54 protein-coding genes (2 of these 54 cut by a window edge) are annotated in these 55,018 nt (G+C 68.8%); 15 read left to right on the forward strand and 39 right to left on the reverse strand.

Annotated elements, in window-relative coordinates; genetic code table 11:
• The 3 genes in view from KHC28_RS26805 to KHC28_RS26815 are tightly spaced (at most 37 nt apart) and all read right to left on the reverse strand, a layout consistent with a single transcriptional unit that may run on beyond the window.
• Window positions 1–107, reverse strand: the 5' end (the start) of a protein-coding gene (locus KHC28_RS26805; protein WP_214011417.1) for an ATP-grasp domain-containing protein. It extends 1,018 nt beyond the left edge of the window; the window shows 107 of its 1,125 coding nt (coding positions 1–107); the start codon lies at window positions 105–107; its stop codon lies off the left edge, out of view.
• An 8-nt stretch (window positions 108–115) separates the two neighbouring features.
• The gene (locus KHC28_RS26810) at window positions 116–1,012 is read right to left on the reverse strand and encodes a methylene-tetrahydromethanopterin dehydrogenase N-terminal domain-containing protein (protein ID WP_214011418.1); all 897 of its coding nucleotides are present in this window, start codon (window positions 1,010–1,012) and stop codon (window positions 116–118) included.
• A 37-nt stretch (window positions 1,013–1,049) separates the two neighbouring features.
• Window positions 1,050–2,066 carry a beta-ribofuranosylaminobenzene 5'-phosphate synthase family protein gene (locus KHC28_RS26815; RefSeq protein ID WP_214011419.1) on the reverse strand — a complete coding sequence of 339 codons (1,017 nt, stop codon included), beginning with the start codon at window positions 2,064–2,066 and terminating at the stop codon, window positions 1,050–1,052.
• A 218-nt stretch (window positions 2,067–2,284) separates the two neighbouring features.
• Here KHC28_RS26815 and KHC28_RS26820 point away from each other — a divergent pair, with 218 nt between their 5' ends.
• Complete coding sequence (locus KHC28_RS26820) at window positions 2,285–2,497, forward strand: DUF1059 domain-containing protein (protein ID WP_214011420.1); 213 nt, start codon at window positions 2,285–2,287, stop codon at window positions 2,495–2,497.
• A gap of 70 nt (window positions 2,498–2,567) precedes the next feature.
• Here the strand turns inward: KHC28_RS26820 and mgtE are convergent, their stop codons facing one another.
• The 9 genes from mgtE to KHC28_RS26865 form a co-directional block, all read right to left on the reverse strand.
• Window positions 2,568–3,971 carry a magnesium transporter gene (gene mgtE, locus KHC28_RS26825; RefSeq protein ID WP_214011421.1) on the reverse strand — a complete coding sequence of 468 codons (1,404 nt, stop codon included), beginning with the start codon at window positions 3,969–3,971 and terminating at the stop codon, window positions 2,568–2,570.
• Between the two features lie 637 nt (window positions 3,972–4,608).
• The gene (locus KHC28_RS26830; protein WP_214011422.1) at window positions 4,609–5,343 is read right to left on the reverse strand and encodes a (5-formylfuran-3-yl)methyl phosphate synthase; all 735 of its coding nucleotides are present in this window, start codon (window positions 5,341–5,343) and stop codon (window positions 4,609–4,611) included.
• Between the two features lie 25 nt (window positions 5,344–5,368).
• Window positions 5,369–5,956, reverse strand: coding sequence for a DUF447 domain-containing protein (locus tag KHC28_RS26835; protein ID WP_214011423.1), 588 nt, complete (start codon window positions 5,954–5,956; stop codon window positions 5,369–5,371).
• The gene (locus KHC28_RS26840) at window positions 5,953–7,428 is read right to left on the reverse strand and encodes a DUF6513 domain-containing protein (RefSeq protein ID WP_214011424.1); all 1,476 of its coding nucleotides are present in this window, start codon (window positions 7,426–7,428) and stop codon (window positions 5,953–5,955) included. Before KHC28_RS26840 ends, KHC28_RS26835 begins: the two co-directional genes overlap by 4 nt.
• The gene (locus KHC28_RS26845) at window positions 7,421–7,993 is read right to left on the reverse strand and encodes a flavoprotein (RefSeq protein WP_214011425.1); all 573 of its coding nucleotides are present in this window, start codon (window positions 7,991–7,993) and stop codon (window positions 7,421–7,423) included. The genes KHC28_RS26840 and KHC28_RS26845 overlap by 8 nt, the downstream gene beginning before the upstream one ends.
• Entirely contained in the window at window positions 7,990–8,589 is a 600-nt protein-coding gene (locus KHC28_RS26850) for an amino acid kinase family protein (protein WP_214011426.1), read from the reverse strand. Before KHC28_RS26850 ends, KHC28_RS26845 begins: the two co-directional genes overlap by 4 nt.
• A 681-nt stretch (window positions 8,590–9,270) precedes the next feature.
• Window positions 9,271–10,074 (reverse strand): TrmH family RNA methyltransferase, encoded by an 804-nt coding sequence (locus KHC28_RS26855; RefSeq protein WP_214011427.1) that lies wholly within the window; start codon window positions 10,072–10,074, stop codon window positions 9,271–9,273.
• Window positions 10,071–11,888, reverse strand: a complete 1,818-nt coding sequence (locus KHC28_RS26860) for an ABC-F family ATP-binding cassette domain-containing protein (protein WP_214011428.1) — start codon at window positions 11,886–11,888, stop codon at window positions 10,071–10,073. The genes KHC28_RS26855 and KHC28_RS26860 overlap by 4 nt, the downstream gene beginning before the upstream one ends.
• 47 nt (window positions 11,889–11,935) lie before the next feature.
• Entirely contained in the window at window positions 11,936–12,343 is a 408-nt protein-coding gene (locus KHC28_RS26865) for a VOC family protein (RefSeq protein ID WP_214011429.1), read from the reverse strand.
• Between the two features lie 162 nt (window positions 12,344–12,505).
• On the opposite strand from KHC28_RS26865, the gene KHC28_RS26870 reads away from it, so the two are divergent.
• From KHC28_RS26870 to KHC28_RS26885, 4 genes are all read left to right on the forward strand, one after another.
• On the forward strand, window positions 12,506–13,933 hold the full coding sequence (locus KHC28_RS26870) for an FAD-binding oxidoreductase (RefSeq protein ID WP_214011430.1): 1,428 nt from the start codon (window positions 12,506–12,508) through the stop codon (window positions 13,931–13,933).
• Between the two features lie 228 nt (window positions 13,934–14,161).
• Window positions 14,162–15,307: a tonB-system energizer ExbB gene (gene exbB, locus KHC28_RS26875; protein ID WP_246565199.1), complete on the forward strand. Its 1,146-nt coding sequence runs from the start codon at window positions 14,162–14,164 to the stop codon at window positions 15,305–15,307.
• 11 nt (window positions 15,308–15,318) lie between these two features.
• Window positions 15,319–15,855: a TonB system transport protein ExbD gene (exbD, locus tag KHC28_RS26880; protein WP_214011431.1), complete on the forward strand. Its 537-nt coding sequence runs from the start codon at window positions 15,319–15,321 to the stop codon at window positions 15,853–15,855.
• Window positions 15,852–16,721 (forward strand): energy transducer TonB family protein, encoded by an 870-nt coding sequence (locus KHC28_RS26885; protein WP_214011432.1) that lies wholly within the window; start codon window positions 15,852–15,854, stop codon window positions 16,719–16,721. Before exbD ends, KHC28_RS26885 begins: the two co-directional genes overlap by 4 nt.
• Window positions 16,722–16,748: 27 nt before the next feature.
• On the opposite strand, the gene KHC28_RS26890 is transcribed toward KHC28_RS26885, so the two are convergent.
• The 7 genes from KHC28_RS26890 to KHC28_RS26920 form a co-directional block, all read right to left on the reverse strand.
• Window positions 16,749–17,231: a GNAT family N-acetyltransferase gene (locus KHC28_RS26890; protein ID WP_214011433.1), complete on the reverse strand. Its 483-nt coding sequence runs from the start codon at window positions 17,229–17,231 to the stop codon at window positions 16,749–16,751.
• Window positions 17,232–17,246: 15 nt separating this feature from the next.
• Window positions 17,247–18,410 (reverse strand): cystathionine beta-lyase, encoded by a 1,164-nt coding sequence (gene metC / locus KHC28_RS26895; protein WP_214011434.1) that lies wholly within the window; start codon window positions 18,408–18,410, stop codon window positions 17,247–17,249.
• A 17-nt stretch (window positions 18,411–18,427) separates the two neighbouring features.
• Window positions 18,428–19,396 carry a dipeptide ABC transporter ATP-binding protein gene (locus KHC28_RS26900; protein WP_214011435.1) on the reverse strand — a complete coding sequence of 323 codons (969 nt, stop codon included), beginning with the start codon at window positions 19,394–19,396 and terminating at the stop codon, window positions 18,428–18,430.
• Window positions 19,393–20,403 carry an ABC transporter ATP-binding protein gene (locus tag KHC28_RS26905; protein ID WP_214011436.1) on the reverse strand — a complete coding sequence of 337 codons (1,011 nt, stop codon included), beginning with the start codon at window positions 20,401–20,403 and terminating at the stop codon, window positions 19,393–19,395. Before KHC28_RS26905 ends, KHC28_RS26900 begins: the two co-directional genes overlap by 4 nt.
• Before the next feature lie 3 nt (window positions 20,404–20,406).
• Window positions 20,407–21,354 (reverse strand): ABC transporter permease subunit, encoded by a 948-nt coding sequence (locus KHC28_RS26910; RefSeq protein WP_246565200.1) that lies wholly within the window; start codon window positions 21,352–21,354, stop codon window positions 20,407–20,409.
• Complete coding sequence (locus tag KHC28_RS26915; RefSeq protein WP_214011437.1) at window positions 21,347–22,357, reverse strand: ABC transporter permease subunit; 1,011 nt, start codon at window positions 22,355–22,357, stop codon at window positions 21,347–21,349. Before KHC28_RS26915 ends, KHC28_RS26910 begins: the two co-directional genes overlap by 8 nt.
• Before the next feature lie 394 nt (window positions 22,358–22,751).
• Window positions 22,752–24,350 carry an ABC transporter substrate-binding protein gene (locus KHC28_RS26920; protein WP_214011438.1) on the reverse strand — a complete coding sequence of 533 codons (1,599 nt, stop codon included), beginning with the start codon at window positions 24,348–24,350 and terminating at the stop codon, window positions 22,752–22,754.
• Between the two features lie 245 nt (window positions 24,351–24,595).
• On the opposite strand from KHC28_RS26920, the gene KHC28_RS26925 reads away from it, so the two are divergent.
• Complete coding sequence (locus KHC28_RS26925) at window positions 24,596–25,801, forward strand: acyl-CoA dehydrogenase (protein WP_214011439.1); 1,206 nt, start codon at window positions 24,596–24,598, stop codon at window positions 25,799–25,801.
• Window positions 25,802–25,841: 40 nt separating this feature from the next.
• Here KHC28_RS26925 and KHC28_RS26930 read toward each other — a convergent pair whose 3' ends face one another.
• From KHC28_RS26930 to KHC28_RS26955, 6 genes are all read right to left on the reverse strand, one after another.
• On the reverse strand, window positions 25,842–26,252 hold the full coding sequence (locus KHC28_RS26930; RefSeq protein ID WP_214011440.1) for a methylglyoxal synthase: 411 nt from the start codon (window positions 26,250–26,252) through the stop codon (window positions 25,842–25,844).
• A 10-nt stretch (window positions 26,253–26,262) separates the two neighbouring features.
• Window positions 26,263–26,712: an RrF2 family transcriptional regulator gene (locus KHC28_RS26935; RefSeq protein ID WP_214011441.1), complete on the reverse strand. Its 450-nt coding sequence runs from the start codon at window positions 26,710–26,712 to the stop codon at window positions 26,263–26,265.
• A 106-nt stretch (window positions 26,713–26,818) separates the two neighbouring features.
• Window positions 26,819–26,965 carry a hypothetical protein gene (locus KHC28_RS26940; RefSeq protein ID WP_214011442.1) on the reverse strand — a complete coding sequence of 49 codons (147 nt, stop codon included), beginning with the start codon at window positions 26,963–26,965 and terminating at the stop codon, window positions 26,819–26,821.
• A gap of 113 nt (window positions 26,966–27,078) precedes the next feature.
• On the reverse strand, window positions 27,079–28,431 hold the full coding sequence (locus KHC28_RS26945; RefSeq protein ID WP_214011443.1) for an ATP-dependent DNA helicase: 1,353 nt from the start codon (window positions 28,429–28,431) through the stop codon (window positions 27,079–27,081).
• A gap of 64 nt (window positions 28,432–28,495) precedes the next feature.
• The gene (locus tag KHC28_RS26950; protein ID WP_214011444.1) at window positions 28,496–29,332 is read right to left on the reverse strand and encodes an EamA family transporter; all 837 of its coding nucleotides are present in this window, start codon (window positions 29,330–29,332) and stop codon (window positions 28,496–28,498) included.
• Window positions 29,333–29,430: 98 nt separating this feature from the next.
• Complete coding sequence (locus KHC28_RS26955; RefSeq protein ID WP_214011445.1) at window positions 29,431–30,888, reverse strand: NAD-dependent succinate-semialdehyde dehydrogenase; 1,458 nt, start codon at window positions 30,886–30,888, stop codon at window positions 29,431–29,433.
• A gap of 236 nt (window positions 30,889–31,124) precedes the next feature.
• On the opposite strand from KHC28_RS26955, the gene KHC28_RS26960 reads away from it, so the two are divergent.
• On the forward strand, window positions 31,125–31,325 hold the full coding sequence (locus KHC28_RS26960; RefSeq protein ID WP_214011446.1) for a hypothetical protein: 201 nt from the start codon (window positions 31,125–31,127) through the stop codon (window positions 31,323–31,325).
• A 113-nt stretch (window positions 31,326–31,438) separates the two neighbouring features.
• Here KHC28_RS26960 and KHC28_RS26965 read toward each other — a convergent pair whose 3' ends face one another.
• On the reverse strand, window positions 31,439–34,081 hold the full coding sequence (locus KHC28_RS26965; protein WP_214011521.1) for a DNA translocase FtsK: 2,643 nt from the start codon (window positions 34,079–34,081) through the stop codon (window positions 31,439–31,441).
• 375 nt (window positions 34,082–34,456) lie between these two features.
• A complete protein-coding gene (locus tag KHC28_RS26970) occupies window positions 34,457–34,777 on the reverse strand; it encodes a GNAT family N-acetyltransferase (RefSeq protein ID WP_214011447.1) in 321 nt (106 codons plus the stop codon).
• A 272-nt stretch (window positions 34,778–35,049) separates the two neighbouring features.
• Between KHC28_RS26970 and KHC28_RS26975 the strand changes: the two genes are divergently transcribed.
• The gene (locus KHC28_RS26975; protein ID WP_214011448.1) at window positions 35,050–35,682 is read left to right on the forward strand and encodes a nitroreductase family protein; all 633 of its coding nucleotides are present in this window, start codon (window positions 35,050–35,052) and stop codon (window positions 35,680–35,682) included.
• 164 nt (window positions 35,683–35,846) lie between these two features.
• On the opposite strand, the gene KHC28_RS26980 is transcribed toward KHC28_RS26975, so the two are convergent.
• Window positions 35,847–36,881: a glutamine synthetase beta-grasp domain-containing protein gene (locus tag KHC28_RS26980; protein WP_214011449.1), complete on the reverse strand. Its 1,035-nt coding sequence runs from the start codon at window positions 36,879–36,881 to the stop codon at window positions 35,847–35,849.
• 483 nt (window positions 36,882–37,364) lie between these two features.
• Between KHC28_RS26980 and KHC28_RS26985 the strand changes: the two genes are divergently transcribed.
• From KHC28_RS26985 to KHC28_RS27000, 4 genes are all read left to right on the forward strand, one after another.
• Entirely contained in the window at window positions 37,365–37,565 is a 201-nt protein-coding gene (locus tag KHC28_RS26985) for a DUF2735 domain-containing protein (RefSeq protein WP_214011450.1), read from the forward strand.
• Window positions 37,566–37,914: 349 nt separating this feature from the next.
• On the forward strand, window positions 37,915–38,313 hold the full coding sequence (locus KHC28_RS26990) for an acyl-CoA thioesterase (RefSeq protein ID WP_214011451.1): 399 nt from the start codon (window positions 37,915–37,917) through the stop codon (window positions 38,311–38,313).
• A gap of 125 nt (window positions 38,314–38,438) precedes the next feature.
• On the forward strand, window positions 38,439–38,744 hold the full coding sequence (locus KHC28_RS26995; protein ID WP_214011452.1) for a hypothetical protein: 306 nt from the start codon (window positions 38,439–38,441) through the stop codon (window positions 38,742–38,744).
• Window positions 38,745–38,901: 157 nt separating this feature from the next.
• Entirely contained in the window at window positions 38,902–40,026 is a 1,125-nt protein-coding gene (locus KHC28_RS27000) for a GDSL-type esterase/lipase family protein (RefSeq protein ID WP_214011453.1), read from the forward strand.
• 5 nt (window positions 40,027–40,031) lie between these two features.
• Here the strand turns inward: KHC28_RS27000 and KHC28_RS27005 are convergent, their stop codons facing one another.
• From KHC28_RS27005 to alr, 3 genes are all read right to left on the reverse strand, one after another.
• Window positions 40,032–41,312 carry a Bcr/CflA family efflux MFS transporter gene (locus KHC28_RS27005; RefSeq protein ID WP_214011454.1) on the reverse strand — a complete coding sequence of 427 codons (1,281 nt, stop codon included), beginning with the start codon at window positions 41,310–41,312 and terminating at the stop codon, window positions 40,032–40,034.
• Window positions 41,313–41,679: 367 nt separating this feature from the next.
• On the reverse strand, window positions 41,680–42,975 hold the full coding sequence (locus tag KHC28_RS27010) for a D-amino acid dehydrogenase (RefSeq protein WP_281419192.1): 1,296 nt from the start codon (window positions 42,973–42,975) through the stop codon (window positions 41,680–41,682).
• Entirely contained in the window at window positions 42,972–44,090 is a 1,119-nt protein-coding gene (alr, locus tag KHC28_RS27015) for an alanine racemase (protein WP_214011456.1), read from the reverse strand. The genes KHC28_RS27010 and alr overlap by 4 nt, the downstream gene beginning before the upstream one ends.
• A 128-nt stretch (window positions 44,091–44,218) precedes the next feature.
• Here alr and KHC28_RS27020 point away from each other — a divergent pair, with 128 nt between their 5' ends.
• Together KHC28_RS27020 and KHC28_RS27025 are read left to right on the forward strand one after the other, a co-directional pair.
• Complete coding sequence (locus KHC28_RS27020; RefSeq protein WP_214011457.1) at window positions 44,219–44,674, forward strand: Lrp/AsnC family transcriptional regulator; 456 nt, start codon at window positions 44,219–44,221, stop codon at window positions 44,672–44,674.
• Between the two features lie 90 nt (window positions 44,675–44,764).
• Complete coding sequence (locus tag KHC28_RS27025; RefSeq protein WP_214011458.1) at window positions 44,765–45,547, forward strand: NAD(P)-binding domain-containing protein; 783 nt, start codon at window positions 44,765–44,767, stop codon at window positions 45,545–45,547.
• A gap of 36 nt (window positions 45,548–45,583) precedes the next feature.
• On the opposite strand, the gene gabD is transcribed toward KHC28_RS27025, so the two are convergent.
• The 8 genes from gabD to KHC28_RS27065 all read right to left on the reverse strand — a co-directional run bounded on the left by gabD (window position 45,584) and on the right by KHC28_RS27065 (window position 54,620).
• A complete protein-coding gene (gene gabD / locus KHC28_RS27030) occupies window positions 45,584–47,029 on the reverse strand; it encodes an NADP-dependent succinate-semialdehyde dehydrogenase (protein ID WP_281419193.1) in 1,446 nt (481 codons plus the stop codon).
• A gap of 147 nt (window positions 47,030–47,176) precedes the next feature.
• The gene (locus tag KHC28_RS27035; RefSeq protein WP_214011460.1) at window positions 47,177–47,665 is read right to left on the reverse strand and encodes a GNAT family N-acetyltransferase; all 489 of its coding nucleotides are present in this window, start codon (window positions 47,663–47,665) and stop codon (window positions 47,177–47,179) included.
• Window positions 47,666–47,836: 171 nt separating this feature from the next.
• Complete coding sequence (locus KHC28_RS27040) at window positions 47,837–49,084, reverse strand: cupin domain-containing protein (protein WP_214011461.1); 1,248 nt, start codon at window positions 49,082–49,084, stop codon at window positions 47,837–47,839.
• Between the two features lie 143 nt (window positions 49,085–49,227).
• A complete protein-coding gene (ppk2, locus tag KHC28_RS27045) occupies window positions 49,228–50,034 on the reverse strand; it encodes a polyphosphate kinase 2 (protein WP_214011462.1) in 807 nt (268 codons plus the stop codon).
• Between the two features lie 101 nt (window positions 50,035–50,135).
• Window positions 50,136–51,890: a SulP family inorganic anion transporter gene (locus tag KHC28_RS27050; RefSeq protein ID WP_214011463.1), complete on the reverse strand. Its 1,755-nt coding sequence runs from the start codon at window positions 51,888–51,890 to the stop codon at window positions 50,136–50,138.
• A 212-nt stretch (window positions 51,891–52,102) separates the two neighbouring features.
• Entirely contained in the window at window positions 52,103–53,092 is a 990-nt protein-coding gene (locus KHC28_RS27055; RefSeq protein WP_214011464.1) for a glutathione S-transferase family protein, read from the reverse strand.
• A gap of 91 nt (window positions 53,093–53,183) precedes the next feature.
• On the reverse strand, window positions 53,184–53,594 hold the full coding sequence (locus KHC28_RS27060) for a DoxX family protein (protein WP_214011465.1): 411 nt from the start codon (window positions 53,592–53,594) through the stop codon (window positions 53,184–53,186).
• 114 nt (window positions 53,595–53,708) lie between these two features.
• Complete coding sequence (locus KHC28_RS27065) at window positions 53,709–54,620, reverse strand: LysR family transcriptional regulator (protein WP_214011466.1); 912 nt, start codon at window positions 54,618–54,620, stop codon at window positions 53,709–53,711.
• Window positions 54,621–54,777: 157 nt separating this feature from the next.
• Between KHC28_RS27065 and KHC28_RS27070 the strand changes: the two genes are divergently transcribed.
• On the forward strand, window positions 54,778–55,018 hold the 5' end (the start) of the coding sequence (locus KHC28_RS27070) for a threonine ammonia-lyase (RefSeq protein WP_312893353.1). It continues 980 nt past the right edge of the window; 241 of the gene's 1,221 nt are visible here — the first part of the coding sequence; it begins with the start codon at window positions 54,778–54,780; its stop codon lies beyond the right edge, outside the window.

Consider the following 55,018-nt stretch of genomic DNA (forward strand, 5'->3'; position numbering starts at 1 on the left):
GTGTCCTCGTCGCCGAACAGGTCGAGCACCAGCGGTTCGAGGCCGGCGCGCCGCGCCGCCGCCGCGAGTGCACGGGCGGACAGGGCGGCGAGCACGATGTCGGGCATGGCAGGCCTCAGGCGGCGAGCGACCGGGCGAGGTCGAAGGCGACCTCGACGCCGATGTCGAGCGGGCCTTCCGCGACCCGCATGCGCTTCAGCAATTCGTGCTGCACCTGATATTTGAGCTGGCCGATGGTCAGCGCGCCGATGCCGCGCGCCCCGCCCGGCAGCGCCACGCCATTTGCCATGGCGTCGATGCCGGCGATGCCGGCCGGCGGCACCGCATTGATGTCGGCGGCGACCTTGAGCGAGGAGGCGGCCGCCAGCGCTTCGGGTGACAGGATCTCGACGCCGGCCTTGCCGCAGGCGAGCACGACGTCGGCCTCCACCAGCAGCTCGCGCTTGTCCTCCTCGCTGCGGGCGGAGGCGCAGGCGAGCGAGACACTGAAGCGGTGCGCGAAGTCGGCGGCCTTGGCCTCGACGGTCTCGATGTCGCGATGGCTGACCAGCGTCACCTGCGCGCCGGCGCGGGCGGCGAGCACGCCGGCAATGCCACCGACCACGCCGGTGGCGCCGTAGACCTGCACCTTCGCATGTTCCAGCCCCTGCGGGCGGACGGCGCGCAGATGCCGCTCGACTTCCGCCACCATGGCGGCGGCGGTGGTGAAGGCGCCCGCCGGATCGACGAACACCGAGATCTGGAATGGCGGGAACAGCACTTCCTGCGCCCGTGCCGCCATGTCGAGTGCCAGCGCGGCGTCCTTGCCGCCGATGAACAGCCCGGTGCGCGGCGCGCCGGCTGGCGGGCGCGAGAACATCATGTCCTGCACCAACTCGCCGATCTCCTCCAGCGCGACCTGGCTGTAGGGCAGGATGGTCGCGTAGCCGGCATCGACCGCCATGTTGACGTCGAAGGGGCTGATGTGGCGCAGCGGCGAGACGATGTGCAGGATCGGCGCGTGCTCGTCCATTCCGTGGTTCTCCCGGCAAGTGGCGATGGGTGGGGCGTCAGTCGGCGGCGAGCCAGTCGGTGCGCGCGCCGGTGTTGCGGCCGCGCGCGACCGTGAAGGACAGGTTCGGCCGGTCGGCGAAGCGCTGGCGCAGCCGTGTCGCCAGCCGCTCGGCGGCGTCGGGCGAGGCGACAAGCGCGAAGCCGGTCGGGCCCCAGGAGCTCTGGCCGACGCCGGTGGCGCCCTCGGCGGCGGCGAGCTCCATGGCGGCCTCGACATCCCGGCTGGTGTAGCGCCCGCCCTGAGCGCGGGCATAGTGATCGCCGAGCCGGGCCTGGATCTCGCCGACGGCGGCACCGAAGCCGGCGCAGTCTTCCTCGACCAGCGCCGGCAAGGCGACCATGAGCGTCAGGCGGCACAGATGGCCGGCGAGCGCCTCCTCGAAGGGCGGCAGGGCGTTCATCGCCGACACTTCCTCGCTGCCGCTGAGGCCGTGCGCGGTGTCGTCGAAGGCGAGCAGGATGCGCCAGCCGGCGGGGAAGGGATGGCGGGCGAGGATGGGCGGCGGGGCGTGATGGCCGGCCGCCTTGCCCCCGTCGAGCAGCACGCCGCCCTGCGCGAAGGCGCCCATGCCGATGCCCGAGCGGGCGCCGCGATCGAGCGCATCGGTGAGGGTGCGGGCGTCGAGCGGCCGGCCGCGCAGCGTGGCGAGCGCCGAGCCGGCGGCCAGCGCCAGCTGGGTGCCCGAGCCGAGCCCGGCATGCGGCGGCAGCGCCCGCTCCACCGTGACGGCGACGCGCGGATCGAGATCGAAGGCCGCCGCCACCCGCTCGACGGCGGCGCGGGCGCGGGGGGCATCCGGCCCGGTCGCGACGAGCGCGTCGGCCGGTTGCATCCTCAGCGACAGCGTCGGCTGGTCGAGCGTGAGGCCAAGGCTGCCGAAGCGGCGGCCGAGACTGCCGGACAGGTCGAGAAAGCCGAGATGCAGCCGGGCCGGCGCGATGACGCGCACCCCGCTCGCATGGGTCGGCCGGTCGGGGTGGGCGATGGGCGTGGTATTTTCGTTCACGGGCATTTCCTCCCCGTCATGGTAGAGCCCCGCCGCCGCCAGGGGCAACCGGGCGCGACCATTTGCCGGTGGGCGGCGGGAAGGCCGGAGCCCGCGACGACGGCGCTTCGTGATTTGCCCGGCTCCCCCGACGGGCGTAGCCTCTCCGGACGGTGCCGCCCTGCGGTGGATGCCGACCGCAGGATGGGATTGACCCGCGCGGCGCCCTGACAAGGGAGGCGCATATGGGACGCTATTTCATCGATTGCCGGGAAATGCCCAGCGACAAGAAGTGCACGCTCGCGATGGCCGCCGACACCGAAGGCGAGCTGATGGAAGCAGCGGTGCAGCATGCCGTCGCCATGCACGGCCACAAGGACACGCCGGAGCTGCGCGGCGAGATGAAGAAGGTCATCCACCGCGGCACGCCGCCGGCCGCTGCGCCGCGAGCGGCGTGACATCACGGCATCCCGTCCCCTGATGCGGCGGGGACGGGATGCCGCGGAGACGGATACCGGGCCATCGGCGCTACAGCAGCGTGCCGTGCAGGATGGCAAGCGCGACGCTGAAATAGATGACGAGGCCGGTGACGTCGATGAAGGTGGCGACGAACGGCGCCGACGCGCTCGCCGGGTCGAAGCCCGCCCGCCGCAGCACGAAGGGCAGCATCGAGCCGATCAGCGAGCCGAAGGTGACGATGGCCACCAGCGCCGAGCCGACGGTCGCCGCCACCAGCACCCAGTGCTCGCCATAGTCGTGGAAGCCGGCGAGCTGCCAGACGGTGATGCGCGTCATGCCGAGCGTGCCGAGAATGGCGCCGAGCACCAGGCCGGAGGGAAGCTCGCGCAGCGCCACCCGCCACCAGTCGCCGAGCTTGATCTCGTGCAACGCGAGCGCGCGGATGATCAGCGAGGTCGCCTGCGAGCCGGAATTGCCGCCCGAGCTCATGATCAGCGGAATGAACAGCGTGAGCACGATGGCGCGCTCCAGCTCGTCCTCGAAATGCTGCATGGCGCTTGCCGTGAGCATCTCGCCGAGGAACAGGATGGAGAGCCAGCCGGCACGCTTCTTCAGCATGTCGAGGAAGCCGATTTCCATATAGGGCTCGTCCAGCGCCTCCATGCCGCCGAACTTCTGCGCGTCCTCGGTGCCTTCCTCGATGATGGCGTCGATCATGTCGTCTACGGTGACGATGCCGAGCACCTGCTCGTTGGCATCGACCACCGGCACGGCGAGCAGGTCGTATTTCGAGATGAGCCGCGCCACCTCCTCGCGGTCCATCAGCGGATCGACGGTGATCGGGTCGTGTGCCGGGGCGGCGGACAGGATGGGCTGCTGCGGCTCGCCGATGATCAGCCGGCGCAGCGTCACCGCCTGCAGCAGCTTGTGGGTCTCGGGATCGAGCACATAGATGGCGTAGATGGTCTCGCGCGTGCGCTCGATGGCGCGGATGTGACGCAGCGTGTCGCCGATCGTCCAGCTGGAGGGGACGGAGACGAACTCCGTGGTCATCAGGCTGCCGGCGGTGTGCTCGGGCCAGGAGAGCAGCCGGTTCAGCTCGGCCTGCGTCGCGGCCGGCAGGCGGGCGAACAGGTGCGAGCGCGCCGGCTCCTCCATCCAGCGGAACAGGTCGGCGGCGCGGTCGGCGGAGAGCTCGGAGATGAGGCGCACCGCCTCCTCGACCGGCAGCGCCTCGATGAGATCGCTGGAGAGATCGAAATCGGGCAGGTCGAGGATTTCGATCTGCTTCTCGCGCGGCAGGCTGGCGAGCACCGCCGAGGCGACTTCCGGCTCCTCGTCGTCGAGGGCCTCGGCGATGTCGGCGGGGTGTTCTTCGGCAAGCTCCGCCGCGAGGGCGGCGGCGTCCACGAATTCGTCGTCGCGACGGGGATCGTCGCGGCGGTCTTCGGCCGTGTTGCGGATATCGTCCATTTCGGCTCACTTTCCACCGTCCGTCCCGGGAGGGCGGCGCAGCGAGCCGAGTGCTAGGTCATGCCTGCGGTCGGCTCACGGGCGCCGGCCACCACGGGCCGGACGATCGACTGTCACTGTCGCTGGGCATGTGTTGAATCTTGATCTTTGTGGAGAGCATTGCATCGATGATGCACTGCATCATGACGGTTTCACTGAACCCGGCCCGCGTTTCTGTCAAGCCTCATCCCAGCGGTCGGCCGACGCTGAGGCATCAGGCGCGTATGGGCGGCCGTGCGGGGGAGTGTCGGGAGGGGAGGCGCGGCGCTTCGGCGCAGCCTCGGGCAGGCCGGCGATAGCGAAAACGCTGTCGCCGCACTCTCATGCCGGTAGCCGTCGCGCGGCAGCCGGCCAACGGGCCATGGTCAGATCAAGAACCAGACCAGCAGAAGCAGCACGGCCGCGATGGAGATGAAGCCCCCGAAGGAGCGACTGCCGCTGATATCGTCCTGTTCCATTCGCATCGAATTCCTCCGTAATTTGTTTCGAATTTTTATCTTAACGGAACGGTAATTCACTCCGGCTGCTGAGTCCAGATCGATGGAGGGAGATTTCGGGTGCGCGGCAGTGTCGGCGGCGGTGCCGCCGGAAGCGCGGCTCAGCCGAGCGCGCGCACCAGCGCCCGCGCCTGGGCGAGCCTCACCGGATCGAGGCGACCGGTGCGGCCATCGGCGCAGAGCGCGCCACGAAAGCCGAGATAGTCGGCGCCGACGCCGCCGAGCGTGGGAATGTCGTCGAAGGTGAGCGAGCCGGCGAGGCCGGTCATCAGGCCGTGCCGGCGGGCCTCCTCGACGAACTGGCCGAGGGTGAGCGGGTCGAGATGGGTGGTGAGCGGGCCCGCCTTCTTGTCGGCGGTATCGATCATGATGCCGAAGAAGCCGGCGGCGCCGGCGTCGGCGATCAGCGAGAAATCGGGATCCTGGTCGGCGAACAGCACGCCGACGAGACGGGTCCGGGCCGCCAGCGGCGCCAGCGCCGCGATGCAGGCGGCGGCATGCGGGCTGGCGAACAGGCCGGCCTTGACGATCGGCACCCCGGTGGCGGCGACGCGGGCACAGGCGCTGGCCAGGATGGCCGGCACCATGGGCTGGTCGCCGGCGGTGGCGCTGAGCGCGGGGCGATCGGGCCCGCAGGCGTTCCACAGCATCATCGCCGCTTCGAGCGCTTCGGAGCTCCAGGCGCCGAGGGCGCCGAACGCCGGCTGCTTGAGGTCGACGATGTCGGCGCCGCCGGCGATGGCGGCCCGCATTTCGGCGAGATCGGCGACGCTGGCGAGCAGGCCGGGCGCCGCGCCGGGCACGACCGGACGGAGATGCGAGACGTGGCGGCTCATGAGGCCCGGTTCCATCGCATCACGCTCATGGTGTCGCGGCCGGCGGCAGGCCGTCGCGCGTGCTGCGGTGCGAGGACACCGCCTCCAGCATCCACTCCCACGCCTCCAGCTCCTCGGGGCCGGCGGTCTTCTCCACGGCGATGGCGAGATAGGCCATCTCGGCATCCACCTTGTCGTCGGGGAGAATGTGCAGGCGGCTGACCAGCACGGCGGCTTCCAGCACCGCCGCCTTGGCGCGGTTCATGCCGAGAAAGCGGTGATGGCCCTCGCTGTGATAGGTCTTGCAGAAGATGCGCGGACGCTGCGGGTGGTCCTCGATCCGGTCGACGGTGATCTCGTCATGCGACAGCGCGCCAACGAGGCGCGGGCAGTCGATATAACTGGCCTTCTGCGTCTCGACCGGAATGCGCTTGCCGAGCACGCAGGCGGCGATGAGTCGGACGTCGTCGGTGAAGTTGATGACGCCGATCTGGGTGTCGGCCAGATTGTCGAGCGTGCGCGACGGCTTGAAGGGCTGGAGCAGATAGCCGCCCTCGATCACCGTGGCGCCCATGGGGGCGATGTGGCGCTCGCCGGCGCGCGAACGGGTGGTGACGATGGTCTCGCGGATCATGGTTCGCTCTTATCGGGCTTCGTCGGCAGCGTCGAGCCCGTCAAGGTTGAGCCCGCCTTGTCGAATGTCAAACGGTGCGGATCGACCTTGCCGTTGTCGTCGCGCCCATCGCCACGCCCGGCGACGCCCCATTTGAGCGCCTCGTCCTGCGCATAGCGCTTGCCGAGCCGGAAGGCGATCTCGGCGCGGGCGGTTTCCACGCCGAGATAGAAGGCGTGCGCGGCGTCGTCCTCCACCCCCAGCGAGGGGAAGAAGGCGAACGGGTCGGTGCCGATGTGGTGGCCGTCGCGGTTGAAGACGTGCACGCCGTCCTCGGCCGCCATGATGCGGTAATTGCGGTCGCGCACCTCTTTCGCGAGGTCGTCGATCTCGTCGGGCGAGGCGGCATAGGGGCGACGGTCGCGCAGCGCCATCAGCCCGCCGCCGAAGCCCTGCGGCAGCGCCCCGGCCTCGCGGGCGGCGAAGAACTCGCGGCGGGCGCGGTCGAATTCCTTCACCGCCGTACGGCAATGTGGGCTGACCTGCACCGCGAGCACCGCATTGAGCCGCAACTCGGAGATGACACCCATCAGCAGGGCGTTGATGCCGGTGGTGTCGGCGTCGGTGAGCTCGGTGACGTTGCCGATGCCCATCAGGATGTCGATGTTCGGATACTGCCGGCGCAGCGCAGCGTAGCGTTCCAGCGAGGCGGTGAAGCCGTAATGGATCGGCTCCAGGATCGGGTCGGCGAGGAAGCGGATGTTCTTCGCCCGGCAGGCCTCGATGGCGCGTACGAGCGAGGCGAGGTCGCTCGGTGGCGAGGGTACCAGCACCGGGATGGCCGGGCCCTCCTCGGCGATGGCGAGGTTGTGCTCGGTGAGGCTGAGCAGGTAGTCGGCGCCCGCGCGGGTGGCGCGGGACAGCTCCTCGGGATTGAAGCTGTCGACGCTGACCTTCAGGCCCTCCGCCTTGAGCGCGGCGATGGCCGCCTCCAGATGCGGGAAAGGGGTGTCGGGCAGGCAGCCGAGATCGATCACCTCCGCGCCGTCGCCGGCGAGGCGCTTCGCCTTGGAAAGGAGATCGTCGAGCGACAGAGCCGAGGCGTCGACGATCTCGGCGAAGATGGTGACGTCGTGACGCGACAGGTCGGCGCGGGCGCGCGCCTTGCCGAAATGCTCCGGCAGGTCGGCGAGCTCGTCGGGCCCGCGCTCGAAGGGCAGGCCGAAATGCCGTTCCAGCCGCGAGAGGTCGCCGCGGAAGCGGCCGGGCATCACCACGCGGCTGGTGCCCTCGGGCACCTTGAAGCGGCGCTCGACGATCTCGGCGGTCATCAGCGCCGCGACCTTGACGCCGACATTGACCACCACCGGGTCCAGCGCGGGCGAGGCGATCTCGCTGGCTACCTTGACGAGGCGCGGCTCGGCCAGCGAGCCGGTGACGAGGGCGACCCGCTCCGCGCCGTGGCCGGCGGGTTTCTCGGTGTCCTCAGCCATCGGCCGGCGTCCCGGCGGCGAGCTCGACCTTGCGGGCGGCGACCGCCTGCTCCAGCGCGCCGATGGTCTCCACCACCGTGCAATATTCGAAGCGGGACAGGCGGTCGGTATTCTCGAGGTCGATGGCGCGCGGATAGACCGGCACCGGTCCGCGCGGTGCCATGGTGATCATCTCCGGCGAGGTGTCGCAGGCGAAGACGATGCTCGGCACGCGGCACTTGCCGGCCTGGGCGAAGCAGTTGGTGACCAGCGAATCCGCGATGCCGTAGACGCATTTCGCCACCGTGTTGGCCGAGGCCGGCGAGACGACCAGCGTGTGGTAGCGGCCCTCGTAGAAGCGGCCGACCGGCACGGCGGAGGCGGAGAGGTCGTGATAGATGCGCAGATGCTCCGGCAGCTCCTGCCGGTACATGCGCAGCACCTCCTCCGCCGCCTTGGAGACGAACAGGTCGACCGGGTCGAGGCTGGCGATCAGCGCCAGCGACTCGACGAAGAAATGCCCGGAGCCGGTGAGCGCCCAGGCCCAGCGGGCATCCTTGCGCGGGTTGGTTCGGGTCTCGCTCATGCCGCGCTCCTGTCGCGGGAGAAGGCGGCCAGCGCCTCGTCGACCGAGAGGAGGTCGATGCGTCCAGTGTAGCGCGCGGCGAGCGGCGGGAAGTAGGGATCGACGAGGCCGGCTTGCGCCCATTGCGAGGGAAGGGAACCGGCGGCGGGCAGCGATTTCACCAGCACCAGCCGGCGGGCCTCGAGCCGCAGCGCCAGCCAGAGCGCGAGGCTGTCGGAGGTGACCTCCCAGCTCGCCGGGAGGTCGGCGGCGCGGGCCATCGCCGCCGGCAGCCACAGTGCGGCGCGGCCGGCGGCATGGGCGCGGGCCATGGCGGGAGCGTCCGCTGACGGCGCGAGGCGCGGCTCGATGTCGGCGAGCGCCAGAGCGAGGCTCTCCATGGCGAGGATCGCCATGTGATGGCAGGCGTCCTCGCTCAGCGACAGGCGCGGTTGCAGCGCGCGCACCGCATCCGCCAGCGGGCCACCGCCCGGCACCACGACGAGCGGGGAGCCGGCCGTCGCGAGGCCGGACAGCAGCTCGGCGAGGCGCGGCGCGGCGGCGAGGCTGCCGCCGAGCTTGACGATGACCGCTTCCGGCATAGGCGTCTGGTGCATGAGGTCACGTCCCGCAACTCGCAGCTCCGCTCCATTGAGCACGGATGCGCAGCGGTGCTTATGCGACAAAAGGTCGGACGGGAAAACCCTTTGGCCTCCGCGCCTTGCCGTGACGGTGCGCAAGCGCGGCATCCATCGGCCATGCGGGCGGTGCGAGGAGAAGCGATGGTGAGCGGCGGGCCGGCAGCCGGACCGCCCTGGCGGGGGCGGCCCGGCGTCGGGCGTCTGCGTCGGAACGCAGCACCTGTCTGTCAGGCGGTAGTGGTCAGCCGGCCGCCCGCTGCGGGGGGGCGGAAATGCGGGGCAACCGGCTTCAGTGAGACAAGGGTCGGTTCGTCTCAACCGCGATGACCAGGAAACTCTAGCGCAGAATTGAGAAACTATCCAGTACCAATAATATTGGCACGGTATCGCTTTCCGGGTTTCCGAAAGCCGGGACGGCGGGGTGCATAGGCTTGAAAAACAAAAAAAAGCCCGGAGCAGGGGCCCGGGCTTTTAAAGGTGAGACGGTCAAGAAGCGGCAAACCGCTCCATATTCCGAGGTTGAAGATGGGCTCGTCGCGGGGGCTTGTCGAGGGTGATTCGGCGCCGATCACGTATTCGGGATTCGCAGATCGGTCCATGTCGCAACGGAAGATTGCCGGCTTGCCGGGCGCCGCGCGGTGGCCGATCGGTACGGTTTTACAGATCCGCGAGATGGTGCAGGGCGATGCCGGCGGCGGTGGCGACGTTGAGGGAATCGAAGCCGCCGGCCATCGGAATGCGCACCGTGCGGGCCCGCGCCAGGCTGTCGGCGGACAGGCCCGGCCCCTCGGCGCCGACCATCAGCGCGGTGCGCGGCGCGCGGACCAGCTGCTTCAGCGCGGTGGTGCCGGCCGGGCTGAAGGCGAGCAGTTCGAAGCCGCCGGCCGCCAGCAGGTCGAGGAGAGCGCCGGCGCCACCTTCGCGGGCGAAGGGCACGATGAGGCTGCCGCCGACCGAGACGCGGATCGCCTTGCGGTAGAGCGGATCGCAGGAGGCGAAGTCGAGCAGCACCGCATCCGCCCCGAAGGCGGCGGCGTTGCGCAATATGCCGCCGACATTGTCGTGATTGGTGATGCCGAGCGCCACGACCACCAGCGCGCGCGCCGGCAGCGAGGCCAGCAGCGCGGCGGCGCCCGGCTCCTCGCCGCGCAGGCCGACACCGAGCAGGCCGCGATGGATGTGGAAGCCGGTGATGCCGTCGAGGATCGCCTGGTTGGCGGTGTAGATCGGCAGGTCGTCCGGCGCCTGCGCCAGCAGCGGCGCCAGCGCCTCCGCTCGGCTCTCGGCGATCAGCAGCGATTCCAGGCGGAAGCGGTTGCGCGGGGAGAGCGCGACGTCGAGCACCGTCTTGCCCTCGACGATGAACCGCCCGCCGCGCCCGACGAGATCGCGCTCCTTGATGACGCGATAGGCGTCGATGCGCGGATCGTCCGGCGCGGTGAGCGCGACGAGACGGCTCACCCGCCGAGTTCCTCGCGCAGCATCTCCAGCTCCAGCCACTGCTCTTCCGCCTTGGCGAGGTCGGCCTGGGCCTTGGTCAGTTCGCCGGTGGCCTTCTGAAAGCCGGAAGGGTCGCGAGCGTAGAAATTCGGCGTGGCCAGCCGGTTGTTCAGCCGGGTGATGTCGGATTCCAGCTGCGCCATCTGCTTGGGCAGATGCTCCAGCGCATATTTCTCCTTGTTGGAGAGCTTGCGCTTACCGGCCGATGCCGCCGGCGCCGGTGAGGCCGGCGCGGACGCCTTCGCCGGCGCGGCGGCGGCCGCAGCGGCGGCGCGCGCCTTCACGCCATGGCCGCGCTGGGCGACCATGTCGGAATAGCCGCCGGCATAGACATTCCAGTTGCCGTCGCCCTCATAGGCGATGGTGGCAGTGACGGTCCGGTCGAGGAAGTCGCGGTCATGGCTGACCAGCAGCACCGTGCCGGCATAGTCGTCGATCATCTCTTCCAAGAGATCGAGGGTCTCGAGGTCGAGATCGTTGGTCGGCTCGTCCAGCACCATGAGGTTGCTGGCTTGCGCCAGCGCGCAGGCGAGCAGCAGTCGCCCGCGCTCGCCGCCCGACAGCCGCGAGACGGCGGTGCCGGCCTGTTCCGGGGTGAACAGGAAGTCCTTCATGTAGCCGATGACGTGGCGCGGATTGCCGCCGACGAACACCTGGTCGCCGCGCCCATCGGTGAGCGTGTCGCGCACCGAGCGCTCGGGATCGAGAGCGGCGCGGCGCTGGTCGAGCGTCGCCATCTCGATATTGGTGCCGAGCTTGGCCTTGCCGCTGTCGGGCGCCAGTTCGCCGGTGAGCATCTTGAGCAGCGTGGTCTTGCCGGCGCCGTTGGGGCCGACGATGCCGATGCGGTCGCCGCGCTGGATGCGGATCGATAGGTCGCGCACGATGACGCGGTCGCCATAGGACTTGGAGATGTTCTCCGCCTCCATCACCAGCTTGCCGGAGACATCGGCCTCGGTGGCGGTGACGGAGATGGTGCCGACCGAGCCACGATGGTCGCGGAACTTGGCGCGCAGATCCGCCAGCTGACCGACGCGGCGCATGTTGCGCTTGCGCCGGGCGGTGACGCCGTAGCGCATCCAGTGCTCTTCCGCGACGATCTTGCGGGCGAGCTTCTGCTGGTCGCGCTCCTCTTCCTCCAGCACCTGGTCGCGCCATTCCTCGAAGAAGGCGAAGCCGCGCTCCATGCGCCGCGTGCGGCCACGGTCGAGCCAGACGGTGGCGCGGGTCAGGTCCTGCAGGAAGCGGCGGTCATGGCTGATCAGCACGAGGGCGGAGCGCAGGCCGGCGATCTCGGCTTCCAGCCATTCGATGGCCGGCAGGTCGAGATGGTTGGTCGGCTCGTCGAGCAGCAGGATGTCCGGCTCGGGCGCCAGCACGCGGGCCAGCGCCGCGCGGCGGGCCTCGCCGCCCGACAGGTTCGCGGGGTCTTCCTCGCCGGTGAGGCCGAGTTCGCCCAGCAGATAGAGCGCGCGGTATTCCTGATCGCCCGGACCCATGCCGGCCTCGACATAGTCGAGCGTGGTCTTGAAGCCGGAGAGGTCCGGCTCCTGCGGCAGGTAGCGCACCGTGGCGCCGGGCTGCACGAAGCGCGGGCCGGAATCCGCCTGCACGAGGCCGGCGGCGATCTTGAGCAGGGTCGACTTGCCCGAGCCGTTGCGGCCGACGAGGCCGACGCGCTCGCCGGCGGAGACGGAAAGCTCCGCCCCTTCGAGCAGCGGTGTACCGCCGAAGGTGAGGCGCGTGTCTTGAAGCAGAAGGAGAGGGGGTGCCATGCCGGGGGGATAGGCGATGAACCCGCGCGGGGCAAGGGGTGGACGCGCTATTCCGCCAGTCCGTGGCGATGGAAGACGCAGGCGAGCTTGTTGCCGTCGGGGTCACGGACATAGGCGGCGTAGAAACCCGGCCCATAGGCCGGGCGCAGACCCGGCACGCCCTCGCTCGTGCCGCCATGGGCGAGGGCGGCGGCATGGAACGCATCGACCTGCCCGGCGCTGGCGGCGCGCAGGGCCGTCATCTGGCCGTTGCCGGGGGTCGGGACGTTGCCGTCGAAGGGCTTGCAGAGCCACAGGCTGACGCCGTGGTCATAGTCCGGGCCGAAACCTACCCAGCCGGGCATCGTCTCGTCGGTCCGGGCCTGGCCGACGGCGGCCATCACCGCATCGTAGAAGGCCAGCGCCCGCCCGAAATCCGAGACGCCGATCGTGACATAGAGGACGAGCGAGGGCATGCGGGGCTCCGGTCTGGATGGTTCGTGGACGCTACCCGCAAATGCCGGGGCAGCGGAAGACGGGCATGCCGCCGGAGCCGCCGGCCGGCACTTATGTGGCGGCCGGGGAGGCAGGCGTGTAAACAGCGACGGAAAGCCGCCGCCAGCCAATCGGACGTTGCCATGACCTCGACCACCACCGCCGACCTCGCCCCGCTTCTGGAAAAGATCTCCCAACGCATCGGCGCCCAGCATGTGCTGACCGCCCCCGGCGACACCGCCGCCTATCTGCGCGAGGAGCGCGGCCTTTACGACGGGCGCACCCCGGCGGTGCTGCGGCCGGGCAATACCGAGGAGGTCGCCTTCATCGTCGCCGCCTGCGCCGAGGCGGGGGTGAAGATCGTGCCGCAGGGCGGCAATACCGGCCTCGTCGGCGGGCAGATGGCGTTCGGCGAGCTCGTCGTCTCGCTGGCCCGGCTCGACAGGATTCGTCATGTCGATCCCGTCGACATGACGATGACGGTGGAGGCGGGCTGCATCCTCGACAGCGTCCACAAGGCGGCGGAGGAGGTCGGCTGCCTGTTCCCGCTGCATATCGCGGCGCAGGGCTCCTGCCGCATCGGCGGCAACCTCTCCACCAATGCCGGCGGCACCGCCGTGCTGCGCTACGGCAACGCCAAGGAACTGGTGCTCGGCCTCGAAGTGGTGCTGGCCGACGGGAGGGTGTGGAACGGGCTGAAGCGACTGCGCAAGAACAATGCCGGCTATGATCTCAAGCAGCTGTTCCTCGGTACCGAGGGCACGCTCGGCATCATCACCGCCGCCGTGCTGAAGCTGTTCCCGGCGCCGGCGCAGCGCGCCACCGCCTTCCTCGCCGTGCCGGATCCCGAGCATGCCTTGAGCCTGCTGCACCGGCTGCGCGGCCTCGCCGGCGACGGGCTGACCACTTTCGAACTGATGGCGGACTTCGGCATCGAGACGGTGCTGAAGCATATGCCCGGCACGGTGCGCCCCTTCGCCGACCGCTACGACTGGTACGTGCTCGCCGAGTTTTCCTCGCCGACCCGCGCCTTCGACATCGCCGCGCTGATGGAGAGCGGGCTGGAGGCCGCGATGGAGGCCGGTGAGGTGGTCGATGCGGTGATCGCGTCGAGCGAGGCGCAGGCGAACAATCTGTGGCGGCTGCGCGAGGACATGAGCGAGGCGCAGAAGCACGAGGGCGGCTCGATCAAGCACGACGTCTCGGTGCCGGTCTCCCGCGTGCCGGAATTCCTCGCCCGCGCTCTGCCGGCGGTCACCGCCGAACTGGAGGGGTTGCGCCCGTGCCCGTTCGGCCATGTCGGCGACGGCAACATCCATTTCAACCTCAGCCAGCCGGTGGGGATGGACAAGGCCGCCTTCATCGACATGTGGGATCACTTCAACCGCATCGTGCACGACATCGTGACCGACATGGACGGCTCCATCGCCGCTGAGCACGGCATCGGCCGGCTGAAGGCGCATGAGCTGAGGCACTACGCCGATCCGCTGGCGCTGGAGCTGATGGCACGGATCAAGCGCACGCTGGATCCGCAGGGATTGCTGAACCCCGGCAAGGTATTGGAGGTGTAGTGGGAGTCGTCTTCAGTCTAGAATGATCATAAAGTAGAGAATCGAAGTATTCGCCTTCTTTTGAAACGTTCTACTGTTTGACAAATGGGCATTTAAAGGTTGTCGGGAGCGTATAGAGGGGTTTAAGGAAACCGTTAATTGACCAGTCGCCCACTCGCAGGGCCGTGGGCGTCGTGCGGAAAGCGCGGCGCGAAGCCGCGAGCGGGCCGCCAATGACGGGTAGCCCCAATGCCGACCCTGCGTCTTCCGACGACACGCCCCTCGATGCCGCGCCTCGCCGCCGCGCTCCGCCGTCCGCTGGTCGGGCTGGCCGCGCTGTCGGTGCTCGCCGGGCCGCCGGTGGCGTTCGCGCAGGGAACCGGCACGACGACGCAGGCTCCGGTGGTCGCCCCGACGCAGTCGCAGGCGCCTGTACAGGCTCCTGCGACCTCGATGCCGGCGACGACGGCGGCTCCGGCCGCGGTGGTGCCCGCTCCTGCGGTGGCGGCTCCTGCGGCGGTGCCCGCTCCGGCAGCTTCGACGACCGCGCCTGCCACGACCGGCGAAGCGCCGGCGGCCACTCCGGCGCCGGTCGCCGGCGATGCTGGCACAGCTCCTGCCGCCGCCGCTCCCGCCGATGGCGCCCCTCTGCCGGAAGTCGAGGATGGCAGCGTTTCCGCGCAGCTGCCGCACGACCTGTCGCCCTGGGGCATGTTCATGGCCGCCGACTGGGTGGTGAAGGCGGTCATGCTCGGCCTTGCCTTCGCCTCGGTGGTGACCTGGACGGTGTGGCTGGCCAAGAGCGTCGAGCTGATGGCGGCGCAGACGCGGGTGCGCAAGGCGCTGCGCGGCCTGCTCGCCAGCGCCTCGCTGGACGAAGCCCGCCGGATCGGCGCCAGGGGGCCGGCGCTCGCGATGCTGCGCACCACCGATCTCGAGCTGAAGCGCTCCGGCGACCTGCCGGCCGAGGGCATCAAGGAGCGCGTCTCCATCTCGCTCGGCCGCATCGAGGTGGCGACCGGCCGCGCGATCAATCGCGGCACCGGCCTGCTCGCCACCATCGGCGCCACCGCCCCCTTCGTCGGCCTGTTCGGCACGGTGTGGGGCATCATGAATTCCTTCATCGGCATCTCGAAGGCGCAGACCACCAATCTCGCCGTGGTGGCGCCGGGCATCGCCGAGGCGCTGCTTGCCACCGCGATCGGCCTCGTCGCCGCCATCCCGGCGGTGGTGATCTACAATCACTTCGCCCGCCAGGTGGCCGGCTATCGCATCCTGATGGGCGATGCCTCCGCCGAGGTGCTGCGGCTCTTGTCGCGCGACCTCGACCGGCGCGACGCCCGCGAGGCGCAGCGTCCGGCGACCCCGGCCCGCATCCGCGCCGCCGCCGAGTGAGGTGAGCCGATATGGGTGCCAAGCTCCAGAGCAGCGACGTCGACGATCTCGGCGAAAACCACGAGATCAACGTCACGCCGTTCATCGACGTCATCCTGGTGCTGCTGATCATCTTCATGGTGGCGGCGCCGCTCTCCACCGTCGACGTGAAGGTCGACCTGCCGGCCTCGACGGCGGCGGTGCAGCCGCGCCCCGACAAGCCGGTCTATCTCAGCGTGAAGAGCGACCTCGGCCTCGCGCTCGGCAATGACGACGTGCCGCGCGGCGCGCTCGGCAGCACGCTGGACGGGGCGACCGAGGGCAAGAAGGACACCCGCATCTTCCTGCGCGCCGACAAGAGCGTGGCCTATGGCGACCTGATGGAGGTGATGAACCTCCTGCGCGCCGCCGGCTATCTCAAGATCGCGCTGGTCGGGCTGGAGGCGGCGCCGGCGGCGGCCGCGGCCCCGGCGGGAGCGGCCCCGGCGGGAGCGGCTCCGTTGGGCGCGGCTCCTGCGGGAGCGCCTGCCGCTCCCGCGCCAGCGGCGCCGGCAGGTGCCGCTCAATGAGCCTGATGCTGTTGGGCGGCGGAAGGCTGGAGCGGATCGCCCGCGCCGGCTGCTGGATCGGCTGCGGCGCGATCGTCCTCGGCGCGCATGGCGGCGCGCTCGCCTATCTGCTCTCCTCGCCGCCGCCCGAGCCGCTGCCGGAGCCGGCGGCGATCATGATCGAGCTTGCCGAGGTGCCGGTGGCGCCGCCCTCCCAGCCGGTCGACGTGGCGCCCGGCCCGCAGATGACGGAAGCGCCGGAAGAGGTCGAGGAAGAGATCAAGCCGGACGAGGTGCCCGAGGAGGAGGTGGAGCCGCCTCCGCCGCCCGAGCCGGTGAAGCAGGAAGAGCCGCTGCCGGAGGTGACGGAATCCCCTGCTCCGGACATCGAGGTGCCGCTGCCGCCGCCCGCGCCGCTCGCCGCCGAGCTGACCCCGCCCGAGGAGAAGATCGAGCCCAAGAAGGAACCGCCGAAAAAGAAGCCGAAGCCGCGCGAGAAGAGCGAGAAGCCGCCGGCGCCGCGCACTTCCGCCGCGCCGCAGATGCAGGCGGAGAATTCCGAGCAGGTCGCCGCGCCGACGGCGGGCGCCGCCTCCTCGCGCTCGATGACGCCGGCGAACTGGCGCTCGCGGCTGATGTCGCATCTCAACCGGCACAAGCGCTACCCGACCGGGGAGAGCGGCGCCGGCAAGGCGCGGGTCGCCTTCACCATCAACCGCGCCGGGCAGGTGCTGAGCGCGCGGCTGGTCGGCTCGTCCGGCAATTCCCGCTTCGACGAGGAGGCCGTGGCGATGCTGCGCCGTGCCTCGCCGGTGCCGCCGCCGCCGCCGGAAGTGCCGGGCAACACCATCGCCTTCACCGTGCCGGTGGACTTCACCCTGCGGTGACGGCGCGCAGTCGAGGCCGGGCGCCTGTCACAGCTCCGCGAAGGCGGGGGCGTGGCGCAGGGCGCCGGCGGTGGTCGGCAGGCCGCCGCCGAGCGGCAGCGCCATGAAGTGCGGTCCGGCATAGGGCGAGGAGAAGCCCGCCGCCTGCTCGGTCGAAAAGCCGAAGCGGCGGTAATAGGTGGGATCGCCCAGCACGAAGAGCGCCCGCCAGCCCATCGCCTCGGCCCGGGCGATGGCGGAGCGCACCAGCGCCGCGCCGATGCCGTGCGCCCGGCGGTCGGCATCCACCGCCAGCGGCGCGAGGGCGAGCGCGGGGAACGCGGCGGCGATCGGCGAGAGCAGCACATGGCCGATGATCTCGCCATCGTCCTCGGCCACCAGCGACAGGGTGGCGTCGCCGGCCTCGCGCAGGCGCGTCACCAGATCGGCCTCGCCGGGCCCATCGAAACTGTCGCGCAGCAGCGCGTGGATCGCGGCTTCCTCGCGGGTGTTTTCATCGCGGATACGCATGACAAAGGGTCTCTTCTAGCCTTCAAGTCGGGTGAGGAGAGCGCCGAGGTCGTCCCACAGCTCCTCCGGGTCTTCGAGGCCGATGCTGAGCCGCAGAATCGGCCCTTTGTGCGGCCACGGCACGGCGGTGCGCAGCGGCCCGATGTCCATCGGCGCGACGAGGCTGTGGGTGCCACCCCAGGAGGCGCCAATAGAGAACAGCTTGAGGCTCGACAGCGCTGCGGCGAGGCGGGCATCGGCGCCTGCCTTCAACACCAGGCTGAACACGCCGGAGGCGCCCTTGAAGTCACGGGCGAATACTGCATGGCCGGGGCTGCCGGGCAGCGCCGGATGCAGCACCGTCTCGACCTCTGGCCGGCCGGACAGCCGGCGGGCGAAGTCTTCCGCCACCCGGCCGCAATGGGCGAGGCGCACCGCCATGGTCTCGATGCCGCGCAGGGCAAGCGCGCATTCGTCCGGCGACACGCCGATGCCGAGCGCCGATAGCGTCTGGCGCAGGCGCCGGTAGAGATCCATGTCGGCGACGGTGATCGAGCCGAGCAGCAGGTCGGAATGGCCGCCGACATATTTGGTCAGCGCCTCGCAGGCGAAATCGACCCCGTGGGCGAGCGGCTTGAACAGCAGCGGCGTCGCCCAGGTGTTGTCGCAGCCGGTGAGCACGCCGCGCGCCTTGGCCGCCGCGACGATGGCCGGCAGGTCCGGCACCTCCATGCTGCCGGAGCCGGGCGTCTCGATCCAGACGAGCCGGGTGCGGTCGTCGATCAGGCCGGCGATGCCGGCGCCGATCATCGGGTCGTAGACGGTGACGTCGATGCCGCGCGCTGCGAGATGGCCGAAGGCGAGCGTCCGCACCGGCGGGTAGACATTGTCGGGGATCAGCACCCGGTCGCCCGGCACCAGCAACGTCAGCATCACCATGGAGATGGCGGCCTGGCCGGACGGCACGATGACGGTGCGCGCGCCGCCCTGCAGCCGCGTGAGCTGCTCGGCCAGCGTGCGGGTGGTCGGCGTGCCGGCAAGGCCGTAGGTATAGCCGTCCACCCCGCGCTCCGCCCGGCGCAGGAAGGCCTCGCCATCGGGATAGACGATGGTGGAGGCGCGGTGCGTCGGCACGGCGAGGCTGGCATAGCCGTCCTGCGGCACCTCGGGGTGATGCACGCATTGCGTGGCGTCGCGCATCGCGGTCTCCTTTTCCGCTAGGACGGCTCCACCGCCCAGCAGGCGACCATGCGACCAGCCTTCATCTCCAGCGGCGGCGCCTCGTGGCGGCAGCGCTCGAAGGCGAGCGGGCAGCGCGGATTGAAGGCGCAGCCGGTCGGTGGATTGAACGGCGAGGGCAACTCGCCTTCCAGCACGATGCGCTCCTTCTTCGCCTCGGGATCGGCGACCGGGGTCGCCGACATCAGCGCCCGCGTATAGGGGTGCTTGGGGCTGTCGAAGATGGCGTCCCGCGGGCCGTGCTCCACCGCCCGGCCGAGATACATCACCATCACCTCGTCGGCCATGTGCCGGACCACGCCGAGGTCGTGCGAGACGAACACATAGGCGACGCCCAGGCTTTCCTGCAGTTCCACCAGCAGGTTGAGCACCTGCGCCCGCACCGAGACGTCGAGCGCCGAGACCGGTTCGTCGAGCACGAGGATCTTCGGGCGCAGCACCAGCGCACGGGCGATGGCGATGCGCTGGCGCTGACCGCCGGAGAACATATGCGGGTAGCGGCCGTGATGCTCGGGGCGCAGGCCGACCCGCTTCATCATGTCGATGGCGCGCTCGCGCCGCTCGGCGGCCGACAGCCTGGTATTGACCAGCAGCGGCTCCTCGATGGCGGTGCCGATGGTCTGGCGCGGATTGAGCGAGCCATAGGGATTCTGGAACACCATCTGCACCTCGCCGCGATAGCGGCGGCGGGTGCCGGCATCGGCGTCGGCGACATCGACATTGTCGATCAGCAGCGCGCCGGTGCCGGGCTTCTCGATCATGGTCAGCATGCGGGCCAGCGTCGACTTGCCGGAACCCGATTCGCCGACCACCGCCAGCGTGGTGCGCGGTGCCAGCGCGAAGCTGATCCCGGCCACCGCCTTTACCGTCGCCGACTTGGCGAGCAGCCCGCGCGAGACCTCGTAGGACTGGGCGAGGTCGATCGCCTCCATCACCGCCTGGGTCATGCTGGCATCTCCAGTTTCTTCAGCGCGCGCGGATGACCGTCGACCAGCGGCGTATGGCAGAGGGCATAGCCGAGATCGGCACCCGCGCGCGGCGGCGGGACCGTCCGGCAGGTCTGGGTGGCGAAGCGGCAGCGCGGCGAGAACAGGCAGCCGGCCGGCCGGTCGGCGAGGCCGGGCACCACGCCGGGAATCGAGGGCAGGATGCGCCCGCTCGCCCGCTCCGGCAGCGCCGCCAGCAGCGCCGAGGTGTAGGGGTGATGCGGATCGCGGAACAGGCCGTGCGTCGGCTGCATCTCCACTTGCTGCCCGGCATAGTGGACGCAGACGCGCTGCGCGGTCTCCGCCACCACGCCCATGTCGTGGGTGATGAGCACCAGCCCGACGCCGCTGTCCTTCTGCAGGCGCAGCAGCAGGTCGAGGATCTGCGCCTGGATGGTGACGTCGAGCGCGGTGGTCGGCTCGTCGGCGATGATCAGCTTGGGATTGCAGGCGAGCGCCATGGCGATCATCACCCGCTGGCTCATGCCGCCGGAGAGCTGGTGCGGGAACGCCTTCAGCCGCCGCTCCGGCTCGGGGATGCCGACGAGTTCCAACAGCTCGACGGCGCGCTTCTGGCGGGCGGTGCGGTCGAGGTCGAGATGCGCCTTCATCGCCTCGCGCAGCTGGAAACCGACGGTGAAGCACGGGTTGAGGCTCGACATCGGCTCCTGGAAGATCATGGCCAGGTCGCGGCCGATGATCTTGCGTCGCTCGCGCGGGGTAAGGGCGAGCATGTCCTTGCCGTCGAAGGTCAGCCGGTCGGCGGTGACGGTGGCGGTCCAGGGCAGCAGGCCCATCACCGCCAGCATGGCGACCGATTTGCCGGAGCCGCTCTCGCCGACGATGGCGACCAGTTCGCCGGTGGCGACGTCCAGATCCACCTTGTCGACCGCGCGGAATGGGCCGCGGCCGGTGGCGAAGGTGACGCTGAGGTTGCGGATGGAGAGGAGGGGGGACGGTGCGGCCATGGATCAGCTCCTCCGCAGCTTCGGGTCGAGCGCGTCGCGCAGGCCGTCGCCCATCAGGTTGATGGCGACCACCGTCACCAGGATGGCGAGGCCGGGCAGCGTCACGATCCACGGCGCGGCGCGGATGAATTCGCGTGAATCGGCCAGCATCGCGCCCCATTCCGGGATCGGAGGCTGGGCGCCGAGGCCGAGGAAGCCTAGCGCGGCGGCCTCCAGTATGGCGTCGGAGATGCCGAGCGCCGCCTGCACGATCAGCGGGGCCAGGCAGTTCGGCAGCACGGTGACGAACATCAGCCGCAGCTTGCCGACGCCGGCGACGCGGGCGGCCACGACATATTCCTTCGACAGCTCGGCGATGGCGGCGGCCCGCACCAGCCGCACATAGCGCGGCAGGTAGACGACGGTGACCGCGACGATGGTGTTGACGAGGCTCGGGCCGAGCACCGCCACCACCAGGATGGCGAGCACCAGCGAGGGGATGGCGACCACGAGGTCCATCACTCGCATCACCACCACCTCGACGGCGCCGCGCAGGAAAGCGCTGGCGAGGCCGAGCACGATGCCCAGCGCCACCGAGACGATCATCACCGACATGCCGATGCCGAGCGAGATGCGCGCGCCGTAGATCAGCCGCGAGAGGATGTCGCGGCCGACCGCGTCGGTGCCGAAGGGGAACTGCCACGTGCCGCCGGCCCAGACCGGGGGCTGCTGCACGAACTGGCGGAACTGCTCGATGGGCGAGTGCGGTGCGACGAACGGCGCGAACAGCGCGAGGAAGGCGATGAAGGCGACCACCATCAGGCCGAGCACCGCGCCGCGATTCTCGCTGAAGGCCGACCAGAACGCACGCAGCGAGGAGGGGGCGGGCGGCACGGTCTCGACGAGGAGATGGCCGTCGCCGCCGCTCGCGGGCAGCAGCGTTCCGCTCTCGGTGGCTGTGGGATCAACCATGACGGATCCTCGGGTTGATCGCGACATAGGTGAGGTCGACGATGAGATTGACGAGGATGACGATGCCCGAGATCAGCATGATGCCGCCCTGCAACGCCGGATAGTCGCGGCGGGCGATTGACTCGATCAGCCATTTGCCGACGCCGGGCCAGGCGAAGATGGTCTCGGTAAGCACCGCGCCGGCCAGCAGCGTGCCGGTCTGCAATCCGATCACCGTGACCACCGGGATCAGCGCGTTGCGCAGCGCGTGCAGGCCGACCACCCGTAGCGGCGACAGGCCCTTGGCGCGGGCCGTGCGTACATAGTCCTCGCCCAGCACTTCCAGCATCGACGAGCGCGTCATGCGGGCGATGACGGCCAGCGGGATGGTGCCGAGCACGATGGAGGGCAGGATGAGATGCGCCACCGCCGAGCCGAAAGCGCCTTCCTGGTCCGACAGCAGGCTGTCGATCAGCATGAAGCCGGTGACCGGCTCGAAATAGTAATTGATCAGGTCCATGCGGCCGGAGACCGGGGTGAGGCCCAGATATTCCGACATGAACATGATGAGCAGCAGGCCCCACCAGAAGATCGGCATCGAATAGCCGGTGAGCGCCACGGTCATCACCGAATGGTCGAAGAAACTGCCGCGCTTCACCGCCGCGATGACGCCGGCGGGTATGCCGAGCACGACGGCGAAGATCAGGCCGCAGAGCGTCAGCTCCAGCGTCGCTGGGAACAGCGTGGCGAATTCGTGCAGCACCGGCGTCTTGGTGACGATGGAGACGCCGAAATCGCCATGGACGATGCCGTTGGCATAGTCGAGGAACTGCTGCCATACGGGTCGGTCGAGGCCGAGCTCATGGCGCAGCATGGCGAGGCGCTCCGGGGCGATGCCGCGCTCGCCGGTACGGGCCTCGATGGGGTCGCCTGGTACGAGGCGCACCGCCACGAAGGTGACGAACATCAGCGCCACGAAGGTCGGCAGCGTCAGGGCGACGCGGCGAATGAAAAATCGGAACATCGATATCCCGGGCTTGCGATGCGCTTGTGCCCGCGCGTCTCGCTCGTCGGGGAGCGATGGGCGCGGCGGGCGGCGGATCGGAGGTCGTCACATCACGGACGAGGCACCAAGGCTCTACGCGTGCGACAAGGCTCTACGCATGCGGTCTGCGTGGCGGCATCGAGCTGTCGCCGAACGAACCAGCGGGTCCGGACGGGCGGGTTTCATCGCCTTGTCCCACGGGGCGCGACGCGTCACCGGCGGGGGGCGGTACAGACCCGTCAGGCTCGAAGGCCGACGGGTGCGGAAGTCGGACGACTTCCGCGGAAGCTGCTCTAGCGCATCGGCAGGGTCGCAGCGTTTCGAAAAGGCACGATGCCGGCGGAGCGCTCCCTCCGCCGGCACCGGCATCACGTCACTTCAGGTCGACGCCATAGAACTCGTGGCGGCCGAACGGGCTGACCTTGTAGTCGACGACTTCCTTGCGGGTCGGCTCGTAGACCACCGAGTGGGCGATGGTGAACCAGGGCGCCTCTTCCTTGACGATGACCTGCGCCTGCTCATAGAGCTTGGTGCGCTCGGCGACGTCCGGAATGGTCTTCGCCTTGTTGATCAGGGCGTCGAAGTCCTTGTTGCACCACTTCGCAAGGTTCTGGCCGCCCGGACGGGCCGCGGCGCAGCCCAGCAGGAAGAAGAAGTTGTCCGGATCGCCATTGTCGCCGGTCCAGCCGAGCTGGCCGGTCATGTGCTCGCCCTGCTGCAGACGCTTGCGGTACTCGCCCCACTCATAGGAGACCAGCTTGGCATTGATGCCGAGCTTGGAGAGGTCCGACTGCATCATCTCGGCGATGCGCTTGGCGTTCGGGTTGTAGGGGCGCTGCACCGGCATCCACCACAGGTCGATGTCGAGCGGCGTCTTCACGCCGGCGGCGTCGAGCATCTGCTTGGCCTTGGCCGGGTCGAAGGGATAGTCCTTCACCGCGGTGTTGTAGGACCAGATGGTCGGCGGGATCGGGTTGATCGCCGCCTGGCCGGCGCCCTGATAGACGTCCTTAATGATCGCCGCCTTGTCAATCGCCATGTTGAAGGCTTGGCGGACCTCCTTCTTGTCGAAGGGCGGCTTCTGGGTGTTGAAGGACAGATAGGCGATGTTGAGGCCCGGCTGCGACAGCAGGTTCAGCGCCGGATCGGTCTTCATCGCCGCGATGTCGGCCGGGTTCGGCGCGATCATCACGTGGCACTCGCCCTTCTTCACCTTGGCGTAGCGGGCGGTCGGGTCCGGGGTGATGGCGAAGACGAGGTTGTCCAGCGCCGGCTTGCCCTCGAAATAGGCCGGGTTGGCCTTGTAGCGGATCACCGCGTCCTTCTGGTAGTTCACGAAGGAGAACGGGCCGGTGCCGACCGGGATCTGGTCGAACTGCTCGGGGGTGCCCTTCTTGAGCAGGAAGTCGGCATATTCCTTCGACATGATGGTGCCGAAGTCCATGGCGAGGTTGGCCAGCATCGGCGAGTTCGGCTCGGTGAGCGTGAACTTCACCGTGTAGTCGTCCACCTTGTCGATCGACTTGAGCAGATCGGGCATGCTCATGTCGTTGAAGTAGTCATACGCGCCGCCGGTGACCTTGTGATAGGGGTTCTCCGGCTTCCACTGGCGCTCGAAGGAGAACAGCACGTCGTCGGCGTTGAAGTCGCGGGTCGGCGTGAAGCCGTTGACGCCGGAGTGGAACTTCACCCCCTTACGCAGCTTGAAGACGATCTCCTTGCCGTCGTCCGACACCGTCCAGCTCTCGGCGAGGCCGGGCACCACCTTGGTGGTGCCGCGCTCGAACTCGACGAGCTGGTTGTAGACCGGACGGGCGGCATCGAAGCTGGTGCCGGTGGTGTTGAGCGCCGGCGTGAAGTTCTCGGGGCTGCCTTCCGAGCAATAGACGAGCGTCTTGGCGGCATAGGCGGGCGCGGACAGCGCCACGAGTACGGCCGCGGTGGCGGCCAGTTTGGCATTGAATACCGGCATAATGAGTTCCCCTTTTAGGATGTGCGGCGGTAGCCCGTTGCGCGCAGGCTGATTATTGCCAATTCGTCGCACCCATAGCGCGAAATCAAACACGCCTTGATCACTTGTGCAATAAGGCTCAGCTCCCCTACCAAAGTCGTATGTATAGACATTTAGGCGGCGCTATGGGCGCCGCCCCCGCGCCGGTGTAAGACGAAGGCGGCGCCGCCGCGAAGAGGCGCGCGCGCATCAGGGAGACGAGACAAATGAACGCCGCGTCGCATGCTGCCTCGAAGGCCATCTTCGATTGGGAGGATCCGTTCGACCTCGACGGTCAGCTCACCGAGGAAGAGCGCATGGTGCGAAACACGGCGCGCGATTATGCCCAGGAAAATCTGATGCCGCGGGTAGCTTCCGCTTATCGCGAGGAGCGCTTCGACCGCGAGATCATGAGCGAGATGGGTGCGCTCGGCCTGCTCGGCCCTACCATCCCGGAGGAATATGGCGGTGCCGGCCTCGGCTATGTCGCCTATGGGCTGGTCGCGCGGGAGGTCGAGCGCGTCGATTCCGGCTATCGCTCGGCGATGAGCGTGCAGTCCTCGCTGGTGATGCACCCGATCCATGCCTATGGCAGCGAGGAGCAGCGGAAGAAGTATCTGCCCAAGCTCGCCACCGGCGAGATGGTCGGCTGCTTCGGCCTGACCGAGCCGGACGCCGGCTCGGATCCAGCGGGCATGCGCACCCGCGCCGAGAAGATCGACGGCGGCTACCGCCTCAAGGGCGCCAAGATGTGGATCACCAACGCCCCCATCGCCGATATCGCGGTGGTGTGGGCGAAGTCGGCTGCGCATGACAACGCCATTCGCGGCTTCGTGCTGGAGCGCGGCACCAAGGGGCTGTCGCTGCCGAAGATCGAGGGCAAGCTCTCCCTGCGCGCTTCCATCACCGGCGAAATCGTCATGGACGATGTCGAGGTGCCGGAAGAGGCGCTGCTGCCGAACGTTGCCGGGCTGAAGGGGCCGTTCGGCTGCCTCAACCGCGCCCGCTACGGCATCGGCTGGGGCACCATGGGGGCGGCGGAAGCCTGCTATGCGGCGGCGCGCTCCTACACGCTCGACCGTGTGCAGTTCGGCCGGCCGCTGGCGGCCAACCAACTGATCCAGAAGAAGCTCGCCGACATGGCGACCGAGATCGCGCTCGGGCTCCAGCTCGCCCTGCGCGCCGGCCGGCTGTTCGACGAGGGGCGCCTGTCGCCGGAGGCGATCTCGGTGCTGAAGCGCAACAATTGCGGCAAGGCGCTCGACATCGCCCGCGTCGCCCGCGACATGCATGGCGGCAACGGCATCTCGTCGGAATATCCGGTGATGCGCCACATGGTGAACCTGGAGACGGTGAACACCTATGAGGGCACGCACGACATCCACGCGCTGATCCTCGGCCGGGCGATCACCGGGATCCAGGCGTTCTTCTAAGCCAGATGCTCTTCTGGGAAGGCGGACGAAGGGCGGGCGGTCAGCCCGCCTCGCTCTCCAGCGCGGCGATCAGCATTTCCGCCGTGGAGATGTTGAGCGCCAGCGGGATGTCGTAGACGAGGGCGACGCGCATCAGTGCCTTCACGTCGACATCGTGCGGCTGGGCGCTGAGCGGGTCGACGAGGAAGACCAGCGCCCGCACCCGGCCTTCGGCGATCAGCGCGCCGATCTGCTGGTCGCCGCCGAGCGGGCCGCTCTTCAGCCGGGTGAGACGGAGTTCCGGGCAGGCTTCGAGGATGCGTCCGCCGGTGGTGCCGGTGGCGACGATGTCGAAATGCGCGAGCACGCGGCGATGTTCGGTCGCCCAGGCGACCATGTCGTGCTTCTTGCTGTCATGGGCGACAAGGCCGAGAAGACCGGCGGCCGGGCCGGAGGCGGGCGGTAAGCTCACGGGCAAAGGCTCATATGTGGTACATGAGGTCGGCGTCGGGGTTGCGGGCGAACGCCACCATCTCTTCCAGTGTCATGCGATCGAGGATGTCGCTCATCGCGTCGCGCACCTTGCTCATGGTGACCTGAACGGCGCAGATCGCCAGATCCTCGCAGTCCTGGCAGGGCACGAAGGCGCTCTTCGAGGCGCAGTTGATCGGTGCCAGCGGCCCGTCCAGCGTGCGGATGATGTGCCCGACGCGAATCTCCTTCGGTGTCCGCGACAGCGCATAGCCGCCGCCCGGCCCCTTCTTGGAGCGCAGCATGCCGGCATTGCGCAATTCGAGCAGGATGGCGTCGAGAAATTTCTTCGGGATGTTGTTGGCGGCGGCGATTTCCGCGCCCATGGCGCTCTGTCCCTGGGGCAAGCCGGCGAGGAACAGCATCGCCTTGAGCCCGTACTTGCCCTTGTTGGTCAACATCGCCGCTATGAATCCCGACAGGCCGGAGCGAATCCTCGGCTCCGGCATTTCTTCATAGATGATAGATCAAGCGGCTTTTTAAAGAGGGCGCAAGGGGGCAGGGCGTTCAGCGGGACCCAGCGGAAGCGGTAATCGCCGTCGCCGGAGCCTCCGCCTCGCTGGCACCGGGATGCGCGAACAGCACCGCCGCGGCGATGGCGCCGTAGGCGAGTGCGAACATCAGGGTGTGGCGATAGCGGACAATGCGGCTCATGATTTCCTCTTGCCCTCATAGTCTATGGACACAATGGACTATGTAAAGTGGGAAATCGGCTGAATCACGAAAATTTCCGCATTGGCGGAATTAATTACATTATAATTGCGTGCTTATGATGAGTGAGGCGGGAAAGCCTCGGCTTCCGCCTCGAAGGCGGCGGCAAAGGCGGCGACGCGGCGGTCGATGCGTATGTCGCTGCCGCGCAGGGGGCGGACCAGCGACAGGCCTTCCAGCGAGCGGGCGCGGGAGAGGGCGACATAGGCCTGCCCTGCCGCGAAGGCGCCGGAATCGAAATCGATGCGCACGTCCTCCAGCGTCAGTCCCTGCGCCTTGTGCACGGTGATTGCCCAGGCGGGCACCAGTGGCAGCTGGGTATAGGTGCCGACCACCTTGGCCTCGACCTTGCCGGTCGCCTCGTCCCAGTCGTAGCGGATGCGCTCCCAGCTCACCCGCTCGATCTCGGCCACGCCGCCGGCGTCGAGCCGCACGAAGGCGCGGTCCGGCGCGAGGCCGATGACGGTGCCGACCGAGCCGTTGACCCATTGCCGCTCGGGGTCGTTGCGCACGGTCATGACGCGGGCGCCGACCTTGAGCAGCAGCGATTCCTGCACCGGCAGGCGGTCATTGGCGAGGTCGAATTCGCCCAGGCTCGCGCCCTCATAGATGCGGCCGTCATCGGCGAGGCCTTCCAGGCCGCGACGGTTATAGGCGTCGACGCGGGCATTGGTGGGGGCGAGCACCACCGGGATGCGCCCCTCGCGATGCGGGCGGAAGCAGGCGTCGTTGATCGCCGCCACTGCATCGGCGACGAAGCGGCCGGAGCGCAGCGCGGCGAGATGCCCGACGAAGTACTCGTCCGACTGGCGCCAGACCCGGGTGAAGGGCAGGCGGGCGACATGGGTCTCGCGCAGCACCCGGGCGTCGAAGGCGAACGGGCCCTCATAGCCGAGATGGCCGAGAATCTCGCGCTCGGCCATCGGTACCACCGGGGGCAGCTGCAGGAAGTCGCCCACCAGCACCACCTGCACGCCGCCGAACGGCTCGGGCCGGCCGCGGGCGATGCGCAGGCACCGGTCGACGGCGTCCAGCACGTCGGCGCGCACCATCGACACCTCGTCGATGACGAGGCGTTCGAGCTTCTTCATCAGCGTGCGCTTGGGCGAGCGGGGCCGGACCTGATCGGGATCGACGAGGCGCGGCGGCAGGCCGAAGAAGGAATGGATGGTCTGGCCGCCGAGCTGCAGCGCCGCCACGCCGGTGGGGGCGAGGAAGACCTGCCGCGCGCCGCCATGCTTGCGCAGCATGTGCAGGAAGGTGGTCTTGCCGGTGCCGGCGCCGCCCAGCACCATGGTCACCGGCGCCTGCTCGCGTAGCGTGGCGAGCGGCCGGGCGAAGTCGACCTCCCGGTCTGCCGACGGGTCGGCCGGTCGAATCGCTGTGCTGTCGGTAGCTGTCGTGTTCATCGGTCCAATTGAGCACAGCTGGCGCCGCTGCCCAAATCCGGAGGCCGGGACCGGATCGCCGAAATCAGTGCAGCTTGATCAGGGCGAGCCCGGCGACGATGAGCGCCGCGCCGGCGAGACGGCTGGGACGCGGCGTCTCCTTCAGCAGGAATACCGCGATGACCGCGGCGAACAGCACGCTGGATTCCCGCACTGCCGAGACGAGGCCGATGGGCGCCCTGGTCATCGCCCAGATGGTGATCCAATAGGCCGAGAGCGACATCGCCCCGCCCAGCGCCCCCGGGCCAAGGAAGCCGAGCATCGGCCGCAGCGCTGCCGGCCGGTGGCGCAGCAGCGCGACGGTGAGCACGCAGGGACCTTCCAAGAGGAACAGCCAGGCGGAGTAGAGGTGCGGGCTGCCGGTGGTGCGGGCGCCCATGCCGTCGATGATCGAGTAGACGGCGATGGAGAGCGCGCAGGCGCTCGCGAGGAGGAGGGCGCGGATGTCGAGATGGCCCTTGCGCGGCCAGGCGATGGCCAGCACGCCGGCGGCGAGGATGGCGACGCCTATGACCCCTTGCCCGTCGATCGGCTCGCCGAGCAGCACCAGCGAGAACAGCGTGGTGATCAGCGGCGAGCCACCACGCGCCACCGGGTAGACGAAGCCCATATCGGCCCGCCGATAAGCGCCGGTCAGCGTCAGGTAGTAGACGAGATGCACGGCTATGGAGCCGGCGATCCACGGCCAGATATGGGCCGGCGGCGGCCCCATCCACACGGCGATCGGCAGGGCGATGACCGAGCAGGCACCGGTGATCAGCGCGACGGCGATGAACGGATCCAGTCGGATCTTTAAAAGGGCGTTCCAGCCCGCATGCATCGCGGCGGCGGCGATGACCGCCAGGAAGACGCTGGGTTCCATTCGGCGAGCGGCCTGCGGGGGAAGGCCGACCCCGATGGACCGGCGGGCACGGTGATAGACGATTCCGTGCCCGCCGCCGAGCTTTTATGACAGTACCGTCACACCGCGAAGCGGGTGACGAACTTGGTGTTCACATAGGCTTCCATGGCCTCTGTGCCGCCTTCCGAGCCGTAGCCGGAATCCTTGATGCCGCCGAACGGCACCTCGGGAAGGGCGAGGCCGTGATGGTTGATCGAGATCATGCCGCTCTCCACCCGACGCGAGAACTCCTCGGCGGTGGCGGAAGAGGTGGTGTAGGCATAGGCCGCAAGGCCGTAGGGCAGGCGGTTGGCCTCGGCGATCACCGCCTCGGTCGAGGTGAAGGGCTGGATCGGCACCAGCGGGCCGAACGGCTCCTCGTTGAGGATGCGCGCATCCGGGGAGAGATCGGTCAGCACGGTCGGCTCGAAGAAATAGCCCTTGTTGCCGATGCGCGAGCCGCCGGTGCGCAGCGTGGCGCCCTTCTGCACCGCGTCGGCGGTGAGCGCCTCCATGGCGTCGATACGGCGGGAATTGACCAGCGGGCCCATGCGCACGCCCTCATCGAGGCCGTTGCCGACCTTCATGCCCTTCACCGCTTCGGTGAAGCCGTCGACGAACTTGTCGTAGAGGTTCTCGTGCACCAGGAAGCGGGTGGGCGAGACGCAGACCTGGCCGGCATTGCGGAACTTGGCGCCGGACAGCAGCTTCACCGCATGGTCGAGGTCGGCATCCTCGAACACCACCGCCGGGGCATGGCCGCCGAGCTCCATGGTGACGCGCTTCATATGCGCGCCGGCGAGCGCCGCCAGCTGCTTGCCGACCACGGTGGAGCCGGTGAAGGTGATCTTCTTCACCACCGGATGCGGGATGAGATAGTTGGAGATCTCGGCTGGCACGCCGAATACCAGATTGATCACGCCGGCCGGCACGCCGGCATCCTGATAGGCCTTGAACAGCTCGGCACAGGAAGCGGGGGTGTCTTCCGGCCCCTTGAGGATGATCGAGCAGCCGGCGGCGAGCGCGGCGGAGGCCTTGCGGACCGCCTGGTTGATCGGGAAGTTCCACGGCGTGAAGGCGGCGACGACGCCGACCGGCTCGCGCACCACCACCTGGTGGATGTTCTCGGCGCGGGGCGCGATCACGCGGCCATACTGCCGGCGGCCTTCCTCGGCGAACCAGTCGATGATGTCGGCGGCGGCCAGCGTCTCGACGCGGGCCTCGGCGAGCGGCTTGCCCTGCTCCATGGTCATGATGCGCGAGATGGTCTCGGCGCGCTCGCGCAGGATCTCGGCGGCCTTGCGCATGATCTTGTAGCGCTCATGCGCCGGCACGCGCTTCCAGGTCGCGAAGCCCTTCTCCGCCGCCGCGAGGGCGTCGTCGAGATCGGCGGTCGAGGCATGGGCGAGGGTGCCGATAACCTCTTCCGTCGCCGGATCGACGATCGGCTGGCTGGCGGGCGCGCCGCCGTGACGCGAGCCTTCGCGCCATACGCCATCGATGAAAAGCAGGACGTCGGGATAGGAAACCGTGGACATGGGAACCTCGTGCAAGAACAGGCGCCGACGTGAAAAATGCCCGGGCGGGGCTACGGGGCGTCGCGGTATCCCACACCTAATCGCCCGACCGCCCGGTTGGAAGGGCCGAATGCGCGATTGGATCCGGGATCTGCGCGGCACGGTTGTTCATTCATGCGGGAACCGGGAGCGGCGATGGGCGTTGGCCGGCAGTGGGCGTGGCCCGGTCTTCCATTTTCACTCTCCGATGGGGGCTCATGAACAGCAACCGCACCGGTCACGATGACCCGCCGGCCGATCGGGCACCGGCAGTTCGCCAGGCAGGAAGCCGCCGGGCTGGAGATCGCCGCCGCTGGTGGCAGCGCAGCTGGGGCGCGGCGCTGATGCTTGCCGGTGCCGCCCTGCTGATGGGGCTGGTGCTGACGGTCTGGAGCGAGGCGGCGTTGTTCGGCGGATAGGCTCCGCCCGGCCCCACGCCCGGCCCCCACGCCGGCCCGGAATCGAAAAGGGCTCCGGCCAGATCAGCCGGAGCCCTTTCTCATGTTGCGGGTGCGGGCGATGAAGCGCCGGATCAGTGACCCGAGTGGCCGCCCGCGATGATCTCGCGCTTGCCGGCATGGTTGGCCGGGCCGACCAGACCCTCGTTTTCCATGCGCTCCATGATCGAGGCGGCACGGTTGTAGCCGATCTGCAGGCGGCGCTGGATGTAGCTGGTCGAGGCCTTGCGGTCGCGCATGACCACCGCCACCGCCTGATCGTAGAGCTCGCCCGGCTCGGAGCCCATGGCGGTGGCGTCGAATACCGCCACGTCCCCGCTCGCCGCCGGCGGAGCCTCTTCGTCGTCTTCCGCCGTGACCTCGTCGAGATAGTCCGGCCGGCCCTGCGCCTTCAGGTGCTCGACGACGCGCTCGACCTCCTGGTCGGAGACGAACGGGCCGTGCACGCGCGAGATGCGCCCGCCGCCGGCCATGTAGAGCATGTCGCCCTGGCCGAGCAGCTGCTCGGCGCCCATCTCGCCGAGGATGGTGCGACTGTCGATCTTCGAGGTCACCTGGAAGGAGATGCGGGTCGGGAAGTTGGCCTTGATGGTGCCGGTGATGACGTCGACCGAGGGACGCTGCGTCGCCATGATCAGGTGGATGCCGGCGGCGCGGGCCATCTGGGCGAGGCGCTGGATGGCGCCTTCGATGTCCTTGCCGGCGACCATCATCAGGTCGGCCATCTCGTCGACGACGATGACGATGTAGGGGAGGGGCGAGAGATCCATGATCTCTTCCTCTTCCATCATCTCGCCGGTCTCGCGGTCGAAGCCCTTCTGCACGGTGCGGGTGATGATCTCGCCCTTGGCCGCTGCTTCCACGACACGGGCGTTGAAGCCGTCGATGTTGCGCACGCCGAGGCGGCTCATCTTCTTGTAGCGCTCCTCCATCTCGCGCACCGCCCATTTGAGGGCGACGATCGCCTTCTTCGGGTCGGTGACGACAGGGGTGAGCAGGTGCGGGATGCCCTCATAGACCGAGAGCTCCAGCATCTTCGGGTCGATCATGATCAACCGGCACTGGTCCGGGCGGTGCCGGTAGAGCAGGCTGAGGATCATGGTGTTGATGGCGACCGACTTGCCCGAGCCGGTGGTGCCGGCGACCAGCAGATGCGGCATGCGGGCGAGATCGACGATGACCGGCTCGCCGCCGATGGTCTTGCCCAGCGCGATGCCGAGCTTGGCCTTGGCCGCCTCGAACTCATGGCTGGACAGCATCTCGCGCAGCCACACCGTCTCGCGGCGCTGGTTCGGCAGCTCGATGCCGATGACGTTGCGCCCTTCCACCACCGCGACGCGGGCGGAAATGGCGCTCATCGAGCGGGAGATGTCGGCGGACAGGCCGATGACGCGGCTAGACTTGATGCCGGGCGCCGGCTCCAGCTCATACAGCGTCACCACCGGGCCGGGATTGGCGTCGATGATCTCGCCGCGCACGCCGAAATCATGCAGCACCTGCTGGAGCTTCACCGAGTTGCGCTCGAGGAACTCTTCCGACAGCTCGTAGTCCGGCTCCACTTCCGGCGGGACGGTGAGCAGCTCGAGCGGCGGCAGGTCGTAGCCATACGCCGCCGGCACGGGGACCGGGAGCGGGGCCGGCTTTGCGGGCCGTTCCGCGGCCGCTGCCGGCTGGACGGCGACCGGCGCGGGGGCCTGCGGAGCCTGAGCCCGCGGCGCCGGGGCTTCCGGGTGTGGCGTGGGGACCGCGGCGGCGATGGCGAAGGCCGGCCAGGAAAACGTCACGGCGGCGCCGCCCAGGGCATAGGGAGCGTCGAAGGCGGCGGCGAGGTCGCGCGTCGCCGCTTCCGGCGCCGGCGCGACGGCGGCCAGCATTTCCTGGATCGGCGTGCTCTCGACGATCACCGCTTCCGGGGACGCGGCGACAGCCGCTTCGTCGACGATCTCCTCGTCGATGCTGTCGTCTTCGTCGATGTCGTCGAACTCGTCCTCGTCCAGTTCGTCATATGCCAGTTCGTCGTCAGCCTCGGCGAGCGCTTCGAGCGCGTCGTCCTCCGCCTCAGCCGTCTGGATCGCGGCCGAAGCCGGTTCGGCCGGGAGATCCTGCTCGACTTCGACGATCGCCGGGGTCGGCGCATCGATCGCCATGTCCTGATGCGCCGGCACCACCGGCGGCTCCGCCCAGCCGAGCTGGATCAGCCCGGCGATGCGCTGGATGGAATTGGGCAGGCCCTCGCCGGCGTGCGGCTCGAAGCTGGCGGTGACTACCGGCGTCGGCGCGCTCGGCGCGGCGACAGGTTCGGGCGCCGTCGTGGCGACCTGCGCGGGTTCCGGCGCGGCGGCGGCCGGCATCTGGCTGTTGGGCGTGGCGGGCTGGAGAACCGGCGCGGCGGGCGGCCGGCGCGGCGGCACCAGCAGCGCGGGCGGGCGCGCCACGGCCGGCGCTGCCGTGCCTTCGACGGCAGGAGCCTCAACCGGAGCGGCCGCCACCGGAGCGGGTTCCGGCGCCGGCGGCTGGCGCAGCAGATAGTCCGGCGTGCGGGTGAAGCGAGTATTGGGCGGCATGCTGAAGGGCTGCAGCCAGCTTGGGATCACCACGCGCGAGCCGGGAGCAACCGCGGGCACGGGATTGCCGGCATAGGCGGGCTCGCGCAGCGGCGCGGGATCGCGGCGCGCGCTGGTGTTGGGGTAGCCCGCGGTAGCCGGCCTGGACGCCATGCGGCTGGCCGGCTCGGCGAGCGGCGCGCCGGCATAAAGCGAGGGCGCCGGCAGGGTGGAGCCGGGGCCGCCTGCCGGGTTTTTCACCTGGGGCGGCGGCGGCGCGTTCAGCTTGTGATTGGCGCGCGAGACCAGGCGCGCGGCGCGCGCGGCATCATCGCTCGCGTGAGTGGATGGGGAACCATTCCGATCGGAAGGACGATCCGGGAAACGCATGAGCCGCCAAACCTGTGCCGCTGGAACCGTGACGGACTGCCGATGGCGGTCCGCTATTCAACTGGCTTCAGGCATAGAAGATCAGCGTTAATGAAGCGTTTGGCGCCGGCGCTTTCCCCAGCGGGTGATGCGCCGGCGCCACGCCGATGCGGTGGCCGATCAGGCCGGCAGGCCGAGCGTGGCGCGGATTTCCGGCGCCATCAGGCCGTGGGTCTCCGGGTGCTTGATCATGTAGCGGCCGAACACCGAGCAGCGCGGGATCACCGACAGGTGCCGTTCGCGGGCGCTGGCGAGGCCGGCCTCCACCAGCCGGGTGGCGATGCCGCGCCCGCCGAGCTCCGGCGGCACCTCGGTGTGGGTGAAGATGATGTGGTCCGGCGCCAGAATATATTGGGCGATGGCGAGATGCCCGTCGATCTCGATCTCGAACCGATCCTTGGCGCGGTTGTCGCGGACCGGGATTTCGCCGTTCATGCTCATCTCATGCTCCTTGGAGGTTGTGCCCCGTTTTCGGGATTTGTCCGCGTTGGGTTAAGCGCGACATGGGATATTGTCGACCAAAACCGCTCCGCCGTCGCCCCCTCGGCGAAATGAAATCTTTGTACAAGCGACGGGGCGCCGGCGCGGGGCGGGCGGACGGTCGTTTGACCAGGCCCGGTTTTGACCAAGGCCGGGCGGCTGGGCTATGCCGGGTCCGTCGTCAACCTCCGCGGACGGCCGGGGTTCCCGCGGTGCCAGTCTGGAGGATCGCCATGTCCGACATCACGTTGCAAGCCCTGCTCGTGCCGCCCGAGCCGCAGTTGCTCGCCGCCATGGCGCGCCGACGCTCGGTGCCGCCGGCGGCGCTGGTCGCGCCGGCGCCCTCGGACGAGCAGTTGCGCGACATGCTCGCCCTTGCGCTGCGGGTGCCCGATCACGGCCTGCGCGAGCCCTGGCGCTTCGTGATCATCGCCGGGGAGGCGCGGGCGGAGCTCGGTCGCGGCCTCGCCCCGCTCTATCGCGCCGCGAACCCGCAGATGGATGCGGCGAAGCGCGAGAAGTTCGCCGGCATCATGGAGCGGCTGTTCCTGTCCGCCCCGATGGCGGTGGCGGTGATCAGCCGTCCCGACCGCAATTGCGCCATACCGGTCTTCGAGCAGGAGCTCTCGGCTGGCGCGGTGTGCATGAACCTGCTGCATGCGGCGCAGGCCTCGGGATTCGGCGCCATGTGGGTGACCGGCTGGGCGGCGACCAACCCCGATGCCGCCGCGCTGATCGGCACGCGGGACGGCGAGAAGATCGCCGGCATCGTCCATCTCGGCACCGCCGCCAGCGTGCCGCCCGAACGTCCCCGGCCCGACGTGGCGGCGCTGACCAGCGCCTGGGCGCCCGCTTCAGGCGCCTGAGGGCCGGTCGCCCGCGGTACGGGCGCCGCTTCCGATACGAGACACGGTAGCCGGGGCCTCCGGAAAGCAAAGGCCGCTGAAAGCAAAAGCCCGGCGCGCCGTTCGGGCGCACCGGGCTTTCGAAAGATCGCGGCGCAGCGGACGAGGCCCGCTGCGCCGGAAGATCACGCCGCCGCGGAGGCGGAGGTCGAGACTTCCGCGACGGTCTTCAGCACCTGGGAGGCGATGGCGTAGGGGTCGCCCTGGGAGTTCGGGCGGCGATCCTCAAGATAGCCCTTGTAGTCGTTCTTGATGAACGAGTGGGGCACGCGGATCGAAGCGCCACGATCCGCCACGCCGTAGGAGAACTTGTTCCACGGAGCGGTTTCGTGCTTGCCGGTCAGGCGCAGATGGTTGTCCGGGCCGTAGACGGCGATGTGGTCTTCGAGGTTCTTCTCGAAGGCCGCCATCAGCGCCTCGAAATAGGCTTTGCCGCCCACTTCGCGCAGATACTTGGTCGAGAAGTTGCAGTGCATGCCCGAGCCGTTCCAGTCGGTGTCGCCGAGCGGCTTGCAGTGGAACTCGATGTCCACGCCGTACTTCTCGGTCAGGCGCTGGAGCAGGTAGCGGGCGATCCACACTTCGTCGGCGGCCTTCTTGGAGCCCTTGCCGAAGATCTGGAATTCCCACTGGCCCTTCGCGACTTCCGCGTTGATGCCTTCGTGGTTGATGCCGGCCTCGAGGCAGAGCTCGAGATGCTCTTCCACGATCTGGCGGGCGACGTCGCCGACGTTCTTGTAGCCGACGCCGGTGTAGTACGGGCCCTGCGGCGCGGGATAGCCGTGCTCGGGGAAGCCGAGCGGGCGACCGTCCTTGTAGAAGAAGTATTCCTGCTCGAAGCCGAACCAGGCGCCTTCGTCGTCAAGAATGGTGGCGCGGGCATTGGTCGAGTGCGGGGTGACGCCGTCCGGCATCATCACTTCGCACATCACCAGGACGCCGTTCTTGCGGGCCGGGTCGGGATAGACCGCGACCGGCTTCAGCACGCAGTCGGAGCTGCGGCCCTCGGCCTGCTGGGTCGAAGAGCCGTCGAAACCCCACAGCGGGAGCTCTTCAAGCGACGGGAAGTGATCGAATTCCTTGATCTGCGTCTTGCCGCGCAGGTTGGGGACCGGCGTGTAGCCGTCCAGCCAGATGTATTCGAGCTTGTACTTCGTCATATCGGGTCTCTCATGAGCTGGCATCGCCAACCAAGTTGCTGCCAGTGACCGTTGAGGGTCCGGCCGCCAACGGCCAACAAATTCGAAGCATTATTCGTGCCAGTTCGTCCGTGTCGTCTCCCGGCGGTACCCGGCGCCCGTAGGGCGGCCGCCGGACCGGGAGGAGCCGGGGCGACGGCCGACGCTTGATCGGCATGCTGCGGTGCGGCCGAGGTCCTGTGCTGCCGGGGATCCGCCGGCGTTGCGCGACCGTCGTCGCGCTTCCCGTGCGTCCGGTGAACCGTCTGCCCCGTCGCGCGTTGAGGTTGTGCGTGGGTCTCTGGCGCCGTCGCGATGCCGATGGGCGGGGCATTCCGTGGTGTGGTCAAATATTATGCAATGGCTGATATTTTTTTACTCATAATGCTCGATATCGACGCATTGCATGCTATATGTGGTTGACCGTCGGTGTCGGCAGACGCGGCGTAAACAGGAGAAGAAACGATGAATGTCAGTTCGATTGGCGGCAGCGCCAAGATCTATGAGTTTCCCCGGGGTGGGCGGGCCGGCCTGGCCGGTCGTCGCGAAACCGAGCGCTTCGACGCGAATGTCGCCGCCTTGCGCGCCGTTCCGGTGGCGTTTGATACGAGTTGGTATCACGAAGAGGCGATCAAGCAGGATCAGCCGACCAACAAGCGGTCGTGACGCGCGTGTTGTCATTGCCCGATGATGGTTCGTGCTCGGTATGGTCGACACCCCGGAGAGGGCCGGCGCACAGCGTTCCGGCCCTCTTTCGTTTTGTGCCCTCGAACCGGGCTATTTGATTAAATTATAGGCAATACTGCGGCGCGCCTGACGATCGCTGCACCAGATCGATCCGCCATTCCGGGCCGCGGGCCCGATGAAGGCGAAACTGCCATGCCGATCCCGCGTCGTCGGCCGAAGCCCGGCGACCGCCCCGGCCGCACTCTCATACTATTCTACTATTTCCAGACTGCGGACTTCGCCGTTCCGTGCTCCCGCCTTTCCATGCGTCGCCTCGGGACCCAGACGGATGAACACAGACACCACGCCGCCGCAACCGCCGGGCGACAGCCCGGTGATCCGCACCATCGCCATGCCGGCCGATACCAACCCGGCCGGCGACATCTTCGGCGGCTGGCTGATGGCGCATATGGACCTCGCGGCCGGCAATGTCGCCACCCGCCGGGTCAAGGGGCGGGCCGCCACCGTCGCGGTGGAAGCCATGACCTTCCTCAGCCCGGTGCTGGTGGGCGACGAGGTGAGCTTCTACGGCACCGTCACCACCACCGGCCGCACCTCGCTGAAGATCCGCATCGAGGCCTGGCGGCGGAAGCGCGAGGGCGAGGAGATGATCAAGGTGACTGAGGCGACCTTCACCTTCGTGGCGATCGACGCCGATCGCCGGCCACGCCCGATCGACCCCGCCTGATCCGCCGACCGCGCGGAAAGACAGGGCTTCGCAGCGGCGCCGTCCGGGTTTATGGTTGCTTAACCAAGATCGGAGCCGCCGGCCTGCGGGAATTGACCGGCGGCGGTTCAGAAGGGCGGTGTACCATGCCTCGGCTCGTCAGCTTCCTCATCCGCCATGCTCTCATCGGTTTCGGGATCGCCGTGCCCTTCGTCGCGGCGCTGGTCTTCTTCGACGTAGCCGGCTTCGGCTGGCTGGCGCTCGGCTCGTCCTCCGGCCTGCTCGCGCTCGGCGTGCTGACCGTCGCCGTAGGCCTCACCTTCGCCAGCCTGCAGATGGGCTTCGCGGTGATGCTGCTCGGCGAGGAGACGACCGGCCGGGGCGGCCGGCTGCAGCCGCGCCTCGTGCCGGTCCGCGTTCCCGTGCGCAGCCGGCGGCGCGGCGGCTTCTGAGTCCACGCCGCTTCCGAGTTCGTCCCAGAGTTTCGCCCGACATCGACGGGCGGCGGATGGCTGCCGCCCGTCGATGCGTTGACGTGCCGGTGCTTGCGTAGCGGAAACTTTGTCCGCATCATTCGGCCGGTTTCTTCGCGACGGCCGGGGCATCTTCATGAAGTTGCTGGTGATCGGCGGCTCCAATTCGGTGATGGCGCCGGGATATGTCGGCCAGGCCTGTACATGGATTAAGGCCAAGACCCGCGCTGCTCCCAAGCTGACCAATCTCAGCGTCGGCGCGAACAACTGCCTGATCGGGCTGGAGAACCTCAAGGAACTCGACGGCTTCGAGGCGGTCGACAAGGTGGTCGTCGAGTTCGCGATCAACGATTTCTCGCTGGCGACCCCGGACGGATTCGAGACCTGGCAATGCGCCTATGAGGGACTGCTGCGTCATATTCTCCTGAGCTGCCCAAGGGCCCAGGTCTTCCATCTCGTGCTCGGGCGCCGGGCCGAGCGCAAGCGGGAGCAGACGGCGCGCATCCGCGACGGCATCCGCGACATCGTCGATTACTACAAGCGCTGTCGCGACGTGCGGCTGCTGGATTTCGACAACAATCTGCGCAGCAGGCTGGACAACGACCAGGCGCGCATCGAGGCGCATCACAGTGACGATGCCCACTACAATTTCGAGAATGGCATTCCGCTGCTGAGCCGCTACCTCGCCCATCATCTGATGAAGGAGCCGCTGCCGGTCTCGGCCCCATGGCCGGCATCGCGCCATGCGGATGCGTTCGACCGGGCCCGGCTCCGGCGGCTCTCCGACATGCCGGCGGGCCTCGATCTGCGGACATTCGCGAATGCGCGCTTCTCAAGGAAGGCGAGCGTGCTGAAGCCGGGCGAGAGGCTGGTCGTCGACCTGCCGGGGCCGATGATCTGCCTGTCGTTCCAGTCGACGGCGGATTCCCGGCCGCTGCTGGTGGAGGAGGACGGGGAAGCGCCGGTTCTGCTGTTCACCGCCAATGCCGAGCTGAAGCAGACGCCGGACAAGTTCCGCATCAAGAACTTCACCTTCGAATGGAAGAAATGGGCGGGCATGGCGCGCAAGGGAGCGCGGAGCGTCGCGCTCACCGCCATCGAGCGGGAGGACGTGCCGCGCTTCGAGCGGTTCCTGGTCAACCGCTACAACATGGTGCCGGGCTGGGGCGAGGGGCAGGGGCCCTATGTCAGCAACCTGATGTACCTGCCGCCCGAGGAGGCGGACGTCGTTGCGGCCGGCGAGCGGGTGGCGGTCGCCTGAACCGCTCAGACCGGGTCGTCGGTCTCGCGGGTGCGTCGGGCGAGCATGAGGCCGGCGAAGCCGAGGATCATCGATACCGACACGATGCCGCCGACCGACAGCGAATCGTGGCCGATGAGGCCGACGAACAGCGTCACCAGGGCACCGACCGCCATCTGGATGAAGCCGTAGAGACTGGAGGCGGTGCCGACCGCGTGCGGGTTGGCGTTCATCGCCAGCGTCGCCGCACCCGGATTGGCGAAGCCGCCGGCAAAGGTCATCAGGAACAGCGGCGCGACCACCGTCACCACCGTGTCCGGCGCGACGACGCGGCCGGCGAGAAAGGCGAGCGCCGCCAGCGTCGCGCCCGCCGTGCCGTACAAAGCGAGCGCGTCGAGGCTCATCCGGCGGGCCGCTTGCCGGGCGGTGAGGGCACCGAGGATCGAGCCGGCGACCACCGCCAGGTAGATGAAGCCGATGCCGAGGCTGGCATGCGGCAGTTCCTCGGCGACGAGGAAGGGCAGCGCGGCATAGAAGGCGTAGGCGGTCACCGTGCAGGCGGCGCCGCACAGCGAATAGCCCATGAAGGCCGGCATGCGCAGCAATTGCCCATAGGCGCGCGCCATGCCGGAGAGGCTGAGCGAGCCGCCGCGATCCGTATTGGTTTCCGGGAAATGCCGGTAGAGCAACAGCAGGATCACGCTGGCGGCGACCAGCAGCACCGCGAACAGCATGCGCCAGCCGAGCAGCAGCGAAAGATAACTGCCCACCAGCGGCGCGACGGCGGAGGACAGCGTGATCGCCGAGGCGAGCACGGCGAGTGCCGCCGCCGCTCCCTGCGGCGAGGAGGTCTCGCGGATGGTGGCGCGGCCGATCACCAGCCCGGCGCAACTGCCCACCGATTGCAGCACCCGCGCCACCAGCAGGGTCGACAGGCTCGGCGCCAGCAGCGCGCCGACGGTGCCGACCAGATAGACGCCGATGCCGCCGAGGATGATCGGCCGGCGGCCGAAGCGGTCCGACAGCGGGCCGTGCACGATCTGGCCGAGGGCGAGGCCAACCAGATAGAGCGTCACGGTGAGCTGGATCTGCGACGGCGTCGCCGACAGCGCGGCCGCCGCCGCCGGCAGCGCCGGTACGAAGACATGCATGCTGAAGGTGCCGACGGCGGTGGTCATCGCCATCAGCAGGAGATTGACCCGCGGACGCGGGGCGACCGGGGCGGCCTGCGGCCCGGCGTGGAGGGGAGCGGCGGGCCTCTCCGGCTCGCGGGGCGGCTCGACGGTGGCGAGGGCGGGGGCGTTCATCGGCCGGATCCGGCGATGCGGCCCGGATCGAGGACGCATGCGACCGCGAGGCGTGTCCGCGAGAAAGGCGATGCCGTGGAGGGGTTCAGCATGAAAGGCTCTTGGCCGGCGGAAGGCTCTTGTGCGGGCCCCGGACGGTAAGCGGCCCCTGATCCGGCATCGCGGAATTCGGCGCTCGTCGCAACCCCCGAGATCGCCGACCCTGCCATGCAGCGTTCACGAAGCTCGGAGGCGAGCGCCGAAACCGGCGCTGGCGCATGTTCTCATGAGAAAGCGGAAAGGACCTCGCGATGAGAACATGCGCCAGCTCATAGAATCCAGCGCGCCTTCTGATCGATCAGGTGATGCCGCCTGATCGGAAAGGGCGCTAGCGGTAGCGCGACAGCGCGAGGTCGGCGGTCTCGATCGCCGGCTTCACCCGGTTGATCAGGTCCGCCAGCACCTTGCCGGAGCCGCAGGACATGGTCCAGCCGAGCGTGCCGTGCCCGCCATTGATGTAGAGGTTGCCGTAGCGGGTCGGGCCGATCACCGGGGTGCCGTCCGGCGTCATCGGCCTGAGGCCGGTCCAGAATGTCGCCCGCTTCTGGTCGCCGGCGCCGCCGAACAGGTCCTCCACCGAATGCTCCAGCGTGGCGCGGCGGGCCGGGGGCAGGTCGAGGTTGAAGCCGGCGATCTCCGCCATGCCGCCGACGCGGATGCGGTCGCCGAGGCGGGTGATCGCGACCTTGTAGGTTTCGTCCATCACGGTGGAGACCGGGGCACGCGCCTCGTTCACGATCGGCACGGTGATGGAGTAACCCTTGACCGGATAGACCGGCAGATCGAGCCCGAGCGGCTTCACCAGCGCCGGGGCGTAGCTGCCGAGCGCCAGCACATAGGTGTCGGCCTCGACGTCGCCGAGGCTGGTCTCCACCGCGACGATGCGCTCGCCCTGATATTTGAGCCGGCGGATGTCGACGCCGAAGCGGAAGGTCACGCCGGCCTGCTCGCAGAGCTTGTGCAGCGCATTGGTAAACTTGAAGCAGTCGCCGGTCTCGTCGCCGGGCAGTTGCAGGCCGCCGACGATCTTGTGCTTCACCGGCGCGAGGCCGGGCTCGGCGGCGACGCAGCCGGCCGGATCGAGCACGTTGAAGGGCACGCCGTCGGCCTTCAGGACTTCGATGTCCTTGCCGATGCCGTCGAGCTGCTTCTGGTCGCGGAAGACCTGCAGCGTGCCCTGCATGCGCTCGTCATAGTGGATGCCGGTCTCGCCGCGGAGTTCCTCGAGGCAGTCGCGGCTGTATTCGGCGATGCGGACCATGCGGCCCTTGTTCACCGCGTAGCGCTCGGAGGTGCAGTTGTGCAGCATCGCCAGCACCCAGCGCCAGGTGGCGGCATCCGTCATCGGCCGGATGATCAGCGGCGCGTGCTTCATGAACAGCCACTTGATCGCCTTTTGCGGAATGCCGGGCGCGGCCCAGGGCGAGGAATAGCCGGGCGACACCTCGCCGGCATTGCCGAAGCTGGTCTCCAGCGCCGGGCCGGTCTGGCGGTCGAGGACCGTGACCTGATGGCCGGACTTGGCAAGGTACCACGCCGTGGTGACGCCGATCACGCCGGCGCCGAGGATGACGATCTTCATGGAAGGCCCCTGTTGTTCTTGCGGCCGTTTGCCGGCCGTCAGCGGTAGATGCAGTGGTAGCGGGCGCCGAGACGGGTCAGGACCTCATAGGCGATGGTGCCGGCCGCCTCGGCGACGTCTTCCAGCGTCTGGTGCGGCCCGACGACCTCGACCAGGCTGCCGAGATGCAAGGAGCCGGCCGGCAGCGCGCCGATGTCGAGAATGATGCTGTCCATCGACACCCGCCCGACGATGGGCAGCCGGACGTCGCCGAAAAAGGCGGCGCCGCGATCCGACAAATGGCGCGGCAGGCCGTCGGCATAGCCGGCGCCGATGGTGGCGAGGCGCATTTCGGTCGGGGCGACGAAGCGCCCGCCATAACCGATGCGCGAGCCGGCCGGCACGGTACGGGTCTGGATCACCGGAACGTCGAGGCGCACCACCGGGGCCATCGGATTGGGCAGGCCGCCGAACGGCGCGCCGCCATAGAGCGCGATGCCGGGACGGGCGAGCGCGCCGGCATAGGCAGTGCCGAGGAAGCTGCCACCGGAATTGGCGAAGCAGGGCGTCGCGGCCGGGAACAGCGCGGCGAGGCGCTCGAAGGCGGCGAGCTGCTCGGCGTTCTGCGCGTTGTCCGGCTCATCGGCGCAGGCGAGATGGCTCATCACATGCAGGATCTCGATGCCGGCGAACCGGGCCGGATCGGCGGCGAGCGCCTCGGCCTCCTGCGGCTCCAGGCCGAGCCGGCACATGCCGCTGTCGAACTGCAGCAAGGCGGGCAGGGTGGCGCCGCGCGCACGGGCGAGCGCCGCCCAATTGTCGATCTGGTCGAGGGAGTTGAGCACCGGCACGATGCCGGCTTCGGCGCAGGCGGCCTCGGCGCCGGGCTGCAGGCCGTTGAGCACATAGAGGCGGGCATCGCCGGCCAGCAGCGGGCGCAGCCGCAGCGCCTCGCCGAGATGGGCGACGAAGAAGTCGCGGCAACCGGCGGCATAGAGCGCCGGGGCGACGCGGGAGGCGCCGAGCCCATAGGCATCGGCCTTGACCACGCCGGCGGCGCGGGCCGGGGCGAGCCGGGCCTGGAGCAGGCGGTAATTCGCCGCCAGCGCCGTGAGATCGATGGTGAGAACCCCGGAAGCGGCATCGACAATCGGCCGCTCGGCAATATCCGCGAACATGCGACACCTCTCTACAGGAATGAGGAAGCGTAGCGCGCCGATCGCGCAATTGCCGGTCATTTCGTGCTTGGAATTTCCGACATTTGGTATTTCATGCACGAATCGATCAAGAAACGGACGATTCCGCCATGTCTGCCCTCGACCCTGTCGACCGTGAGATTCTCCGCCTGCTGCGCCTCAATGCCCGCATGAGCACCGCCAAGATCGCCGAGGAGGTTGGGCTGTCGCCGTCGAGCTGCCTACGGCGCATCAAGCTGATGGAGCATAGCGGGGTGATCCGCGGCTACACCGCGATCGTCGACCACTCGGCGCGCGACCCCGGCATGGCGGTGATCGTCAACATCACGCTGGAGCGGCAGACCGAGGATTATCTCACCCGCTTCGAGACGGCGGTGCGCCGCCATCCCGAGATCCGCGAATGCTACCTGATGACCGGCGGCTCGGATTACCTGCTGCGGGTGGAGGTGGAGAATGCCGGCGAGTTCGAGCGGGTGCATACCGAGATCCTCTCGACCCTGCCCGGCGTGCTGCGTATCCATTCGAGCTTCTCGATCCGCAACGTGATGGCGGCGAAGCGGCGCTGAGCGCGGCACGCCCGGAGGTGGTTTGCCGCGCGGCGGCGAGGGCCTATACCGGCGGCTCCCAGGAAATCTTCCAGGAATACGGATCGCCTCATGCTCACCATCGGATTCGTCGGAACCGGCACGCTCACCGAAGCGGTGGTCACCGGCCTCTTGCAGACTCATGCGGGCCGCTGCCGCATCCTCCTGTCGCCGCGCTCGGAGGCGGTCTCGCGCCGGCTGGCGCAGGCGCATGAGGCGGTGGAGCGCTGCGCGGGCAATGCCGAGGTGGTCGAGCGCAGCGATATCGTCGTGCTCGCGGTGCTGCCCAAGCAGCTGGCCGAGGTGACGGCGGAGCTGGCGTTCCGCCCCGGGCAGCTGGTCGTCAGCTTCATCGCCGGGACACCGATTGAGAGCGTGAAGGCGCTGGTGGCGCCGGCCGAGACGGTGGTGCGGGTGATCCCGCTGCCGCCGATCCGCCTGCGCAGGGGGCCGGTGGTGATTCATCCGGCCAATGGGCGCGTCGAGGAACTGTTCGGTGGGCTGGGCGACCTGATCGTCGTCGACAAGGAGAGCGAGCTGACCTCGATCGGCCATGCCAGCGCGGTGATGTCGTCGCATTACGAATTGCAGAACCGCGTCATCGGCTGGTTGGAGACGCGCGGCCTCCCCGAGGCGACGGCGGCGCTCTATGTGCGCTCGCTGTTCGCGGGCCTCGGCGAATTCGGCCTCGATGCCGCGCGCCGGGGCGAGCCGGTCGATCCGGTGCATCACGAGACCGCCGGCGGGCTCAACGAATGCGGCCGCGCCTATCTCACGCAGCAGGGCTGGTTCGACGAGGTCGGCAACGCGCTCGACGCGATTGAGAAGCACGTCCTGTCGAAGCCGAAGGGCTGAGCGGCCGGGAGATCCCGGCCGCCCGGCGGGCCGGGATCAGATCCCGGCCATGTTGATGTACTTCACCACGACATAGTCCTCGATGCCGTAATGCGAGCCCTCACGGCCGAGGCCGGACTGCTTCACGCCGCCGAACGGCGCGACCTCGTTGGAGATCAGGCCGGTGTTCACGCCGACGATGCCGTATTCCAGCCGCTCGGCCACCCGCCACACCCGGCCGAGGTCGCGGGCGTAGAAATAGCTGGCGAGGCCGAACTCGGTATTGTTGGCGAGCGCGACGACCTCGTCCTCGGTCTCGAAGCGGAACAGCGGCGCCAGCGGGCCGAAGGTCTCCTCGCGCGAGACCGCCATTTCCGGCTTCACGTCGACGAGGATGGTCGGCTCGAAGAACGAATGGCCGAGCGCGTGGCGCTTGCCGCCAAGCGCCACCTTCGCGCCCTTCGACACCGCGTCGGCGATGTGCTCCTCGACCTTCTCCACCGCCTTCTCGTCGATCAGCGGCCCGATGCGCACGCCCTCGCCCATGCCGTCGCCGACCTTCAGCGCCGTGACCGCCTTCACCAGCTTCTCGGCGAAGGCGTCGTAGACCTTGGCGTGGACGTAGAGCCGGTTGGCGCAGACGCAGGTCTGGCCGGCGTTGCGGTACTTGGAGAGGATGGCGCCTTCCACCGCCGCGTCGAGATCGGCGTCCTCGAAGACGATGAACGGAGCGTTGCCGCCGAGCTCCATCGACACCTTCTTGATGGTGGCGGCGGTCTGCTCCATCAGCACCCGGCCGACCTCGGTGGAGCCGGTGAAGGTGAGCTTGCGCACCGTCGGGTTGGAAGTCATCTCGCCGCCGATGGCGCGGGCCGAGCCGGTGATCACCGACAAGACGCCGGCCGGCACGCCGGCGCGCTCGGCCAGCACGGCGAGGGCCAGCGCGGTGAGCGGGGTCTGCGAGGCCGGCTTCACCACCATGGTGCAGCCGGCGGCGAGCGCCGGGCCGGCCTTGCGGGTGATCATCGCCGCCGGGAAGTTCCACGGGGTGATGGCGGCGCAGACGCCGATCGGCTCCTTGGTGACGACGATGCGCTGGCCCTTGGCCGGCGCCGGAATGATGTCGCCATAGATGCGCTTGCCTTCCTCGGCGAACCACTCGACGAACGAGCCGGCATAGGCGATCTCGCCCTTGGCCTCGGCGAGCGGCTTGCCCTGCTCGGCGGTCATGATGGCGCCGAGGTCGTCCTGGTTGGCCATGATCAGCTCGAACCAGCGGCGCAGCACGGCGGCGCGCTCCTTGGCGGTGCGGGAGCGCCATTCCGGCCAGGCGGCGTCGGCCGCGGCGATGGCGGCACGGGTCTCCGCGGCGCCGAAATTCGGCACGGTGCCGACGAGCTCGCCAGTGGCCGGGTTGCGGACCTCGATGGTGCTCTCGGCGCCGATCCAGCTACCGCCCACCAGGCAGTCGTCGCGCAGCAGGCTGGGATCCTTCAGTGTCAGCACGGGAATTCTCCGAATGGCGGCCGCCGGTCGGGCCGGCGCGCCGGACGCACAAGGTCGAAGTAAGGCAGACCTTGTAACGCCGTCCGGCCGCCGGAGGAAAGCCGTCCCGCGCATCGGTGATGGTGGAGGCAGGCGATTTCCGCCTTAGGTTCGCAGGACCTTCCGCATCTCGATGGTTTCGACCGGAGACCCGCATTCCGTACCGGCATAGCGCCGTGTCTCGACCCAGCCGCGCCGCTCGTAGAAGGCACGTGCCCGCGTGTTGAAGTGCCGAACCTCCAGGCGCGCCATGGGGTGGGCGCGTGCGATCCGGCGCTCGGCGGCATCGAGCAGTCGCGTTCCCACGCCGCCGTTCCAGCATGCCGGATCCACATGCAGGGCGTCCACGACATCGTCGGTGGTCTGAACCATGCCGACGAGCGAGCTATCGCCGCTCCGTATCGCGACGGTAAAATCCCGCCACGCCGCCTCGGCATGCGAGCGGGCGGGGTCGAAGGAGGCGAACGCCTGTACGGCTTCGAATGGCAGTTCGGGGGCCCAGGCAACAAGCCAGGAACGTCGCAGCAGGCGAATGAGCGCCGGCACGTCCCCCTCGTCGGCGGGACGAAGTTCGATGGTCGACGATGCTGCCACCGCTGTCTCCCCAACCGGTTGTCTCGCACGCCTTATCGGACGGGCGAGGCCCCGGCCGCAACCGGATGGCGTCGGCTTGCTCCGGGGCCGGGAAGGGCGTTCAGGCGTTCACACCCCCTCGATCCTGCCTCTCGATCAGCCCGGCTGGATGCCGGCGATCCCGCCTCTCGATCAGCCCGGCTGGATGCCGGGCTGGCCCTTGGGGAAGCGGGCGATGACCGCCGGATCGATGTTCAGGTGCTGGGCGACCAGCTCCGGCGGCGCGTGCGCCAACCAGTTCGACAGGTCGATCTCCTGATATTCCGGGGCGCGGAACACCGCCAGCACCTGGATATCCTCGGTGCCGGTGTTCTCGATGTAGTGGCCCTGGCTCCTCGGCACCACGCCGAGGTCGCCGGCCTGGAAGTCGATGGTCTGGGCGCGCGGGCCGGCATTGAACACCGTCATGCGTCCCTTGCCCTTGATCCAGTACTGCCACTCGTCGGCATTGGGGTGCCAGTGCATGCGCCGCAGCGCGCCGGGCTTGATGGTCTCGATCGCCGCGGCGATGGTCTTCGACACCTTGAAGGTGGTGCTGTCGGCGAGGTGGATGCTGCCGCCGGCGCCATCGATCACCGGCGTGGTGCCGGTCAGCGAGAAGGTGAAGGGCTCCGGCGGGGTGCCGCCGGAGGCGACCGCCGCCTGGTCGACGGAAAGCGCCGGCGGCTCCTCGCCCTGGAAGATCCAGAGGTCGTGCAGCGGGATCTTGCCGAACGTCTCCGGCGGCACGCCGAAATTCTGGCCGAGCACCTTGGGCGGGGTGTGGATGAACCAGTCGCTCAGCAGCAGCGTGTTGTATTCCGACTGGTAGGCATCGTCGAAGACGATGACGAATTCGCAGCCCTCCGGTCCCAGCCCCTGCAGCGAGTGCGGGTAGCCGGCCGGGAAGAACCAGATGTCGCCGGCGCCGACATCGCGCACATAGGCGCGGCCTTGCGGGTCGAGCACGGTGATGCGGCAGCTTCCATTGGTCATCAGCGCCCATTCGCCGGCGAGGTGCCAGTGCATCTCGCGGATGCCGCCCGGACCCAGCCGCATGTTGACGCCGGACACTTCCTTTGCCGCCGGGAATTCGGTGGCGGTGGCCTGACGCGCCCACCCGCCGCCCTGCACGCGCTTCGGCATGATGTTGAAGGACGACCACATCATCGGCATGTTGCCGACATCGGTGGGCGGCGGGCTCTGGAAGCTGGGCAGCTGTGCTTCCAGCGCCGGGTTGCGCGGGCCGGGATTGGACAGGGCGCCGGGCGTCGAATTGATCGCGCCCTGCGGCGGCTCGTCGGGATTGCCGAAGCTGGCGGCGTGAGCGCTGCCGGCAGCGAGCGCGGCGCCGCCAACGGCGCCGGCTGCCAGCAGGCTGCGGCGGGACAGGTGTTCCATCGTCTTCTCCTCGCGGATGGATGTCCGGGATCGAAGACAGCATGATCGCGCCGGTGGCCGGCGTCTTTTCCCGACGAATGGCGCCGGCCAGCCTGCCGGTACGGGCGGATCGGCAACGGCGTTGCCGATCCTAGCGGGCCGCGTCAGAACACTTCCGGTATCCGATGGCGGTCATAGGGCGGCTCGACATAGCCCTTCGGCTTCTGGCGCTTGGGCAGCTTGACCGGTTCCCGTTCCAGGGCCTCGTAGGGCACCTGCGACAGGAAATGGGCGATGATGTTGAGCCGGGTACGCTTCTTGTCGTCGGACTGGATCACATGCCACGGCGAAGAGTCGGTGTCGGACGCGGCGAACATCTCGTCGCGGGCCCGCGAATAATCGTACCAGCGGCTATAGGATTCGAGATCCATCGGCGAGAGCTTCCAGATCTTGCGCGGGTCGCGGATGCGCTGCTCGATGCGGCGGGTCTGCTCCTCCTGGCTGACTTCAAGCCAGTATTTGATGAGGATGATGCGGGAATCGGTGATCATCTTCTCGACGCCGCCGATGGTCTCCAGGAAACGGCGCGCCTGCTTGTCGGTGCAGAAGCCCATCACCCGCTCGACGCCGGCGCGGTTGTACCAGCTGCGGTCGAAGATCACGACCTCGCCCGCCGCCGGAAGGTGCGGCAGGTAGCGCTGGGCGTACATTTGCGACTTCTCGCGGTCGCTGGGCGGAGGCAGCGCGACCACGCGGAACACGCGCGGGCTGACGCGCTCGGTGATCGCCTTGATGGTGCCGCCCTTGCCGGCGCCGTCGCGCCCCTCGAACAGGACGCAGACCTTGGCGCCGGTCGCCTTGACCCATTCCTGCATCTTCACCAATTCGGCATGCAGCTTGGCGAGTTCGCGCTCATATTCGGAGCGGGACATCTTGTCGGATATGGCTGGCTTCTCGATGACGGTGTCCATGACACGTTACTCCCTGGAGTTTCTTGGGCAGCCTGCGGCGTAATCTTTCGGCGGACACTCTGCCAAGGTAGCAGAAAACCGGTTTTCGCGGTATCCGCCGATCACCCGCGCGACGGAGAGGGCGACGGCGAAGCTGTCGGAGCCGATGTCGGCGACGGCGTCGGAACAGCAGCCGCTTTCGCCTCCGAACTTCTGAGGCTGAACTGGGCGGCGGCCTCCTCGATGTCGTCGAACATCATGTTCTCGCCGATCCGGTCGATCACACCGGCCCGTTCCAGCAGCGTCATCGGCGTATTGTGCAGTTCCGTGATGCCGAAGGCGACGCCGCGCGCGGCGAGGGTGGCGCGCACCTCGTCGAGCATCCCGGCCGCCGTGCTGTCGAGCTGCACCACGGCGCTGGCGTCGAGCAGCAGCCAGCGCGTATCGGCCGGCAGGGCGTCGATCACCTCCTGCAGACGCGCGCGGACATAGTCGACGTTGAAGAACAGCAGGCTGCCCTGGATCAGGAAGATGGTGAGACCGGGAACCGGCCGTGCGTCCTTGAAGCGGTGCAGCTTGTAGAAGCCGGGACGGCCGGGACGGCGTCCCAGCAGCGCGTCGTGCGGGCGCATCTCCTTGATCAGCACATAGATCAGGGTGGCCGCCACCGCGACGATGACGCCGTTGAGCACGCCGAGGCTGATCGCCCCCCACATGCCGATCAGCGCGAAGGCGAACTCCATGCGGCTGATCCGCCAGAGTTCCCGGAGGCTGCCAAAATCCAGCAGGCCGATCGAGGCGGCGACGAGGATGGCGCCGAGTGCCGGCGAGGGCAGCAGCCGCAGGGCGTCGTTGAGGTACAGCATCACGCTGGCCAGCGCCGCCGCGGCGACGAGGCCGGCCATCTGGCTGCGCCCGCCGACCGAGAGATTGATGGCGGTACGCGAATCCGAGACCGTCACCGGAAAGCCGCTGAACAGGCCGGCGGCGAAATTGGCGCCGCCGAAGCCGATGAGCTCGCGATTGGCATCGACGGGGAACCCCTCGCGGGCGCCGAAGCTGCGGGCGGCGACGAGGCCGGAGCTGAAGCTCACCAGCCACAAGGCGCCAGCTCCCAGCAGCAGGTTCTGCAGCGGCAGGCCGGAGGGCGAGGGCAGCGAAAGCGAGGGCAGGGCCTGCGGCAGCGCGCCGACCACCTTGATGCCGTGCCCTTCGAAATCGAACAGGGCGGAGGCGGCGATGCCGAGCACCACCACCACCAGCGGTCCGGGCACCGGCGATTTCAGCCGTTGCAGCAGCAGGGTCAGCGCCAGCAGGCCGAGGCCGAGCGCCAGCGTCGGCCAGTGGATGTCGTGCCACTGGTGCGCCAGGTCGACCAGCGGCGCGACGAGGCCGTCCGAGGAGACCTTCAGCCCGGTGAGGCGGCTGATCTGCCCGACCATGATGGAAATGGCGATGCCGCCGATGAAGCCGATGAGGATCGGCCGCGACAGGAAGGCGGCGACCGCGCCCAGCCGCAGCGCGCTGGCGACGACGCACATGACGCCGACGATAAGCGCCAGCAGGGCGGCGACGCCGACACGATCCATCGTCGGGCTTTGTGCGACCAGCCCGGCGAGGACGGCGGCGAGCACCGTCATGGTTGCGGCGTCCGGCCCGACGATCAGCCGATGGGACGGGCCGAGCAGCGCGTAGCCGAGCAGCGGAAAGATCGAGGCGTAGACGCCGACTTCCGGCGGCAGGCCGGCAATGGCCGGATAGGCGATGGCGCTCGGAATCGCCACGGCGGCAATGGCGAGGCCGGCCATGGCGTCGCGGCCCAGCCACTGCACCTTGTAGCCCGCAAAGCCCTGTAGAAGAGGAAACCTCGCCGGCATTTCACCCTCACGCATACGCACCGCTTTGCCGGCCCGACAAGGCAGGCAGAAGCATCATCGGCAACTGGGGAGCGTGGAACGATTACCGTCCGGCCGCAAGTCCGTATGTGACGTTAGGGTGACGTCGCACACAGCCTAGCCCTGGCGCGGGTCGCGTGCAGGCTGGTTATGGGCCGCAGATCGATCGCGGCGCGGCTTTCAGGCCGTCGGCCTCAGCTCGCCGGGGCGAGCGCGACCGGGGCGAGGCCGGGCAGGTCCGGGCCGACCGGGACGATGCCGTTCGGGTTCAGCGACTTGATCGAGTAGTAGCCGCGCTTGATGTGGTCGATGTTCACCGTGTCGCGGATGCCGGGCACGTCCAATACCCGCATCATGTAGGCCTGCAGAGACGGGTAATCGACGATGCGCTTCAGGTTGCACTTGAACAGGCCGTGATAGGCGGCGTCGAAGCGCACCAGAGTCACGAACAGGCGGATGTCGGCCTCGGTGAAGCGGGTGCCGAGCAGGAACGGCCCGCCGCCGGCGAGGCGCTGCTCCAGTTCCGCCAGCATGCCGAACACATCGGCGAAGGCTTCCTCATAGGCGATCTGCGTGGTGGCGAAGCCGGCCCGGTAGACGCCGTTGTTGAGGCGCGGATAGATCCGCTCGTTCAGCGCGTCGACGGCCTCGCGCAGATCGGCGGGGTAGAGATCGATGTCCGTGTCCGCCAGCGCGCCGAAGCCGGAATTGAACATGCGCACGATGTCGGCGGATTCGTTGTTGACGATGGTGCCGCGCTCCTTGTCCCACAGCACCGGCACGGTGGCGCGGCCGGTGTAGTGCGGGTCGGCGCGGGTATAGAGCTCGTGCAGATAGGTGGTGCCGTTCACCGCGTCCGGCGTCGCGCCGGGCAGGCTCGACGACGTGCCGAAGCGCCAGCCCTCGTCGGTAAGCGCTGGCTCGACCACCGAGAGCGAGACGACGTCCTCCAGCTTCTTCAGCTTGCGGGCGATCAGCGTGCGCGAGGCCCAGGGGCAGATCAGCGCGACATAGAGGTGATAGCGGCCGGGCGCGGCGGCAGAGCCGCCCTCGCCGGTGGGGCCGGGCGCGCCGTCCGGCGTCACCCAGTTGCGGAAGCCGGACACCTGGCGCACGAAGCCGCCCTTGGCATCCTTGGCCTGGACCGGATGCCAGTCGGCCGTCCATTTTCCGTCGACCAGCATGGCAGCGCTCCTCGGTGTCGGTTCCGGTTGTGTAAGGCAGGAAGCCGCCGGCGGATACCGGCGGCCTCGGGTGGCGGGCGATGTGGTCGCGTCAGCGGGCGGCCGAGGTCGTCGGCTTCAGCGCCAGCGCGCCGTCGCCGCCGAGCGCCACGGCGAGCAGGCCGACGATCCACAGCGCCAGGAATTCCCAGCCGCCATTCGGATTGGTGAAGAAGAAGCCGGCCGGGCCGTGCACGGTGACGATGGCGCCGAGCAGGATCGGGATGACGGCGAGGGCGGCGATGCGCGGCCACAGGCCGAGGATCAGCGCCACGGCGCCGACGATCTCCCAGGCGATGGTGACATAGGCGAGCCAGCCGGGTAGGCCGAGCGAGCCGAAGAAGCCGGCGGTGCCGGCCGGGGTGAACACGAACAGCTTCAGCCCGGCATGGGCCAGGAACAGGATGCCGAGCGCAAGGCGCAGCACGAAGACGGCATAGGGGGCCGTGCGCGTATCGATCATGACAGGATCCTTATCGAGGGAAACGGAATTCGCGGCGATCCTGCTCCTATCGGGCGCGCGTGATTATCCGGCTCGATCGAGAATGTTTCCTTCCGAAATGGAAGGAGTGGCGCGCTACCAGCCGTGGTCCCAGGCCGGCTCGCCGCGAAAGCGGGCGACGAGGAAATCGACCAGCACCCGCACCTTCAGGGCGAGATGCCGTCCCGGCGGATAGAGCGCGAACAGCCCGTGCGGCGGCGGCTCGCTCGCGGCCAGCAGCCGTTGCACTAGGCCGGCGCGCAGATGCGGGCCGGCGATGAAGCTCGGCACATTGGCGATGCCGAGGCCGGCGGTGGCGGCGGCCAGGCAGGCCTCGCCGCTTGAGAAGCGCAGCCGCCCGGCGATCGGCACGTCGAGGATACCGCCGTCAGGGCCGGAGAACCGCCAATTGTGCGGATCGCGGAAATTGGTGTCGACGATGCAGTCGTGGCCGGCGAGGTCCTGCGGACGGAGGGGCGCGCCACGGGCGGCGAGATAGGCCGGGGCGGCCACCAGCACCACGCGGGCGTCGCACAGCTTGCGGGCGACGAGGCTGCTGTCGACCGGCGTGCCGATGCGCACGGCGGCGTCGTAGCCTTCCTCGACGAGGTCGACCACCCGGTCGGTGAAGCCGACATCGAGCCGGATCTCCGGATAGGCGCTGGCGAAATCGAGCAGCGCCGGGGTGAGCTGGATCGAGCCGAACGACATCGGCGCGGTGATGCGCAGCGTGCCCGTCGGCGTGCCCGATGCGTTGCGCACCGCCGCGTCGAGCGCGTCGAACTCCTCCAGCAGCGCCTTGATGCGGTGGTAATAGGCTGCGCCCACCTCGGTCGGCGCCAGCGCCCGGGTGGTGCGCTTGATCAGCTGGATGCCGAGTTCGGCCTCCAGCCGCGACACCAGCTTGGAGGCCTGGCCGCTCGACGTGCCGAGCCGCCGGGCGGCGGCGGCGAAGCTGCCGAGGTCGAGCACCGCCACCAGCATGCGGTCGCAATCCAGCCGTTCCATCGCACCCTTCCATCGTGGCGGTAACGTGGGCCATTCCAGCATGATCGCTGCCGGATTGGAAATTCCGGGCCACGATCCGGGGCTCTCGCCCCCCACTATTGCTGCGGTACCCGTCGGGATAGGTTGGGCGCCACCGGCGACTGGAGCGAGAAAGTCCGTGACGTTTCCTGAAATCGGCCTCGGCGATGTCGAGGCGGCGGCGGCGCGCATCGCCGGCGCGGTGGCGGTAACGCCCTTCGTGCATTCCGAGACGCTGTCGCAGAAGCTCGGCGCCGAGGTGTGGCTGAAGTTCGAGAATTTGCAGTTCACCGCCTCCTTCAAGGAGCGCGGCGCGCTCAACAAGCTCCTGTCGCTGTCGGAGGCCGAGAAGGCGCGCGGGGTGATCGCCGCCTCGGCCG

Source organism: Ancylobacter sonchi (assembly GCF_018390695.1).
GTDB classification, from domain to species: Bacteria; Pseudomonadota; Alphaproteobacteria; order Rhizobiales; family Xanthobacteraceae; genus Ancylobacter; species Ancylobacter sonchi.

Excerpts from the sequence above, each read along its gene's own strand:
- KHC28_RS26810 (WP_214011418.1), bottom strand. The coding sequence starts at position 1,012 with ATGGACGAGCACGCGCCGATCCTGCACATCGTCTCGCCGCTGCGCCAC.
- KHC28_RS26815 (WP_214011419.1), bottom strand. The coding sequence starts at position 2,066 with ATGCCCGTGAACGAAAATACCACGCCCATCGCCCACCCCGACCGGCCG.
- KHC28_RS26820 (WP_214011420.1), top strand. The coding sequence starts at position 2,285 with ATGGGACGCTATTTCATCGATTGCCGGGAAATGCCCAGCGACAAGAAG.
- mgtE (WP_214011421.1), bottom strand. The coding sequence starts at position 3,971 with ATGGACGATATCCGCAACACGGCCGAAGACCGCCGCGACGATCCCCGT.
- KHC28_RS26830 (WP_214011422.1), bottom strand. The coding sequence starts at position 5,343 with ATGAGCCGCCACGTCTCGCATCTCCGTCCGGTCGTGCCCGGCGCGGCG.
- KHC28_RS26835 (WP_214011423.1), bottom strand. The coding sequence starts at position 5,956 with ATGATCCGCGAGACCATCGTCACCACCCGTTCGCGCGCCGGCGAGCGC.
- KHC28_RS26840 (WP_214011424.1), bottom strand. The coding sequence starts at position 7,428 with ATGGCTGAGGACACCGAGAAACCCGCCGGCCACGGCGCGGAGCGGGTC.
- KHC28_RS26845 (WP_214011425.1), bottom strand. The coding sequence starts at position 7,993 with ATGAGCGAGACCCGAACCAACCCGCGCAAGGATGCCCGCTGGGCCTGG.
- KHC28_RS26850 (WP_214011426.1), bottom strand. The coding sequence starts at position 8,589 with ATGCACCAGACGCCTATGCCGGAAGCGGTCATCGTCAAGCTCGGCGGC.
- KHC28_RS26860 (WP_214011428.1), bottom strand. The coding sequence starts at position 11,888 with ATGGCACCCCCTCTCCTTCTGCTTCAAGACACGCGCCTCACCTTCGGC.
- KHC28_RS26865 (WP_214011429.1), bottom strand. The coding sequence starts at position 12,343 with ATGCCCTCGCTCGTCCTCTATGTCACGATCGGCGTCTCGGATTTCGGG.
- KHC28_RS26870 (WP_214011430.1), top strand. The coding sequence starts at position 12,506 with ATGACCTCGACCACCACCGCCGACCTCGCCCCGCTTCTGGAAAAGATC.
- exbB (WP_246565199.1), top strand. The coding sequence starts at position 14,162 with ATGCCGACCCTGCGTCTTCCGACGACACGCCCCTCGATGCCGCGCCTC.
- exbD (WP_214011431.1), top strand. The coding sequence starts at position 15,319 with ATGGGTGCCAAGCTCCAGAGCAGCGACGTCGACGATCTCGGCGAAAAC.
- KHC28_RS26885 (WP_214011432.1), top strand. The coding sequence starts at position 15,852 with ATGAGCCTGATGCTGTTGGGCGGCGGAAGGCTGGAGCGGATCGCCCGC.
- KHC28_RS26890 (WP_214011433.1), bottom strand. The coding sequence starts at position 17,231 with ATGCGTATCCGCGATGAAAACACCCGCGAGGAAGCCGCGATCCACGCG.
- metC (WP_214011434.1), bottom strand. The coding sequence starts at position 18,410 with ATGCGCGACGCCACGCAATGCGTGCATCACCCCGAGGTGCCGCAGGAC.
- KHC28_RS26900 (WP_214011435.1), bottom strand. The coding sequence starts at position 19,396 with ATGACCCAGGCGGTGATGGAGGCGATCGACCTCGCCCAGTCCTACGAG.
- KHC28_RS26905 (WP_214011436.1), bottom strand. The coding sequence starts at position 20,403 with ATGGCCGCACCGTCCCCCCTCCTCTCCATCCGCAACCTCAGCGTCACC.
- KHC28_RS26910 (WP_246565200.1), bottom strand. The coding sequence starts at position 21,354 with ATGGTTGATCCCACAGCCACCGAGAGCGGAACGCTGCTGCCCGCGAGC.
- KHC28_RS26915 (WP_214011437.1), bottom strand. The coding sequence starts at position 22,357 with ATGTTCCGATTTTTCATTCGCCGCGTCGCCCTGACGCTGCCGACCTTC.
- KHC28_RS26920 (WP_214011438.1), bottom strand. The coding sequence starts at position 24,350 with ATGCCGGTATTCAATGCCAAACTGGCCGCCACCGCGGCCGTACTCGTG.
- KHC28_RS26925 (WP_214011439.1), top strand. The coding sequence starts at position 24,596 with ATGAACGCCGCGTCGCATGCTGCCTCGAAGGCCATCTTCGATTGGGAG.
- KHC28_RS26935 (WP_214011441.1), bottom strand. The coding sequence starts at position 26,712 with ATGTTGACCAACAAGGGCAAGTACGGGCTCAAGGCGATGCTGTTCCTC.
- KHC28_RS26940 (WP_214011442.1), bottom strand. The coding sequence starts at position 26,965 with ATGAGCCGCATTGTCCGCTATCGCCACACCCTGATGTTCGCACTCGCC.
- KHC28_RS26945 (WP_214011443.1), bottom strand. The coding sequence starts at position 28,431 with ATGAACACGACAGCTACCGACAGCACAGCGATTCGACCGGCCGACCCG.
- KHC28_RS26950 (WP_214011444.1), bottom strand. The coding sequence starts at position 29,332 with ATGGAACCCAGCGTCTTCCTGGCGGTCATCGCCGCCGCCGCGATGCAT.
- KHC28_RS26955 (WP_214011445.1), bottom strand. The coding sequence starts at position 30,888 with ATGTCCACGGTTTCCTATCCCGACGTCCTGCTTTTCATCGATGGCGTA.
- KHC28_RS26960 (WP_214011446.1), top strand. The coding sequence starts at position 31,125 with ATGAACAGCAACCGCACCGGTCACGATGACCCGCCGGCCGATCGGGCA.
- KHC28_RS26965 (WP_214011521.1), bottom strand. The coding sequence starts at position 34,081 with ATGGCGTCCAGGCCGGCTACCGCGGGCTACCCCAACACCAGCGCGCGC.
- KHC28_RS26970 (WP_214011447.1), bottom strand. The coding sequence starts at position 34,777 with ATGAGCATGAACGGCGAAATCCCGGTCCGCGACAACCGCGCCAAGGAT.
- KHC28_RS26975 (WP_214011448.1), top strand. The coding sequence starts at position 35,050 with ATGTCCGACATCACGTTGCAAGCCCTGCTCGTGCCGCCCGAGCCGCAG.
- KHC28_RS26980 (WP_214011449.1), bottom strand. The coding sequence starts at position 36,881 with ATGACGAAGTACAAGCTCGAATACATCTGGCTGGACGGCTACACGCCG.
- KHC28_RS26985 (WP_214011450.1), top strand. The coding sequence starts at position 37,365 with ATGAATGTCAGTTCGATTGGCGGCAGCGCCAAGATCTATGAGTTTCCC.
- KHC28_RS26990 (WP_214011451.1), top strand. The coding sequence starts at position 37,915 with ATGAACACAGACACCACGCCGCCGCAACCGCCGGGCGACAGCCCGGTG.
- KHC28_RS26995 (WP_214011452.1), top strand. The coding sequence starts at position 38,439 with ATGCCTCGGCTCGTCAGCTTCCTCATCCGCCATGCTCTCATCGGTTTC.
- KHC28_RS27000 (WP_214011453.1), top strand. The coding sequence starts at position 38,902 with ATGAAGTTGCTGGTGATCGGCGGCTCCAATTCGGTGATGGCGCCGGGA.
- KHC28_RS27005 (WP_214011454.1), bottom strand. The coding sequence starts at position 41,312 with ATGAACGCCCCCGCCCTCGCCACCGTCGAGCCGCCCCGCGAGCCGGAG.
- alr (WP_214011456.1), bottom strand. The coding sequence starts at position 44,090 with ATGTTCGCGGATATTGCCGAGCGGCCGATTGTCGATGCCGCTTCCGGG.
- KHC28_RS27020 (WP_214011457.1), top strand. The coding sequence starts at position 44,219 with ATGTCTGCCCTCGACCCTGTCGACCGTGAGATTCTCCGCCTGCTGCGC.
- KHC28_RS27025 (WP_214011458.1), top strand. The coding sequence starts at position 44,765 with ATGCTCACCATCGGATTCGTCGGAACCGGCACGCTCACCGAAGCGGTG.
- KHC28_RS27040 (WP_214011461.1), bottom strand. The coding sequence starts at position 49,084 with ATGGAACACCTGTCCCGCCGCAGCCTGCTGGCAGCCGGCGCCGTTGGC.
- ppk2 (WP_214011462.1), bottom strand. The coding sequence starts at position 50,034 with ATGGACACCGTCATCGAGAAGCCAGCCATATCCGACAAGATGTCCCGC.
- KHC28_RS27050 (WP_214011463.1), bottom strand. The coding sequence starts at position 51,890 with ATGCCGGCGAGGTTTCCTCTTCTACAGGGCTTTGCGGGCTACAAGGTG.
- KHC28_RS27055 (WP_214011464.1), bottom strand. The coding sequence starts at position 53,092 with ATGCTGGTCGACGGAAAATGGACGGCCGACTGGCATCCGGTCCAGGCC.
- KHC28_RS27060 (WP_214011465.1), bottom strand. The coding sequence starts at position 53,594 with ATGATCGATACGCGCACGGCCCCCTATGCCGTCTTCGTGCTGCGCCTT.
- KHC28_RS27065 (WP_214011466.1), bottom strand. The coding sequence starts at position 54,620 with ATGGAACGGCTGGATTGCGACCGCATGCTGGTGGCGGTGCTCGACCTC.